Below are 40526 nucleotides of genomic sequence, written 5' to 3' on the forward strand. Positions count from 1 at the left end.
CCATAATTTTTAAAGCTTGTTCGGCGAAACCAACGCCGGCCTTCTGATAAAAATTAAATACAATATCAATTCCGGCTGATAAGAGCTTGTCTCTATTGTCATCATATTTAGCAATCCCTGCGAGTTTGCCTGTATAATTAACGAGCCTAAGTTGCTTCGCGGTTTCTATGATATCTTTATGATTGGGGATAGCGAACATAATCATTTCAATCTTTTCGATATTAATTGTTTTCCATAAAAATGGGTCTTCCGCATCTGCTACAATGACATTACGCTTTTCCTGCTTATGTTCTAAGGCACGCGACCTCATAAGCTCTATCCCCCAAACATTCTTATAATTTCGTTCAATAAGCGTTTTATAAGCGCCGGTCCCCACGCGCCCCATACCAACAACGAGAATTGACGCATCTTGAGGAATTTCCAACTGGTCTTCCTCAAGTCTTTCGGGCTTTTCAAACCGTTTAATCAATGATCGCCAATGAGCATAAATTCTGTGAGCGTAGGCATTAATTATGCTTGAGAATATAAATGAGAATGAAACAATCAAAGCCATAATGACCAGCCACTCTTTTGGGAGTAATCCAAATGAAACGCTCGCGGCAGTCACAATAAGACCAAATTCGCTATAATTGAAAAGACTGAGCGCGGCGAGCATGGAGCTGCGTCCTCGTAGTTTTAATTGTGTCATTATCACAAAAAATAACCCGGCCTTAAGAGGCAGTACGAGAGAGACGATCAAGGCGATCCATATCATATCGACGGTGGGTAAAGCCGTAAAACCGATTGAGAGGAAGAAGCCAATTAAAAATAAATCTTTAAAATGAAAGAGCGATTTTGCCAGCTCTTCGGATTTTGGTTGTCCGCTTATGATAATTGCAACGACCAAAGCGCCTAACTGTGCTTTTAATCCAACCAATTCAAAAAGTTCACCGCCCGTATATGCAAGAAAGAAACCCGCAAGTGGTAAAAGGTCCCCATGACCGCAATATTGCAGAAGCTTTACAATCATCGGCCTTAAAAGTGGCAGTAAAAGTAAACCTATAGCCCATATTGACGGTAAGACATCGGTAGTGAAAGTAACAAAAACAACAGCCGCAATATCCTGAATTATAAGAATACCAATTGCGATTTGGCCGTGCCTTGATCTAAGCTCTGCTCTTTCTTCAAGTACTTTAACGGCACAAACTGTACTGCTAAAACTTAATGCGAAAGCGATCAGCAGGGAACCCGTTAATGATAAATCAGAGAAATACATAAGCCCTAACGAGCCAAGCAACAAACTATTCCCCGTTAAAAAAAGAACAATCATTAGCATATGACTGGTTGCTGTTCCCCAAATTTCCTTTTTCAAAAGACTTCTTACATCAAGCTTTAAACCGATGGTAAATAGCAGAAGAGTAATACCAATGTCGGACAGAGTTTCCAAAGTATCATCAGGGGTGACACCTGCTAAATGCAACCCAAACCCGGCAGCCAAATAACCAACGAAGGGGGGCAATTTTATTTGTCTTACGAGGTAACCGCAAACAAAGGCAACTGCGATCCACATGTAATCCATGTCGTTTTCCGATAAAGTATAAAGATTAAACCACTATTGAATCCTAATATTCCAAAATGCCGGCTGCAAGCAAAATCGAACCCCTTATTAATCGATTAGCTCTTAAAATTGTTTTTAATGAATTTTAAAAATTTTTGTGTGGCAGCGGAAAGAACCCTATCTTCTAAATGTAACGCTTTAACGGCATATTTAATGGGCGGATTAAATCCTTTATAGTTAACATTTTCCGGTCTGTTAGATTTAGCGGTAACATCGTCAACTATTGCAACGCCACTTCCGAGTGCAACCATATTGCGCGCAACGAAATAAGTTTGTGTAATAATAGATGATTGATATGAAATTCCCTTTTCCTGCAATCTTAAATCAAGAAGCTCACTTAACGGGCCGCTGTCTTCGATGCTGACATAATCATGATCAATTAAGTCTTCTAACTTAAGGCGGGCCGGCATATGATCAAATTCACCATTTCCATAAATACAGACAAGTTCCCCTTCTCCAATCTTTACTTCGTTTATACCGTCCATTTTGGGAGGGTTGAGGGCAAACCCAAGTTCCTTGTCATAATCAAAAAGTATTTTCATCATGCTTGCGAAATGTTCAGTTTGATAAATAAATTGTGCAGATGAATTTTCACCACGAAATTTTTCAATCAATATCGGCAACACTTCTATACTAAGAGCGGCCACCGACACTATTCTGATCTTGCCTTCTTCAGGGTTTTTAAGGCTGTTTGCGGTATGCTTAAGTCGCGCAATTTTTTTATATATGGCTTCTGTTTCTTTATATAAAATATTGGCTTCACTGGTCGCGATCAATCGGCCCCTGACGCGGCGAAATAGCAAAAAACCCAATTGATCTTCGGCGTGTTTTAATATTTTGCTGGCCGTCGGCTGTGCAATATTCAATGTTGCGGCAGCTTCGCTAATGGAGCCGCATGCATATACAGCATTAAAAATTTCAATTTGTCTTAAATTCATGAAATTATTATATAGCCTTGGCCTATGGATACAATAGCTAATTTCATATGACTTTCATGATCATTAGGCATATAAGTTTTCAATATATTTTATGGAGATAAAACATGCCACAAACAGAAAAAGTAAAACGCGCCAATCAAAAAGAAACGATAAAAACACCGTATCATTTATTTCTTGGTTGCGGTGATAGCGAACTAGCCATCAAAACATCACGTGGTATTGCTGAGTTTAATCCTGACATCTGTATCGGTGAAATTGCCGGTGGAGATAGCCCGCTAACCGTTGGCATGGAAAAGCTTTCCATTAAAGAAGCGGCGGAAAAGGGCGCGAAAACGTTTGTTATTGGCTTAGCCAATGCTGGCGGGTATGTAGAACCGGAATGGGAACCCTATATTATTGAAGCCATCGGAAACGGCATGGATATCGCAAGCGGTCTTCATAGGAAGTTAGAAGAATTTCCAGCCATAAAGGAAGCGGCAGATAAGCACGGTGTCGAGCTTCATAATGTGAGACACGGATATACTGACTTAAAAACAGGTACAGGCGAAAAAAGATCTGGCAAAAGATTACTTGCTGTAGGTACAGATTGTTCTGTCGGGAAAATGTATTCAACAGTTGCCATTACTAATGAAATGAAAAAGCAAGGCTTTGACGTTGAATTTAAAGCAACAGGTCAAACGGGCGTATTGGTCGCCGGAAGCGGTATTTGTATTGATGCCGTGGTTGCTGATTTTATTGCGGGCGGCATAGAAGAACTTTCCCCATCAAATGATGAAAACCACTGGGATATCATTGAAGGTCAAGGATCACTGTATAATCCTGCATTCGCAGGCGTAAGCTTGGGATTACTTCATGGTGCACAGGCAGATATATTAATCATGTGTCACGAAGCTGGTCGTCCACATATCAAGGGACTGCCACATATGCCAATGCCAAGCATGGCGGATTGTATTGAGTTAAATTTAAAGCATGCAAGATTAACCAACCCTAATGCAAAACTAGGCGGAATTGCATTAAACTGCCGCAATTTAAGTGCAGAAGAAGGTGCAATGCAGCGCGCCGCATTAGAAGAAGAATTTGGTGTTCCCTGCTTTGATCCCATGATCACAGGTACAGCCGTTTTTGTGGAGACATTAAAGTGAGAACATTTAAATTCAGCGCAGAGAAATTCGAGCTTCATACACCTTTCGTGATTTCACGAGGCACACGCGTGGATACCACCGTGATCGTCGTCAAAATTGAGGAAGACGGATTTAAAGGATGGGGCGAGAGTTGCCCTACCCCACATTATGGAGAATCCGTGGAAAGCGTGATGGCACAAATCGAAGAGATCGCCACCAAAATGGAAGCGGGCCTTTCCCGTGAGGAATTACAATCTGCATTGCCACCAGGTGCTGCCCGAAATGCCGTTGATTGTGCGTTATGGGATTTAGAAGCCAAGATGAAAGGCAAAACCATAGCCGAATTGATGGGGCATGCCTGGCCGGATAATTTAAAATCCGTTGAAACAATTAGCATTGGTGAGGCAGCTGCCATGGGCGCAAAAGCCAAAAAGCTTGCGAATTTTCCAACCATAAAAGTAAAAATGAATGCGGACGACATTGAAGGACGCATTAAAGCCGTTCATGAAAATGCGCCAAATGCGCGACTTATTGTTGATGCCAACGAAAGCTGGAATGCGGATATTGTGAAACGCGTCGCCGGAACATTAAAAGAAAACGGTGTTGTGATGCTGGAGCAGCCCGTCCCGCCCAAAAATGATGAAGATTTACGCGGCATAAATGCGCCCTTGCCGCTTGGTGGTGATGAAAGTTGCCATGTGGCGGCTGATCTTGAACGACTTCATGGGATATATGACGTTGTTAATATCAAACTTGATAAAACAGGCGGATTAACGGAAGCGAAAAAACTACTCGATCAAGCGAAAGACATGGGGTTTGATATTATGGTTGGCTGTATGGTTGGCACATCGCTTTCGATGGCAGCGGGAATGTTTACCGCGACGGAAGCCAGTTATGTGGATCTTGATGCCCCGACAATGTTAAGCACGGACCGCGATTATGCCCTTACCATTAAAGATGGGCAAATGAGCGCTCTTAATCCAAAATTATATGGTGGAGCGGCTTAACAACCACTTTATCAATCGATTATTTTTTAGTGCGAATTGCTTTAATACGGCCAAATATCAGGGGTAATGTTAATGCAATAACAATGCCCACGGCAATTTCATTCATGGCGATAAAACAGGCCAACACAATCATGATTAATCGATCGATTGTTTGAGTAGCCGTTTTGAAGGCTAGACGGCTACAAGCTATTCCCGTTATTAGCAATGTAAGCATCAGTGAAACAGGCATAAATGGTTTTAAGAATGTGACAATCGGCAGCCATAAAAACCCGATGGGTATAGCATAATAATAAAAGGCAGAAATGCCGCCAATGAAATGGTCTAACTTTTCTTTTCCTTCTTTCCAGCGGTCCGCGACGATGATTTGTGCCCCTGCCCATAAGACCCCCTGTGTCGGGAAGAATGGAACAGTAACAGCCATTAAAAAATTCCTGATGGCAAGTGCATAATGTGAACGGTTCATATTAAATTCAATGATATCATCAGGACGTTCATTTTGATGTTCTTCGACAATTGATTTTCCGGTTAATAAATCACCGAACAACAATAAATAAGTCATCATGACGATGGGAACGGCATTTATATAGTAGCTAAAACTTGGCCATCCAATAACAATGGGGGACGCTTTATTCCATAAACTATTAAAGGGTGGATTTAAAAAACCATTTACAATATTAAAATCAAATTCATCAAATAAATACCCCGTAAACCCCACAACAATCAAGACGGGCAATAATCCAAAAGACGCGACAAAACCAATGATTTTTGACTGCTTCTTCCATTTCTGAAAATGGGGTAGATAAAAAATAATAATGCTTAAAAAAATCGCGCTTATAAATGAAACAGGCATTAATTCAAAGTTCGAAAAATCATCATAAAAAATACGCTTAAAGGCGGCAAGTGCGGCACCAAAAATAATCCCGGCTTTAAGCGCCGTCGGGATACTATCAATCAATTTTTGCCCCAGTCCCGTAACAGCCATAAGAAGGCAAAGGAACGAAAATTCAAGTGACAGAGCTGTCATCATTTTAAATCGTTCTGCGGGGTCCGCCAAATCACCGAGAACCGTAACCAAGACCAGCGGTAATGCAGCCGTGATCCACCCCGCCGCATAGGGTTCGCCAAAAACCATAATGTGTGACGTTACCAATATCATGTGAAGCATGGCCAATGTTACGGCTTCCTCAAACGTGAGGCCAAATGAAGCGGTTAATAAAGGCACCAAAGCAAGTCCCGTCGAAAGAGAGACAACCAGTCCTTGCGCAAGCAATGCCCAATCAATACGCATATTTAGAAAGGGGATATAGGCGCGAAATATTCCCCATTTGAAACCGGATTTCATCATGTTTAATACATAACGAGGAAAGGAAATTTTTAAAAGAAAAGAATAATTTTTCGTTTGTTTCTTATATTATCATTTCATAATATATTATATGTAAAGTAACTATAAAGATTTGAAGGTACTATGTCTTTTGAGATAAACTCAGAAAAAACAAAACAGCATCCCGTCATCATCGATTTTCTAGAAACCGTTGATCAGGTGACAAGAGGTGAAGTCCTTAAATTTGAGCAGGTTCAATCAAAAGAGCTTTTTAAATATTCAAATTCCTTAATGATAGCAGAGTTTGATTTTGAAAAAGATGATTTCAAATTTCGTTTTTGCGGCAGCAATATTACGGAATATTACGCGATGAACATCACCGGAAAATATATTTCTGAAACAACAGATGAAAAGTTTTCGGTACATTTCATTCAAAACTATAAAGACATCATGCGCGAGAAAAAGAATATTTTTTATTATGGGACGCTTCAGCCGCGCGGTAAAGATTATATTGACTGGTATCAGGTCAGCATGCCTCTAGAAAGAAATGGCAAAGTTAACGAAGTGATTTCTTTTGTCTTTGTTGACTTTCAAATTTAAACAACACGTCCATTTCATTTTAAAAATCATTCATTTTTAAAAAAGGCATGGAAATGATCATTAACATTTTCAATTTTCATCCAATCGCGCTTGTACTTATGTCATGCCTGTGAAATAGTATTTATGAAGAAATAAGGACGATTACATGCATAAGCTCAATCAATTTTATATTAATGGTGAATGGCAAGATGCTGGCATTGTTGGACATTTGGAAATTACCAACCCGGCGACTGGTGGCACAATTGGTGAAATCGCCATGGGGAATGCGGATCATATCAACCAAGCTGTCGCCGCCGCAAAAGAGGCATTTAAAACATTTTCAAAAACCACCAAGAAAGAACGGTTAGGGTATTTGGAAAGAATGCTCGAGTTATACAACGAGCGATATGATGATATTGCCGATGCAATTCGTCAAGAAATGGGCGCTCCAAAAGAATTTTCAAAAACGGATCAAGCATTTACCGGTCGTCGCCACATTACAACTGCCATTGAAGCGTTAAAAAATATTCCGTTAAGCGAAGACCGTGAAGGTTATCAATTAAGACATGAACCCATTGGTGTTTGTGGACTTATAACGCCGTGGAATTGGCCGATTAATCAAATCGCCTGTAAGGTGCCCCCCGCCATTGCAGCGGGATGTACGATGGTTTTAAAACCGAGCGAGTTTTCACCATTGTCCGCGAAAATGTTCGCAGAGATCATTCATGATTCTAGTGTGCCAAAAGGCGTTTTTAATATGGTGTTTGGCGATGGCCCAACGGTTGGTGCGACCTTAAGTGAACATCCTGACGTTGATATGATTTCATTCACGGGTTCAACCCGTGCCGGTATTGCCATTGCACAAGCCGCCGCCCCAACCATCAAGCGTGTTTCACAAGAGCTTGGCGGCAAATCACCGGTTATTTTAACGGATGATATTGATCTTGAAAAAGTCGTGCCGAATTGTGTTTGGCTCTGTATGGAAAACACGGGGCAGTCTTGTAATGCGGGTACGAGGCTTTTGGTGCCGGCAAAATTACATGATCAGGTGGTTGATATCGCCGTGAAAGCAACAGCAGGATATAAAACGGGTAACCCACTTGAAGACGACACCGATATCGGACCACTCGCCAATAAAGGACAATTTGAAAAAGTGAAGGCCATATTAGAGGAAGCAGAAAAGCATTACCCAAAACCCGTGATCGGCGGCGCAGGCCCCGTTGAAGGATTAGACGCCGATCATGAAAATGGATTTTTCGTTAAACCAACAATTTACGCAGGGCTTGATAATGATCATATGATTGCGAAACAAGAAGTCTTTGGTCCAGTACTCGCTATCTTACCTTATGAAACACTTGATGAAGCGATAGAGATTGCCAATGACACGCCTTATGGGCTTTCTTCTTATATCTATTCAAATGATGATAAGACTATAAACCGTTTAACATCAGAGCTTAGAACAGGAATGGTGCATGTTAATGGTGCATCGCTTGCGCCAATGGGACCATTTGGTGGGTATAAACAATCCGGCAACGGAAGAGAATGGGGTCAATTCGGTCTAGAAGAATTTTTAGAAATTAAATCAGTCCTTAAAAAATAAATAGCAAAGAATGGGAAAAACTATGAAAATCATCGCATCACTTATCATTTTCTTTACTGCCACATTTGCAGCAGGCGCAAAAGAAATTCGCGTATTGGCCTTTTCGCAAGTCGAGCCCGGCATATATCATCATTTATCAAATTTAGATGGTATTGCGCTCATCGAAGAACTCGGCCTTAAAAGAGGGTGGAAAGTTGATGTGACCCATAATGTGGGTAGTTTTAATGATCAACGTCTTTCAATGTATGATGTTGTCGCCTTTATCAATTCAACGGGTGATATTTTAAATGAAGAACAACAAGCATCATTTGAAAAGTATATCCGAAATGGTGGCGGTTATTTCGGCACCCATTCAGCGGCAGACACCGAGCATGACTGGGAATTTTACGGTAAAATGGTTGGTGGGTATTTCAAAAGCCATCCTGAACGGTCAGACTTGCTCGGATCAACGCATCTAGAAAATAATAATCATCCAGCCCTTGCCCATTTAAAGGAAACCGTCCCCGCCGTTGAAGAATGGTATGATTATACGGCAAATGTTCGCGGCAAGCCCGGGTTCACAGTACTGATGACTGTTGATGAAAACACCTATGAAGGTGGCATATCCGGTGACGATCATCCGATCACGTGGGTCAATGAATTTGAAGGCGGCCGCGCGTTTTACACGGGGCTTGGTCACTTTTTTCAGAAAGATCATCCGTTTCTTTCCGAATTATTGATCGGTGGTGTTGAATGGGCCGCGGGAGAATAGGCAAATTTCTATGAAAGAGAACACCTAATTTGACCTTATTGATCCTCTATTTATTACTGGCGTTGGTCGTATCAAGCTTTTGTTCAGTTGCAGAAGCAGTGCTTTTATCCGTGCGTCCTTCTTATGTTGCTGCGTTAAAAAATAAAGGCAGCAAATCAGCCATAACGTTAGAAAAACTGACGAACAACTTAGACAGGCCCTTGGCCGCGATTTTAACGGCAAATACTATCGCGCATACTGTTGGTGCCGCGGGTGTTGGGGCACAATCATCGCTAATATTTGGCAGCAAATATATCGGCTTAACATCGGCCATTTTAACAATTCTTATTCTTGTGCTCTCTGAAATTATCCCAAAAACATTAGGCGCAAATTACTGGAAACAATTGGCGCCGGTTTTTGCGGTTCTGATTGATTATCTCACTAAAGTATTATCGCCGTTTGTCTGGATGTCTGAGAAATTAACGCGGGTTATTTCACAGTCCGGCAATAATGAAAACACCTTTAGCCGTTCAGAAATTAAAGCAATGGCAGAAATCGGCACCAAAGAAGGGTTGCTGCAGCCAAAAGAGCTTAAAATTGTCAACAATCTGATGGGCATCAGCAAATTATCGGTCAGGATGATTATGACCCCTCGCCCCGTGATATTTGCACAGTCATCAGAAATGACTGTTCAAGAATTTTTCTTAGAACACGATAAAAAACCCTTTTCCCGAATTCCGCTTTATGACGGATCAAGAGATAATATGAATGGGTATGTTTTAAAAACGGATCTTTTAATTGCACAGGCAAAAGACCAATTTAACAAGCCGCTTTCAGAATTCAGGCGTGATGTTTTAATGGTTTTGGATACGCGCACCACTTCGGATGTTTTTGATTTATTGATGCATGAAAAAAGCCATATGGCCTTGGTGGTTGATGAATTTGGTACGGTGCAGGGATTAATCACCCAAGAAGATATCGTTGAAACGCTTATTGGGCTTGAGATCACAGACGAAACAGACTGGGTTGAAGATATGCAGGCACTGGCGCAGCAACGCTGGAAAGATCGCATTAAGTCAATGGGCATCGACCCAAATGCCCTTAATGATGACGATGAATAATGTAAATCGCAAAAATTTAAAAAGAATTCGGCAATCTGATTATGCTTAAATGACGTAAAAGGGTGGTAAACAAACAAAAGCCGGAGCAAGCGAAATTATGGATCAGTCAATCAAGAACATCGCAATTATTGGTTGCTCAGGCGCAATTGGTGGGGCTTTTCTAAAAAATCTATCGTCAACTTATCCGAATGCATGCATTAATGCTTTTTCACGCTCTAAACCATTAGATCCTCTCGCAAATATTAACTATCATTCAATTGATTATATGGACGAAACAAGCATTGAAAAGGCGGCTGGGGTCGCGACGAAAACAGCCAAACTTGATTTGATAATTGTCAGTACCGGAATATTACATGAAGAAGGGATGATGCCGGAAAAATCATTAAAAGAGCTTTCCGTCCAAAATTTTCAGCGATTATTTGAGGTGAATACCATTGTTCCCGCCATGATCGCGAAACACTTTATTCCAAAATTAAATAGAAATAATCGTTCCATTTTCGGGGCTTTGTCGGCGCGCGTTGGTAGTATATCTGATAATCAATTGGGCGGGTGGTATTCATACCGAGCGTCAAAATCCGCGCTCAATATGATTATCAAAAATGCGGCGATTGAAACCAATCGAAATAATAAAAAGGCGATAATCGTCGGCCTTCATCCGGGGACCGTCGAAAGTGACTTATCAGAACCTTTTAAAAAGAATGTACCGGCAGGAAAATTATTCACACCCGATTATTCAGCCGAAAGGCTCCTGAGTGTGTTATCCACTTTGTCCGTAGATCATAGCGGGAAATGCTTCGCATGGGACGGAAAAGAAATTTATCCTTAAGTCAGTTAAAAAAGAAAAAGCCACCACAGAAATTTATCCGAGGTGGCTTTATACAATTAGTAATTAGCTAGAAAAATTATTGGTTTTCTAGTGCTTCTAATTCTTCAGCGCGTTTCATTGCTTCTTCGCGTGCTTCATCTGTTGCTTCTTCAGTCGCTGCTTGCATTTCTGAAGCTGCTTCTGACATTGAATTTTCTTCTTTGTTGTCGCCGCATGCAGAAAGAAGGGCGATAAATGATGTAAGAAGTAATAGTTTAAGAGTATTCATAATATCCTCGTTTTTTTTAAATGCTTTATTTAGCAATACTAGTTTCGTTCAAAAAGAGTATCCCATTAAAGTGACACGGGTACGGTATCTATTATATTTTTTTACAAAATGGAAGTAGTATTACTAAAAAAATGGCCTTAATCAGCCATTTTTTTTTTCGATTCTAATTTCACATTCTTAAATGTGGCCATGAATAAAAGTGCAATAGCAAAAGCAAATACGGCCGGTATCATCCAAATCGTCGTCCAGTCACGCACGCCATCCGCTGTGAATGCATCAACAACGCGACCCGATGTTGCCGTACCAATCGCTAGCCCCACACCATATGTTAAAATGGCAATGAAGCTTTGTGCGCTTGAACGAATTTCAGGACCCGCTTTATGATCAACATAAATGTGACCTGTGACAAAAAAGAAATCGTAACAAACGCCATGCAAAACAATACCAAGGTAAACAAGTGCCGCTAAGCTTTCCATATCACCCGTCGCAAAGAGACCGTAGCGCACGACCCAAGCAAACATCCCAACAAGCAGCATCCATTTAACGCCAAGCTTACGGAAGAAGAAAGGCATAATCACAAGGAAAACGGCTTCTGACATTTGTCCCATCGTCATTTTGGCGGCTACGCCTTCCATACCGATTTCATTTAAATAAAGGTTGGCAAAGGAATAATAAAAAGCAAGGGGTATTGATATCAATAAAGAAGAGATTGCAAAAATTGCAAAAGACCTGTCCTTCATTAAAGCGAAACTTTCAAAACCGAATACATCACCTACGGTTACTTTTTTCCCTTTGGATTTTGGTGGTGTATTTGGAAGGGTAAAACTATATAACCCGAGAAGTACAGAGCCTATTGCCGCCAATTTCATGGGTATTGATGTGGCTTCAACATTTTCAACTTGGGTGCCAAGCACGAATGTGATGATTAAACCTGCAACGATCCAACCAATAGTGCCCCATACCCGAATGCGAGGGAATTGGGCATCAGGTTCATCAAGTTGATAAAAGGAAATAGAATTAGCCAGTGCCATTGTCGGCATATAGCAAGCATTATAAATTAATAGACCGAGTATTATATTATCAGTCCCCTGAATATCTGAAACATTATAAAGGACCGCAGCACCAACAAGGTGAAGAACAGCCATCACCTTTTCAGCAGGAAAGAAACGATCCGCAATAAGACCAACGAAGAGAGGCGCAATAATTGCACCGATGTTATTGGTTAAATACGCCGTGCCGATTTCAGTTCCGCTAAAGCCGATTTCATTTAGGTAGCTTCCCAACGTAACAAACCAAGCGCCCCAGATAAAAATCTGCAAGAACATCATAATACTGAGCTGGCTGTATATTTTTCTATTCATTTATTCCTCCCTCGCTGTATAGTTAGCGATAAGAAGATAGCCGATAACATCATTATTGACTAGCAGAAATGTAATCGATTACAGAAAGTGTAGGAGATAAGGAAACAAAATGAAATTGGGAATTCAAAGCGCAATCCTTGACGGCATGACATATGAAGAAGTGGTCGATTTTGCCGCTGAAAATGATTTTGAGTGCGTTGAATTCATGTGCTGGCCACCACTTAAAGAAGGCGATAAAGCAGAGCGAAAATACGCAGGCGTTACCCATATTGATGTGGTCAATTTTACTGAAGATAAAGCAAAATATATTAATGACTATGCTGCCTCAAAAGGCATTGAAATCAGTGCGCTTGGTTATTATCCAAATGTTCTGTGTCCTGATGATTATGAAGCGAAGATTTATATTAATCATATAAAACACGTTATTAATGCCTCTAATATGCTTGGTATAAATATTGTCACTACCTTTATTGGGAATGACTGGCATAAAAACGTTGATGATACTTGGCCGAAAATGGTTAAAATTTGGCAACCGCTATTGGAATACGCCAAATCAAAAAATACGAAAATTTCCATTGAAAACTGCGCGATGTTTTTCACCGATGATGAGTGGCCAGCGGGCAAAAATATTGCCTATAGCCCCAAAATATGGCGGCGGTTATTCGCAGAGTTTAAAGGATATGAGCTAGGTTTAAATTATGATCCATCGCATCTTGTTTGGATGCAAATGAACCATGAAAAACCATGGAACGCGTTTTTCGACCGCATATATCACGCCCATGCAAAGGATGTCACGGTGCACCAAGAAAAACTTGATGATGTGGGTACAATGGCTAATCCGCTTGAATATCATACCCCACGTATTCCAGGACGTGGTGATGTAGATTGGAGAGAATATATTCATGTTATGAAACAAGCAGGCTATAAAGGGGCCTTCTGCATCGAAGTCGAAGATGCAGATTATGAGGGAAGCCTTGACGCACGAAAGCAATCACTTATTGATAGTGGTAATCATCTACGACCCTTTATTAAAGGATCATAAATGGCAGAAGAATTTGATGCAATTGTTGTAGGATCCGGCATATCGGGCGGTTGGGCGGCAAAAGAATTTTGTGAGAAAGGCTTTAAAACCCTGCTTATAGAAAGAGGCCGTCAAGTTGAAGCCGGTGAATACCCCACCGAAGGGAAAGCACCTTGGGAATTGCCGAACCATGGCCGCACATCAAGAGAAGAGCTTGATAAGGATTATTTCTTTCAACGACAAACAGGTATTGATGAACAACACAAGCATTTCTTCATCAAAGATTCTGAAAAACCATATGGCCAAGAAGAAGAAAAACCATTCACATGGATCAGAGGTCATCAATTAGGCGGCAAATCATTAACATGGGGACGTGTTGCTCTTCGCTTAAGTGATCTTGATTTTGAAGCCAATAAAAAAGACGGGCATGGAAACGATTGGCCCATAAGGTATAAAGACATTGCCCCCTGGTATGATTATGTAGAAAAATTCGCGGGCATCAGTGGATCGATTGAAAACATCCCGCATTTACCGGACGGTATATTCCAGCCGCCCATGGAAATGAATTGCATTGAGCAATTCGTAAAAGAAAAGCTTGATGAAAATTATTCAGATAGAAAAATTATTCCAAGCAGAACCGCTAATTTAACGGAACCAACCGAGGAGCAATTAGAGCTCGGTAGAAGCGCTTGCCAATATAGAAATCAATGTATGCGGGGATGTTCGTTAGGTGCTTATTTTTCAAGTCAATCAGCGACATTACCCGCGGCGGAACGCACCGGAAACCTTACTGTGATATCGGACGCCATTGTAGATAGTGTAATTTATGATGCGAGCAGCAAAAAGGCGAGCGGGGTTAGAGTTATTGATGCAAATACCAAAGACAAAACAAAATATTCCGCGAAAGTAATTTTCTTATGTGCATCGGCCCTTGGATCAACACACATCATGTTGAATTCAATATCAGAGCGATTCCCAAATGGAATTGCAAATGACAGTAGTGTCCTTGGGCATTATTTAATGGATCATATTTTCCATGCTGGTGCCCGTGGGCGTTATGGCGGGTTACAGGAACATTATGAAAAAGGGCGGCGCCCCAATGCCATTTATATTCCAAGATTTAGAAATGTGGATGCTGATCAATCAGGATTTTTAAGGGGCTATGGTTACGAAGGATGGTCGTCACGGGTGCCAAATCGAAATGCGGCCAGTGAAAGTGTTGAATACGGCGCAAAGTTTAAACAGAAAATGCAGGGTGTTGGCGAATGGGAATTTGAAATTATGGGTTTTGGCGAAATGTTACCCCGTTTTGAAAATCATGTCAGACTTGATCGAATAAAAACCGACCAATGGGGCATTCCGCTTTTACATACATCATGTGAGCATGGCGAAAATGAACAATTGATGCTCGAAGATATTAAAAATTCAGCCATTGAAATGCTTGAGGTAGCAGGGCTTCATGATATTGAAGGATATATTAATCCAAAACCACCAGGGTTATGTATTCATGAAATGGGTACCGCCAGAATGGGACGTGATCCCAAAGAAAGCATTTTAAACGGGTTTAATCAAAGTCATAATGTTGATAATTTATTTGTAACCGATGGCGCGGCAATGGTATCAACTGCTTGCCAGAACCCCTCATTGACTTATATGGCGTTAACGGCACGGGCCGTTGATTACGCAGTTTCACAAATGAAAAATGGACTTATTTAAAATTAATATGAAATTCTATTAGACGGGATGGTAATGGACGCCGTTGTCCCTAAACTATATTCACTTTCTAATTTGAATTTACCATTGTGAAGTTCAACTAATTTTTGAACAATTGAGAGCCCAAGTCCAGTGCCTTCTTCGTTCAAATCAGAAACCGCATGAACCTGTTCAAAAGGATTTAAAACTTTATCGATGCGGTCGCTTGGAATGCCGATGCCGTTATCTTTAATATCAACAACAATATTGCCATTTCGGTTCGCTGAAACATTACATTCCACATAACCGTCATCCCCCGTAAATTTAATTGAGTTTGAAATTAAATTAATGAAGATACGCTTTATTGCACTTTCATCACCACTGACAGTAGCAGAAGAAATTTTATCCTCGGCATCATATGTTAATGCTATGTTTTTTGCTTCCGCTTGCGGGGAAAGCATCGTGAAAACTTCTTTAATGCTTTTTTCGAAATTAAAAGTATTTTCTTCTATTTGCCATTTACCCGCTTCAATTTTTGATAAATCAAGAATATCTTTAATGACAGTTGATAAATGTTCCCCACTGTTTTTAATGTCTGTTAAATATTCTTTATGTCGATCTGATTTCACATCACCGCCTACGCCGCCAAGCATGGCTTCTGAAAAACCAATAATCGCATTTAATGCTGTTCTTATTTCATTGCTCATATTGGCAAGGAATGCCGATTTAGCTTGATTTGCTTGTTCAGCCTCTGATTGTGCCAACTTAGCCACACGCTGTGATTTAATCAGCTCCCGTTCAATTTCCTTACGACGTTCGACTTCACGACGAAGACCGTAATTCCAGATCAAAATTAAAACCACAATCACTAAACCAATAAATAGAACTTGCCATACCAAAGTATAATTGATTTCAGGTTCTGATTGAAAACCAATCCAAGCTCTTGAAATTTCTGCTTTTTCCTCTGCTGAAACTGATCTTAGTGCTTTTTGCATTGCGCTTGCAAGAAGTGGTAAATCCTTTCGAATGCCAAATGCGTTCTCAGCACGGTATGGCGTGTCACCCACGACAGTAATATTTGTCAATCCCTCAGTATTCACAATATTTGTTACATTTGGGATACTGCCAACAAATGCATCAACTTCACCCAGAGAAACCATGCGAAGAGCATCCGCCGACGTTTCTGCACCGACCACTTCAATAGTTGGATAATCCCTTTCAATTGATTCTTTAATCGCATCTCCGTTCACTTGCGCAATTTTGCGTCCTGAAAGGCTATCCAGATTGCCATAAATTTCACCATTCTCACGGGAAAAAACCATGTGAACAACATCAATATATGAATCTATAAATGTAAGGAATTCCCTACATTCCTCAGTAATTGAGGCAAAAGTAATTAATTGAGTATCGCCGCTTTTTATCTTCTCTAGCGCCTGTTGCCAGTTTTCGGCGCCGCCATTCCTAAACTCTATGCCAAGTTTATCGCCGATTAACTTTAAATATGCCCCTGTCATGCCCGAAATATTTCCCTCATCATCTAGAAACTCTAGTGGTGCCTGATTTAGGTCTATGGACACATCAATAACTCTATTAGCAGATAACCAAGTTTTCTCCTCTGGAGTAAGGCCAATTCCATCTGATATTACAAAGTTCTGCTGGGTTTGCCATTTTTCAGCAATATCACGAAATTCCATCGCTGAAACCGCCGCCATCCCTTTTGATAAAATTGAGTTGAGTTCGGGCCAATCTTTTCTTGCCGCCAGTCTTATAAGATCGGCATTTTCGGTTTCTGGGAAAAATTTATCGCCGACTACTTCTATGCCTGGCAATAAATTCGTTCTGATCATATACCTTGAAACCGGTAAAATGTCCGCATGTATGTCAATTGCCCCTGCGGAAAGTGCCTTTAAAGCCTCAACCGTACTATCAAATTTTATAATGTTAAGATGAGAATAATCCTCTGTATAAATCCTATCAGAAATAGATTCTATAACGACACCTATTCGTTTACCTTTAAGGTCTCCAATAGAATTTATTCTATCGGCGCCTTCTCTTCCAAAATAAACCATCGGCAAATTAAGGTAGGGATCGGTGAAGTTTAAATATACTTCACGGTCCGGTGTCTTAATAATACTTTGGGCCATATCGATTTCTTTGGCTTCAAGTTTTGCAAGCAAAACATCCCATGCATATCCGTTTACATATTCAATTTTTAATCCCACTTTTGAAGCAACCAAATTCAAATAATCAATCGAAAAGCCAATCGCTTCACCATCATCAACAAAATCAAGAGGTGCCCATTCCATTTCATTGGTAGACGTAATTACGGGATGTTCTTTAATCCAAGCGATTTCTTCGGGAGTTAATTCGACTTTTGGGTCAATATCCTGCGCCATACTGTTTGCATTGATTAAACACAATAAAACCAGCATGAGAGAAGCGATATAGCGCATTTTAAAAAGACGCATTCAATATAACCCTGTTATTCAATTCTTATTAATTTTGCCACCTTATATGAAGAATAATACGATTTGGTTAATTTTTACGTTAAATATTTTTATGATTAAATTTCAAAAATCTTGTGAAAAGGAATTTTATTTCATATGGTTTCAACATGAAAATAATCACAATATCAGGCGCGAGCGGTTCAGGAAAATCTTCGCTCGCAAAATTACTTCAAAAGGCGCTGCCAGAAAGCTTACTGCTCAGCATTGATCGCTATTATCTTAGTAAACTAGAACAATTAAAACTTAACGGGTTTTGTAATTTTGATTATCCGCACTCGCTTGATGTGGATTTAATGCATGAACATCTTTCACTGTTAAAATCGAAGGGGCAGGCAAAAGTTCCTGTATATGATTTTACCATAAGTGAGCGCGCCGGATATGAAAACGTATTTGCAAAAGATCATATCATTGTTGACGGATTATTTGCCGGGGACATACTTTCTGAACTCAGTGATCTTAATATTTTTATGGATGTTGATCTGGATTTGGCACTCATTAGACGCATTGAACGGGATATGAAAGAGCGAGGACGCACATTAGAAAGCGTCACCAATCAATATATCAACGAAGTCAGACCCGCTTATTTCAAGCATATCGCCCACATTAAAAATAAAGCTGACCTAGTATTCAGTAATAACGACGATCCAGACATGTTAAAAGAGCATGCAGAAGACGTTTTAAAAATTCTTAAAACTAAGTAATGTTTAATTTCTTAGACCGATATTGAATATAGATAATCACTAAAATTATATAGCCAACAATCATAAATCTTCCGGTGCTATCAATGTCTGAAAAGGCTAAGTTTGCTTGTACAAGTAATATCAGTATTCCAATCACGCTAATTATTTTTAGGGTTTTTTCGGACATTTTAATCTGAGCTTTGGCAAAAACATCGGGTAAGTTTCTCGCAAAATAAAAAGCTGCAAGCAACGGCACAACATCATAGATAAACACGAGGCCGCTGCCGAGCATGATGATATATTTCATATCCCATTCAACCAAAATTGGTGCAGAGCCAACAACCAGAAGCATCGTAAGCAATATGTGCGGTGTATTATACCGCTTATTCACAACCGCAATTCCCTTAGGAAGCCATCCATCCTCGCAGGCAATAAGCACGGATTTTGTCGCCCAAGAAAATGTTGAATTGATACTGGTCGCAAAAGCAAATAAGGCCGCCCCAACAATAAAGGCCGTATAAAGCGCCGGCGGGAGTATTACCTGTGCAACTTCTGCCAATGTTTTTCCGGCCGTTTGTTCAACGGGCAAAATTCCGACAGCCACAACCGAAACTGTTGCAATAAAAAAGGCAGCAATAAGAGTGGCAAATATGATAGCGCGCGGAAGGTCATGATGCGGGTTTTTCATTTCACCACCTAATTCAGAAACATAATAAGCGCCGCCGGTCGCAAATGACATAAGAACACACGCCATACCAAACCCATACCATCCATCTGGAAATAATTTTTCCTGATCGGTAAAATTAGCGTAATCGACTTCTAAAACTCCAAAGAAAATTAACGATGACAAGCCGATCAAAAGAAACGTAATCATGATTTTCTGAAGTGCGGCTGCTTGGCGAATACCAAGCAAATTCACCACATAAAAAGCCACCAATATACCAAGGGCTACATATTTCTTATTTAAATCGGGAAGTAAAGCAAGTGCATATTCCGCAAACCCCAACGCAAAAAGCGCAACAAGAATATGAGTGATCAAAAGGAGAGCAAGGAAGAAAAACCCAATTTTTGGCCCAAGAACCCTTTTACAATAAACATAAAGACCGCCCGTCGCCGGCATGGCAGAGCCCATAAAAACGATCGGTAATTGCTTAATAATAGAAAATATTGCCGACAGAATTATCGCAAAGGGTACAGCATATGCCGTAAACCCGATACCAATGCCGATGAGAACCAGAACGCCAGAGCCAATTACCTGCCCTAACGCAATCGCAAAAACATCCCAAAAACTAAGTGTTTTATTAAGCTTCATGTGCTTCCTTTAATCTAAGTTCGCGAGCGCTGCATCAAAGTCTGCGATTAAATCATCTACGTCTTCAAGTCCCGCGGATACGCGGATCATGCCGTCCGATATTCCCATTTCAAGCCGCTGTTCTTTTGGGATATCTAAAAATGCCATGAGTGCGGGGATTTGTGTGGTTGTCCGAACACCACCGAGGCTCGCGGAGAAGCAGCTTAGCTCGAGGCTATCCAATACTTTAAGTGCGCGGTTGCCGTCCCCAACATCAAAAGTGAGCATTGCGCCGAATTTCGGCATCTGTTCTTTGGCAATATGATGTTGTGCATGGCTTTCAAGGCCCGGATACCACACCTGATTGACCACGCTATGATTTTCAAAATAATCAGCAAGCTTTGCGGCCGTTTGACATTGTCTTTCAAGTCGTACGCTTAATGTTTGAATGCCGCGCTGCAGCATCCATGCGTTAAACGGGGAAAGCGGTGCGCCCAGTTTCACCATGGTATTCCAGCGGATTTTTTCCAAGAAATCTTTAGGTAGAAGCCCCGCTTTAAGCGCGATAGTCCCGCCAAGAACATCACTATGACCGCCAATAAATTTTGTTGCACTTTCCACAACAATATCAACACCCCATTCAAGCGGACGCATCACATAGGGGCTTGCAAAGGTATTATCACAAACCACAACAATGTCGCGCTCATGGGCCATTTCAACAATCGGCGGAATGGCCGCCACTTTCATGGACGGATTTGCGATGGTTTCAAAATAAATTATTTTGGTATTGGGGCGAATTGCCGCCTTGACCGCATCAGGGTCCGACGTATCAACAAAGGTCGTTTCAATATCATAATCCGTAATCCGGTGATCCAGCAGTTCATGAGTGGAACTATAAGTCGTCCAGTCGCATACAATATGGTCCCCACTTTTTAAAAGCCCGAGCAACGTCACGGATATTGCCGCCATGCCGGACGCGGTCGCAAGGCACGCATCCGCCCCTTCGATCATCATCATTTGTTCTTCGAATTGATATTCGCTTGGGTTACCGCAGCGACCATAAATATTGACGTCTTTACGTTCACCGTCGACGATCCGCTGAAATATTTCTGCGTCATATTCAAAGCTTGAGGCCATAACAATCGGCGGGTTGACGGCCTTTGTTGCCTCATCCGGTGGGCAATAAACCGCGCGGCTGTCGAAATTTAAATTTTTACGTTTACTATTATCCATTTTTCCCTTTTCCTTTTTATGACAACAGAAGGGCATAAAGTTTTTCAATTGTCATCAAAAAAATAATTTACCTTGATGACAAGATACTATTTAATATCATTCTGAAAACAAGTGTAATATTATGAAAAATTCATCAAGACGCTCATTCATTAAAAAGACAGGTGCGGCCGCGCTTGGTTTTGCAATTGTCCCAAGGCATGTATTAGGTCAAGGCATGACCCCACCAAGTGATCAATTAAATGTCGCCGTTATTGGCGGCGGCGGCAAGGGATATTCAGATGCAGTCAATGCATGGAATAATGGTGCGTCGCGCATTTCCGCCATATGTGATGTGGATTTTAATATGGCCGAACGCGCCTTTGAAAAATTCCCAAATGCCAAGAAATATAAAGATTGGCGAAAAGTACTTGATGAAATGCAGGATATTGATGCCCTGACCATTTCGACCCCCGACCACACCCATGCGGTCATCGCAAACGCCGCCATGAAAATGGGCAAGCATGTTTATGTGCAAAAGCCACTAACCCATAGCATTCATGAAGCACGCGTGTTGACCGAGTCCGCAGAAGAACACAAAATCGTCACCCAAATGGGCAATCAGGGTGCATCAGGTGCTGGCGTTAAGAAAATGATCGAATGGTTTGATGACGGGCTCATCGGCACCGTGAATGAGGTTCATGTCTGGACCAATCGCCCCGTATGGCCGCAAGGGATAGCCTCACCAACGAAGTTTCCAAAAATTATGGATGGCCTTGATTGGGATAGCTTCATTGGCCCCGCAAGCTTTGTTGATTATCACCCGCTTTATCATCCCTTTAAATGGCGCGGATGGTGGAATTTTGGCACGGGTGCGCTTGGGGACATGGCATGCCATTTAATTGATCCGCCGTTTCGTGTTCTTGGCCTTGGTTATCCGACCGAAGTGGAAAGCAGTGTTGGTGCCATTTATTCACAAGACTGGGTTCCAGATTATTTACCCGAGTCCTGCCCGCCATCATCCAGAACACAATTAAAATTCACGGCCACCGCCAAAAATAATACGGATGTAAAATTAACATGGACCGACGGCGGCCTTCGTCCTTTCCGTCCTGACCTTATCCCAGCGGATCATGATATCGGCGATAAAGGAAGCACAAACGGTGTCATCATGATGGGTGAAAAAGGCATCATGACCTGCGGCACTTATGCAGAAAATCCAAAGATTTACCTGAATAATGGTGAAATCCTTGAATTTGATACAGATGCCCTCGAAGACATGGCCGACGCCTTACCAGAAAACGGCCATGCCGCAACATGGGTTGAGGCGTGTAAAGCCGGATATGACAGCAACGAACATAAGGCACTTACATCATCATTTGATTTCGCCGGACCACTGACCGAGTCAATATTAATGGGCAACCTCGCCATACGCAGCTTTAATTTAAGAGAAGCAAAAGGCGACCGATTTGATTATCCGGGACGGAAAAAATTATTATGGGACGGTAATAATATGCGCATCACAAATTTCGTTCCCGCCAATCAATTCGTCAGAAGAGAATATCGCGAGGGTTGGTCACTTTAAGGAAAAATTTTAGTACGATGATAAATTATGAAAATCTATTTCCTATGCTCTATAATATTAAGATTGGAATTTGGAATGAAAAAACAGAATTAATATTTTCTGATCTTAAAAAAAATGCCTCGGAGACTAGCTAATGCAAATCAATTTTATGAAAAAAAGGTTCAAAAGTACATTATTCCATATGCTAGTATTTGTTATTATTTTGATTACTATAATTAAAATCTGGCCTTCATTAACTTCTCTCATATTTTTGTTTCCCTTTTTTCTTTTCTACATGTTATGGAGATTAAGTTGTCCTGATTGTGGATGGATCGCTACACGTAAAAAATCACCTCCAGGTATGGGGTTAATAGCATTTCCAGATTTCGATATTAAAGATAGGTGTATAAATTGTGGGCAAAGCTTCATTGAAGATGAAAATTGATATTTTGATAAAGCTCACAACACAAATGGGGTTAAACATTAACTCCCAATTGCCGCGACGATCTTTTGGATGAGTGCGGTTTGGAAGCTTTCGCCATTAATTTCACGGCGGTTATCGTTTCCTTGTCGAACTACAACCAGATCCATGCTCGGGATGATGTAGCTGTGGTTTTGATTATGGCCGCGCGACATATAGAGATCTTTTGGCACGTCCAGTAAATCATCCATCACCCAGAATGTATACCCGTAATTATTGGGGGTGGAACCGTCGGCGCGTTTAAAACGTTTGGTCGCGAGTTTAAGCCAGCTTTCGGGGACCAGTTGTTGATCCATCCATTTACCATTGTTGAGCCATAAATAAGAAAGCCGAGCGAAATCGCGTGCGGTGCAGCGGAATGTGCTGCCGGCGATTGAATTAATGCCATAAGGGCTGCTGCTGCCGTCGGCGCCGTATGCGTCGCATCCCTCGTCACCGCCAACACCCCAACCGGACGTTTCCGCGAAATTAAGTTCATATGAATTGGAGTATGGCATATCACGGTATTGGTTATTGCGTAGTCCTATCGGCATACCAATGGGGCCAAGGACTTTATCATAAGTATATTGTCCTAAATCCTGACCAGAGATATTGCGCATGGCCAAGGCCATTTGTTCCATGCCGAAGTTGCTATACATGAAATCACTGCCCGGTTCAAAAAGAAGGGCATCATGGGCGGCGACACCATCGAAATTCCACCAGCCAAAACAATATTCATACATTTGATATGAACCGCTATAGCCCGGATGATGCTGCCTTGTGCCAGTGCCGAGCCATGGTTCGGGGCCGGCGTGGCCCGATGTCATGGAAAGCACATGTTTGACTTTAATATTTTTCTTGCGTGCGTCCGTTATCGGTTGATCCCATATTTGCGGGATCAGTGAGCTTTCTTTATCGTGTCCAACCAGATCAGTTTCAAGATTGACCTTATCTTTATATTCATCAAGGAAAACACCAACACCCGTGCCAAAAACGGATTTGGTTGATGATTTCATATCGTTGCAGGTGGATGCCGTCCAATTTTCCGGACCGCCTTCATTACCCGTGACATAACTTTCGCTGATAAGGCGTCCTTTATGAATAATAAGAAGCGCTGCACCACGGCTTGTGCTGACGGGGGATTGATCATGAAATGAAATAGCGGCGGCAAGCTTTTCAGTATTAATTTCGGGGATGCTTTCGGGATCATATTTACGCCAGCCACCTTGATCCTCAGGTGGTGGGAAATATATACCTTCGCTGTTTAAATTTGATCGATTTTGCGCAAAAGCTTTAATCGGCATTGATGAAAAGGTTAAACCCATCAATCCATAATTTGCGGTTTTTAAAAATTTCCGTCTTGAAAAGTCGTTATTTTTGATCAATTTAAATCCCCTCTTTTATATTTTCGCCCTTGCCTGATGCAGTTTTTTATAGCTTTCAATAAGTTTAAGATGTTTATCAAGTCCTTCAAGCTTCATGCTTGTTTTCGTAAGGCCATGGAATTTCACATCCCCTGTGACCGACCCCACAACATACTTCATTTTTTCACGGCCATACATTTTTTCAAAATTGGCCAGATAATCATTTAAGTCTAGCTCATCATCAAGTGTCACATCAAGTACAGCATTTAAGGCTTGATAAAACAGGACACGTTCAACGGTATTATCGTTAAAGTTTAAAAAATCAAAAATTAAATCTTTTGCTTGTTCAAATTCTTTTAAGACTAAATGGATTAGTATTTTAAGCTCCCCAATATCAAGCTTTCCCCATACGGTATTTTCATCAAACACAATGCCAATCAAATCAGATATGAGCGTTCCGTTATCAAGTTCGCTATAGTCTAGTCGTTCAAGTAACTTGGCGAGATCATCAACTGGCAATTTATGGATGTTCAGAATATCTTCTCTAAATTCCAGTGCTTTATTGGTGTTATCCCAAATCAAATCTTCTACGGGGTATATTTCAGAAAGCCCTGGCACCAATATACGGCATGCGGTTGCGCCAAAATCATTACAATGGGCGACATAAACTTCTTTGCCCATTTTTTTCAGGATCCCCATCAGATATTCATTTTCCTGCGTCGTTGTGCCGGAAAAGTCCCATTCGCAAAATTCATAATCATGTTTATCGCTAAAGAATTTCCAAGATACCAGTCCGGTTGAATCGATGAAATGCTCAACGAAATTATTTGGTTCCTTAAGGGCCGCGCTATTGAATGTGGGTGGCGGCACATCATTTAAGCCTTCAAAGCTTCTTCCTTGAAGGAGTTCGGTCAAACTGCGCTCTAATGCCACTTCGAAACTGGGGTGGGCACCAAATGACGCAAATACGCCACCCGTTTTTGGGTTCATTAAAGTAACACACATGACGGGGAATTGTCCGCCTAATGAGGCGTCCTTGACCAAGACGGGGAAGCCTTTTTCTTCAAGCTCATTGATGCCCGCTTCTATATGTGGGTATTTCTTTAAGACCGCTTGAGGCACATCAGGGAGGGCGATTTCATTTTCAAGAATTTCACGCTTCACGGCGCGTTCAAAAATTTCAGAAAGACATTGAACTTCGGCTTCTGGATATGTGTTACCCGCGCTCATACCGTTACTGACGAAAAGGTTTTCGATAAGGTTTGACGGGAAATAAATTTCTTCCTTATCCGATTGACGAATAAAGGGAAGTGCACAGATGCCCCTTTCCTTTTTGCCCGAATTGGTATCAATCAAGTTTGATGCTTTAAGCTCATTTTCAGGATCAAATAATTTTAAAGAATGTTCGTCAAGAAGCCCTTCAGGCAGTGCATCATCCGCGCCCGCTTTAAACCATTTTTCATTGGGATAATGAACAAAGTCACTGTCCGCGATTTCCTCACCGAAATAATGATCATTATAAAAGAAATTACAGCACGAGCGTTCAATATATTCACCAAGGGCCGAACAAAGGGCGCTTTCTTTGCTTGCCCCTTTCCCGTTTGTAAAACACATTGGGGATGCCGCATCACGAATATGAAGCGACCATACGTTCGGTACGATATTACGCCATGAAGCCACTTCAATTTTTACACCAAGATCGGTGAGAATTTTTGACATATTGGCGATGGTTTTTTCTAAAGGTAAGTCTTTACCGAGGATCATGGTTTCTTGATCACTTTGCAGTAATTCATTGCTGATCAACGCATTATCCGCACCCAAGCTTTCCACCGTTTCGATAATAAATTCCGGATCTTCTTGAACCACTTTTTTTACCGTGCAGCGGTCAATTGATCTTAAAATTCCTTCACGGTGGCGATCAGAAATACTTTCCGGTAATTCCACATCGATTTGAAAGGTTTGCTTATATCTATTTTCAGGATCAATGATATTATTTTGCGATAATCTGATATCCTCAGTCGGGATATCCCGCGCCAAACAATAGACCCGAACGAAATAAGCGGCACAAAGCGCAGATGAGGCCAGAAAATAATCAAACGGGCTTGGCGCCGAGCCATCCCCTTTATAACGAATGGGTTGATCCGTAATTACAGTAAAATCATCAAACTTTGCTTCAAGTCTGAGGTTGTCTAAAAAATTGACTGTAATTTCCATCGGATTACTCTTTTAATTTTGCTGATCACTATTCTTGAACGCCAAGCATTGCATAGAATTATATGTACCTCTTTTAAAAAGTAATGAGAAACGAATAATGTGTGAATTAATTATTTCTATGTATTTATCCATATTTTTTGTTTCCAATAAGCATTCTTTAACGCAATATAACGATCTAATTTATTAAGCAGTGAACGTAATGGTTTAAGAGGGAAGAATTGAAAGCAATATTTATCGGCGAGTGTATGGTTGAATTAAGCACCCTTGATAATGGTTTATTACAAAAATCATTCGCAGGGGATGTTTTTAATAGTGCCGTATATATGAAGCGTTTGGTCGGCGATAAATGTGATGTTTCTTTGCTCACGGCAATTGGGGAGGATAGCATATCCCATGAAATGGAAGTGTTCTTTAATCACCAAGGTCTTAGTACTGACACCGTTTTTAAAACAAATGATGGCACTGTCGGCTTATATTTAATAACCACTGATGATAATGGGGAACGCAGCTTTAGCTATTGGCGCGATAATTCGGTGGCGCGGCAAATGATGGATATCCTTGCTGCTAAAAAAATTGAAATATCTGAATTAAACTCTGATTTGATTTTCTTTACGGGTATATCGCTCGGTATTTTGACAGATGCAAGTCGTGAAATACTAATTAATCAATTATCAACTGCCAGAAAGAAGGGTGCAAAAATTGCCTTTGATCCGAATTATAGACCGCAACTATGGGAAACAAAGGAAGTAGCGGCAAAATGGATTGATAAAGCGTATCAAGTTAGCGATATCATTTTTCCAAGTTTTGATGAACAACAATTGTTGTTCGGTACTGCATCAATTGAAAAGTGTTTAAACCATCACCCATCAGAAGACGAAAAAGAAGTGGTTTTAAAGGCCGGAGCCGACGGCATGTTTGTGAAATATCAACATGATATTATCCACCGCGAATTCATATCCGCTGATAATGTCGTCGATACCACCGCCGCAGGCGATTCCTTTGATGGGTCATATCTTGCGATGCGAATATTAGGACATAATGTATCTGATAGTCTTGAGAAAGCCGCGGGTGTTGCAGCAAAAGTTGTGACCTATCCGGGTGCGATTATTCCAGAAGGCTTGACTCGGGAACCGTAAAATATATATAATTATCATTATATAGAATTAATTCCATATTGTGATAATTATTATAACTGGATCTTCAATTATGCGCCTCATTTTACTGATTATAACGTCGTTCATTTTTTCATGTTCATCATATGCCGCAGAGGATGAAAGTAGCCTTCCGAAAAGTGTTTTCAAATTTACCCCTGAGATCGTCGCAGAAGTTTCAAACCGACTAAGAGCAACACTTAAAAGTCAGGGAGGAGACGTTAAAGAAAAGCTCGCCTTTGAATTGATAGGCAGCGATGTTGGTTATAATATGTTTCTGGTTTTAAGAGGAAACACCGGCTCATCTGAAATACACACGACCGTATCCGATTTACATACAGCCGTTGAAGGGCGCGCAACATTAGTATTAGGCGGCGAACTCGTGGATGAATATGAATTATCACCCGGCCAATTAAGAGGGACGAGTATAAAAGTTGGAACAGAATTTAAACTTAAAGCAGGTGACGCGGTTAATATCCCGGCCAATCTTGCGCATCACGTTGTGATCGAACCGGGTGAACAATATATGTATTTCGTCTATCAAGTGGATAGCGCGACAATTAAGTAACAAATGAAAATTTAGAATTATATGGGAGAGAATTGTGAGCAATGACTTTATAGATCGCTTGCGAAAATTGGCAGTAGCGACATTATCCGATGGCTGTGACCAAATTGCAGGGCGCCGCGGATTTATGGATTTTGAAATCAAGGCACGTATTAATGGAAGAAAAATTGTTGGTACCGCTGCGACCGTTTTAGAAGGTCCAACCAATGATCCGCATCTTCCGGAATTGGCATTTGATGTCATTGACGAAGCCGAAAAGGGAAGCGTCATAGTCATCTCAAATGATGGTGATAAAAATACCGCAATCTGGGGCGAATTAATGAATGCAGGCGCCTGCGTTAATGGCCATGAAGGTGTTGTTCTTGACGGTGGTGTTCGCGATGTCGAATTGATTAAACGTGATACAGATTTCCCCGTTTATGCAAGATCGATCGTACCCGCTAGCTCTATTGGTCGGTTAAAAACTATTGAAAAGAATGTACCTGTTGTAGTGGGTGGCGTTTTAGTTAAGCCGGGCGATTATATCGTCGGTGATGATGACGGCATCGTTTCAATTCCCGCTGACCATGTAAAAGCCATTATCGAATTTGCCGAAGAAGCAGAGGCAACCGAAGAAGCGATGGTAAAATATATACATGAAACCGGATCCATTCGAAAAACAACTGAAAAATTTGGCCGCGCTTAGTTTTTAGTTTTAAGGAAGTAACATGGCACAACAGACAAATTTCAACGGCGTTTACCCTATTCTTTATAGTTTCTTTGACCAAAATGGCGAATTAGACCGTAACGCTATGCGCCGACAAGTTGAAGGATGCATTGCCGGTGGTGCCCATGGTATTGCTGTAATGGGGTTAGCCACAGAAGTTGGAAAATTAAACGTTAATGAGAGACGTAAAGTTATAGAATGGGTTGGCGAAGATATCGCGGGAAGAATTCCTTACGCCGTCACCGTTGGTGAAGGATCTGTGCCAGGACAAATTGAGTTTGTTGCCGCCGCCAAAGAAGCCGGCGCAGATTGGGCAATTTTGCAGCCACCGGCCATTATGGGCGTCCCAGAAAGTGAATATGTCAGATTTTTGGGTGATGTTGCGGATAAAACCGATTTAAAGCTCGCTGTGCAAAATGCACCGGGTGTCATGGCAACCAGTTTATCAAATGCGGGGTTAAAAACATTAAACAAAAATCACGGTAATGTATGCCTTTTAAAAGCAGAAGGCCCCGCCACATATATCCATCAGTTAATGCAAGATACCGATGGTGCATTTGACATTTTTGGTGGCCTCGCGGGCATTCAGTTTCCGGATAGCTTACGAGCAGGTTGTGTGGGGATGATACCGGCAGCCGACATTTTTGACCCACAAGTTCGCATCTATGAACTGATGAAAAATGGTAACCCAAAAGACATTGAAGAAGCAGAGAGACTACACAAAGAACTCTTGCCGCTTTTAGTATTTATGATGAGTTCCGTTGAAAATTTCATTGCCTACGGTAAAGATTTAATGGCTCAACGTTTAGGGTTAGATAATGGCATGGCAAGACAGCCGTCTGTCCCCGTAACGGAATTTGGCCGTAAAGTCGTTTCACATTGGGCAAAGCAGCTTGGTCCATTACCTGGCAATTGATTTCTTTGCCTTAAAGCCACGAAGAAGGTAAGCTTAATAAGATTTAAAAATAGGGTTTATTCATGAATTCATATCTTAAAAAAATAGTCTCATTGTCATTAATTGGCTTCGTCTTATTATGTGCTAGCCTCACGTCCGTATTGGCAGCCGATTTCCCAAGAAAAGGGATTACGCTTATCTGTCCTTGGGCAGCTGGTGGTGGCACGGATACTTTGCTGCGTGGGCTTGCGAGAAACACAGAGCCATTTTTAGGAAAAAACATTACCGTCATGAACCGAGCAGGCGGTGCAGGTGCGATCGGACACGCATCAGGTGTTAGAGCACGCAATGATGGTTATACGGTCACAATGGTAACTTTTGATATTCTAACTTTACCGCCACAAGGATTGGTCCCGTTTACCTATGAAAATTTTGATCTGTTATTGCGTGTCAATATGGATCCGGCGGCGGTCACTGTCCCGGCTGACGCACCTTACGATACAATTGAAGAATTCATCGCATATGCAAAAGAAAATCCCGGAAAAATCAAAGTTGGTCATGCAGGGCCCGGCACAGCCTGGCATTTAGCCGGAAGCATGCTTGCGAAAGAAACGGGCATTGATCTATCATATGTTCCTTATAATGGTGCGGCACCAGCCGTTACAGCATTGGTCGGCAAACATATTCAAGCCGTTACCGTGAGTCCTGCGGAAGTCAGAAGTCAGGTTGATGGTGGACTTTTAAAAATTCTTGGTATCATGAGCGATGAAAGGCTTGCGGGTTTTGAAAATGTCTCGACGATGAAAGAAGCTGGCATTAACGTTTCATTTGGCACATGGCGCGGTTTGGGTGTCCCGAAATCCACACCAGAAGACGTTAGAAATATACTTCATGATGCCTTTAAAAAAGGTATGGAAACAGAAGAGTTTCAAAAATTCGCGGGCGACATGGGATTGGGGCTTTCTTATATGAGCTCAGAAGAATGGACAAATGATCTAGCAAATTCAGCAGGAAATGTTTCAAATACGATGAAAGATTTGGGTCTAGCCAGATAAAAGGAATTTTAATTATTATGAAACGGGCAAATATAATCTTTGGGATAATAGCCATTATTATTGCAGGTTTTGTATTTAATCAGCTCGCATCTTTTCCAGACGCGCAGCCGGATGAAGTCGGTGCAGATTTCTTTCCGCGGCTCTTAGCCAACGGTCTAGGGTTATCTGGCATAGTGCTCATTATTAATACTCTTGTCTCAAAAAATCCTGAAACCGATGAAGGCCCTTCTTTTAATTTAAAATCGTTACTACGGGCATTCATATCGTTCATTGCTGTTTTGGTTTATTGTTTATCGCTTGATTTATTTGGGTTTATCGCAAGCAGTATTCTTTTCCTAACTTTCATGATGTTCCTTCTTCAGGAACGAAATATAATAAAAATGATGACCATTTCAGCCGCAATCACAGCCAGCGTCTTTGTCATATTTAGTGAGTTCTTATTGATCGATTTACCACTGGGAACGTTATATGGATTTTGAACTCTTTAGCACAGCATTTCTCGGTGTATTAGAATGGAATACATTGTTGATGATCTTCCTTGGTGTAACCGGCGGGATTATCATCGGTTCATTACCGGGGCTTACGGCGACAATGGGGGTCGCGTTACTTGTTCCTTTTACATTTGGGTTGCCATTTAACCAGTCTATTGGAATGCTTCTTGGGATTTTTAGTGGTTCAATTTATGGAGGATCAATTTCAGCTATTTTAATTAGCACACCCGGCACACCAGCCGCCGCTGCAACATTGTTGGATGGATATCCACTCACAAAAAAAGGGGAAGCGGGACGCGCATTAAGCATGTCTGTTTTTGCTTCGTTTATTGGAGGTTTTACCGGTGCGTTAATCATGACGTTCTTATCGCCACAAATTTCAAAATTTGCACTTGAATTTAGTGCAGCCGAATATTTCGGCCTCGCAATATTTGGTCTATCTATCATTGTTTCGGTTTCGGGAAAATCCATTCTTAAGGGCGTGATGGTAGGCTTTCTTGGACTTCTTATTTCCACGATTGGCATGGACCCTGTCACTGGCTATCCTCGCTTTACTTTTGGATCAATGAATTTATTCGAAGGCCCCGCCTTTATCCCCACATTAATTGGTCTATTTGCTATTGCGGAAGTTTTTAAAGGCATCGAAAATTTGGAAAGCACCAAAAGAACCGTAAGTCATATTTCAAGTTTACTGCCCTCCTTCGCTGATATTAAAAAAGCGTGGAAAGATATGGCAAAATCAAGTGTCATGGGTACCTTCATTGGATCAATTCCGGGGGCAGGTAGCGATATCGCAGCCTTTGTCGGATATAGCGAAGCAAAAAGACGGTCAAAACATCCTGAAAAATTTGGTAAAGGTGCAATCGAAGGCGTTGCTGCGGCTGAATCAGCAAATAATGCCTGCTCAGGTGGGGCAATGATCCCCATGTTATCATTAGGTGTTCCGGGAGATGCCGTCACCGCGATATTGTTGGGCGCTTTCGTTATTCAAGGCATACAGCCGGGTCCAATGTTATATGTTGAGGATTTGGGTACTGTTTATTCCGTATTTTCGTCAATGCTCGTCGCCAATATCGCTATGTTGATTGTAGGGCTTATCGGCATTCGGTTTTTCACAAAAGCCATAACGGTAAGAAAAAGTATATTGTTACCGACAATTTTTGTTTTATCGATTGTCGGTGCTTATTCAATGCGAAACAACATGTTTGATGTATGGCTTGCACTTTCTTTTGGCGTAATTGGTTATTTCCTTCATCGTTATCGTTTCCCCATATCGCCTATTTTGCTTGCTTTAATACTTGGGCCAATGGCAGAAGCAAATTTAAGACGCGCGTTAATTATCGCAGACAATTCATTAATTGATATTATCAGTCGCCCTATCACCGCAATTTTTCTAATATTAGCCGTTGCATCACTTATAACATCGCTATTGCGACAAAAGCGAATTAAAGAATAGGAAAATAATGTCAGTTTTCACAAATGCAAAAATGATCGGACTAGACTGGGGAACGACCTCATTTCGTGCTTTTCTTATTGATCAAGATGGACACGTTTTGGATCAAAAAACGAATGAAAATGGAATTCTTGCCGTCCCAAACAATGATTTTGAAGGTGTGCTGATATCGGCAATTAAAGTTTGGCTTGATCAGCACCCTGCCCTACCAATTGTTGCTTCTGGTATGATAACTAGTCGCAATGGTTGGCTTGAAACGCCTTATTTATCACTCCCCGCTAACATCAATGATTTTGCTAATGCATTAACCCCTTTAACACTTTCCAATGACATAGTAATTCATTTCATTACTGGGGCGAGTTATGAAAATGAAAATGGCGTTCCAGATATTATGCGCGGCGAAGAAACTCAAATCATTGGAGAGGTTGAGGCCAGTGATAATGAAATTTTCTTACTGCCTGGTACACATAGCAAATGGGCAATCACACAAGATGAGAAAATTATAGGTTTTACAAGTTTCATGACCGGAGAAGTATATGCGGTATTAAAAGAACACACCATCTTAGGGGCACTGATGAAGGAGTGCAGCTCTTTAAATGATGATGCTTTCTTGAAAGGTGTATTGATGCAACAAAAACAAGATATTTCTATTCTGCATCAGATTTTTACCGCCAGAACACTAGCGTTATTTGACAAATTAGAAAATGAAGACATCGCCGATTATTTATCCGGACTTTTAATTAGTGAGGAAATAAAATCGGCCCTAAACCAATATGATGCTAACAAAGAGACCATTATCAAAATAATTGGACGCGGTGATTTGGCAGCCCGTTATGCAAGAGCATTAGATGCTTTTGGATTAAATCATAAAATTATCAATGATGAAGTAACCGCAATGGGTCATTATAAAATTGCAAAGAAAGCAGGATTGTTAAAATGACATTATGGAACGAAAAATTTAAGGAAATGCCATTGGTCGCTATCTTACGTGGGCTTAGCCCAGAAGAAGCAATTGATGTTTCAACGGTTCTTGTTGAAGCCGGTATAAAAATACTGGAAGTACCGCTTAATTCACCTAACCCACTTGAAAGTATTTCTAAAATGAAAGCTCATTTTATGGACCAGGCAATCATTGGTGCAGGTACCGTTTTAACGGGGGAAGCCGCGAAACAAGTTCATGATAATGGAGGCGAATTAATTGTTGCACCAAATCTAAATGCAGATGTTGCGGCAATGAGCAAAAAATGTGGTATGATTTATTGCCCCGGGATATTAACCCCAACGGAAGCATTCAATGCTTTGGCGCTTGGTGCGGATGCTTTAAAAATATTTCCTGCTGATGCACATCCACCCTCATATATTAAATCCATAAGGGCGGTTCTTCCAAGAGATACAACCATCATACCAACTGGTGGCGTGGAACCAGACACGATTGCCACTTATTATCAAGTTGGCGCCAATGGTTTTGGTGCGGGGTCATCACTTTATAAGCCCGGCAAGTCGTTAAATGAAATTGCGGAAATGGCGGCGAAATTAGTGTCTGCTACGAAGGATGTTATTCATCCATAGAAAGGGAAGAAATGAAAAAGCTAAGCGATAATAGGCGTAATTTACTCAAGTTTCTTTTGGCTAGCCCCCTTATCAGTACGGCTGCCTTTACCCAAGAGTTTCAAATGGATGAAATGGATCCCGATATTCAATATCTATTGAATTTGCAAAAGAAACTTATCGCATCACCGGATGATGCGATAAATATTTTTGATCTTGAAGCCGTGGCAAGAAGATCTTTACCGCCTGCCCATTATGGATATATCGCAACGGGTGTCGCAGATGAACGTAGTCAAATTTCAAATTTATTGGGTTATAAAAAACTAAAACTTAGGGCGCGCCGTATCCGTGACGTTAGAGAGATCGATACATCGGTCACTATCTTCGGACGTAAATGGCCGTCACCGCTTGCCATTGCCCCAACGGGTCATCATAGGGCATACCATAATAATGGTGAGCTTGCCGTCGCCCGTGCCGCCAAAAATAAAGAGCGGTTGATGATGCTATCAAATGTCACATCAACATCGGTTGAAGAGGTAAACGAAGCACGCGGCGAGCCGGTCTGGTTTCAGCTTTACGCCCGCGATCATTGGCCATCCAGTTTAAAAATGATCCGCCGTGCTGAGGCCGCAGGTTGCGAAGTTCTTATTCTTACCGTCGATATGGTCGGCGCCGGCAAAAGAGAAACCCAAGACCGCTTTATGATGATGGATAGACGCAATTGTTCTGCCTGTCATGGTGACGTCAGAAGTCCGTTTCGAGGACGCCCGATGTATGAAGGTGTTAATCTTGATGACTATCTTGGTGCGCAGGAATTATTTAATTGGGATTTAATAAAACGCATCAAAGATACAACGAACATGAAATTGGTGGTTAAAGGAATTACCCACGCTTTAGATGCAAAACTATGTGTTGAAAATGGTGTCGATCTTATCATCGTTTCAAATCATGGCGGTCGCGCACAAGTAGATTCGCTTGGCACCATCGAAATCCTGCCCGAAGTAGTAGCAGCCGTTGACGGAAAAATTCCGGTCATGGTGGACGGCGGGATAAGACGCGGGTCAGACATATTTAAAGCACTCGCCCTTGGTGCAAAGGCCGTTGATATAGGACGGCCATATCTTTGGGGATTAGGTGCATTTGGGCAAGCCGGCGTTGAAAAGGTAATTGATATTTTTGATGCTGAATTTAAAACGGTGATGCAACAAACGGGTGCAACGTCCATTAATCAAATATCAAAAGAAATGCTAACCTCTTAAATATGAAATTATTCAGAATATGATTTAAACCCGAGTTTTGCAGAAATCATTTTTGCATATTTTAATAAGGGTGCGACATAATGCTGCCTATCTTCCTTTAATCGAAAAGATGGTGTTGTCACACTAATGCTTGCAACTGTGTTTCCCATTGCATCAAAAAGTGGTGAAGAATAGCAAACAATCCCTTCTTCATTTTCCTGATCATCAATAATATATCCTTTTACCCTAGCTTCAGATAATCTCTGTTTTAAGATTTTGGGGTCAGTCGTAGTATATTTCGTAATTTTCTTAAGCGGTTTATTTTCAATAAATTCTTCGGCTTGCTTTTCATTTAAACCAACCAAATATGCCTTACCAATACCAGTTGTATGGATAGGAAACCGCATACCCACCATCGATGCCATACGGACCGTATCGCTGCTTTCAATTTTATCGACAATTACCATTTCATCGCCCGTTCTCATGCCAAGGTGAATGGTTTCCCCCGTTTCAGCGCCAAGTTTTTCAAGTTCCGGGTGGGCAATTTGAATAATGTTATTTTCCGCTAACGCAATTCTCGCAAGGGTAATTAATCGCGTTCCTAAAGCATATGTCTTATCAGGTTTTTGACTAATTAAATCTTCTGCTTCTAAGGCCGCTAACACACGATATAATGTAGGGCGCTTAAGATCGCTTTTTTCAAGAATTTCTGAAATAAGCGGCGGCTTTGGTGAATCAGCAATTAATTGCAAAATGTCCATATTACGGGAAAAGCTTTTGGTTCCTTGGATAACGTTGTTCAATTTGATTTCCCTGCAATATAATAATTGCTAAAGTGTTGTTGAATATAATTTATAATAGATTGTCCACAATATGGTCAAACACTTAATTCAAATAAGGAATTCAAATTGAATAAGAATACTTCCCATAAAACCGCCGTTGTTACGGGCGGCACAAGTGGAATTGGATTAACGCTTGCGCAAGGGTTATCAAATGCGGGTTATGACGTTATTGCCGCTGGTTTAAATCCGCCACAAAGTGATGATGAAAAAATAACATTTATTGAATTGGATATCACGGATAAAGGGGCCGTAAAATCGCTATTTTCAGACTTAAACCAATTGGATATCCTTATTAATGCCGCGGGGATAATTCGACGCGAAGCTGAACTTGACCCCGATGTTTTTGAAGAAACCATTAATGTGAATTTGAACGGTACAATGCGTGCCTGCGCCGCAGCAAGGTCCCTATTATCACAATCAAGTGGGTCAATAGTAAATATTGCATCTATGCTTAGTTATTTCGGTGGTGGACTAGTTCCCGGATATGCCGCATCAAAAGGCGGCATTATGCAATTAACAAAATCGCTGGCGATTGCCTATGCGGGTGATAATATTCGTGTAAACGCATTGGCGCCCGGGTGGATAAAAACACCGCTTACAGAAAACCTTCAAAATGATGATAAACGTAGCGAAGCTATTTTAAGCCGCACGCCACTTGGTCGGTGGGGAACGCCCGAAGATCTTGTTGGGCCCGCTCTTTTTCTTATTGGGTCAGATGCAAAATTTATTACCGGATCACTTTTAAATGTAGATGGTGGCTATGCCGCTATGTAAATGAGGATAAATAAATGCCCATAGCAGAAACTGATGAAGAACCACGTGTCGCCTATAAACACCCGATGCCCGTGGAAGCATTGCCGGAAATTGTCGTACCCGATGCACTAAGTGAAGGTGATGACCGATTATGGGTTCCACAGGCTAAGAATGTTTATTTTAGACCACTTTGTTTAAATGTATCACAAGGATACTGGATGAATTTATTAAAGGTAACAAAGTCAGGCGTCCTTTCCAGACATCGTCATCCCAATGCCGTTCACGGTTTCGTTTTAAAAGGGCGCTGGCACTATCTTGAGCATGACTGGGTCGCCGAACAGGGAAGCTATGTTTATGAACCCCCAGGTGAAACCCATACGCTTGTGGTACCAGACGATGTTGACGAAATGATCACTTATTTTCAAGTTAATGGCGTTATGTATTATGTTGACCCCGATGGAAACCATTTAGGATATGAAGATGTATTTACAAAAATTGAAATGTGTAAAAAGCATTTTGAGAAAGTTGGTTTAGGGGCCGATTACGTAAAACAATTTATCAGGTAAACACCATAAGACTTATTACTCTGATTATTTGTTTTTCATAATAGGTGTTAAAATGAGATCGATTGAATTTAAAAAATAATTTACCTTTGGATCAGTATCCGTATGCAAAAATGGCAAGATCAAGCAGAGAAGAATAACTTAGTCATATCTGAGAAAGGTGACTGCCAATTATGCGGTTCTCGCACTAATGGCGGCATTGCTGAGTGTGTTGAAAAAGCAGGATATATCACGACAAGAGAAAGTCGTATCAATGACACTACGCAGATTAGTATTTTCCTATGTGTAGATGCGCACGCATTGCAACATGCTGAAATTCACGGTCGATGGAACAACCACTTTCACTTATCAAGATTGCATCTCATTTTACAAGACAAAATAGTGTGGGAATATAAATATTCAGTTCTATTGAGTGAAATTTTAAAAAGTTATAAAGAGATCAAACCCAATGAAATTATTGCTAGTCCAAACAGAAAAAAAAGAGGCGAAATTACGGTCACTGATATCGAAGGTCATAGCTTTGATGAACAATATTTAAAAATGGTCACTCATTGGGCGACTTCAGTGTTTGAAAGTTATAGTGAAGGGCATGATATTGCTAAAGAAATTGCCAACTTATTTAAGCAAAAAATATATTGATTAAAAATATTTATAAATATGTGTAGCAACCTTCGACCATTAGTGGTCATTTAATAGTATTATTTCTAGTTTACTTTAGCCGATCTAATTGAAACATTGCATTTTGATTTTTTAGGTCAATTTCAAGCACTTTAGAATAATATTGCCGCGCTTCCTCAATACGACCCACCCTACTATAAGCATCAGCTAAACTGTCATACGTATTAGCACTTTCAGGAAATAAAAAAACATTGAGTTTGAAGATTTCAAGTGCTTCTTGTTTTTTTAATGCATTTAGTAGCTTATAGCCCCAGCTGTTAATTTCACTTTCAGCATACTTAATGTTTTTCGGTGACTGAACAATCGACATCGCTTTATCGTAGCCACTTACATCTAACAACTTTCTTGATTCATCAAGCTCTTCAGACAACCCAAACCCTGCTTCGATACTTAACTCTAGTATATAAAACGACGCAATTTCATCAATAAAATTATCAGGCGTTGCCCCCATCAGGTTGGTCAGCACAATAATAGAAAGATCATCTTGAGGATATATTATAAGCAAATTGCGGTCGCCACCAGCGGAAGCAACGGCTGGGTGCTCATCTCTTTGGATAACAGGCCAACCCAAGGCATATCCGTTAAGGTAATTATTAAACTCACCTATTTCGTCATTGTTTAAAACGGCAGCTTCCCACAAAATTTTTAGATTTACCTTATCTATTAATTTGCCACTTTGAAGTGCGATTATCCATTTTGCCATCTCTGAAGTTTTCGAGCTCATTCCTGCAGCCGTTCTTAGAAAGGGCGGAAATGCTTCGTTTACCGTGGTTAGATTACCCGTCTGATAATATGTATATCCACGAGCCTGAGAAGGGATTACCTTTTCAGTATGGGAAAATCCGGGCCGTAACGGAGAGCCAAAAATTACCTATCGTTTGCACTCTGAGTTAAAAAGTCAGCTTCAGGAGCTATATGAAAAATACTATAAAACCAAGCTGAAGGTCTGAAGCATAGGGCCAATTCGTGGCATATTAAATGAAATACTAATGTTGAATTTTGAAACTCACATAAGGATGACATAATGAATTTACAAAGTGAAGACAACCATGCCGAAGCACTTAAGACAAACTACGATCATAAAATTGACGACTACCTGAAACAGTCTTCAATCTATAATAAGCTACCCAATTGCCAGCCCCTCAGTAAAGAATGGGTCTGGTGGGAATACTGCAATCATACCATGAGTAGATTTTAGCATGCATGGATCAAAAATATTTCCTTTGAAAAACAATATTCGGATATGATTTTGGAAAATAATAGGTATCATATTCAAAAATTCAGGAGATAGAATATTGCAATTTGATTTAAAAAAATCGGATAGAAAAGCGACGCTAGATGCTATACTGGAACGGCTTGAAGGGTACTATGACGACACCGCAAAATTTCCTGTATCACCAGACATTGATGTCAAAGAAATAAAAGCATTTATTAATGAACAAAGCTTGCAGTCAGGTGGAAATTACGCCGCAGCAATAGAAAGCGTGTTTAAAGGACTAGAAGAATACGCAGTTCATACGCCGCACCCGAAATATTTTGGCCTTTTTAACCCGCGCCCCAATTTTGCGGGCATAATCAGCGAATTAATTGCCGCCTATTATAACCCCCAACTGGCGGCATGGAGCCATGCGCCCTTTGCCGTCGAAGTTGAAACAAAAATCATTAAAGAATTTGCCAATTTATTTGGATATTCTAACGATAAAAGTGATGGTGTGTTTTGCTCAGGGGGCAACGAAGCAAATCAAACGGCCGTCTTATGCGCCTTAAATCATAAATACCCGGATTTTGCACGGGACGGATTGCTGGGGACCAAGAAAAGACCCATAATATTCTGCTCAAAAGAAGCACATCATTCCGTTCATAAAGCCGCGAAAACGGCGGGTTTAGGATATAATAGCGTCATACCCATTCCGGTTGATGAAGATTTAAAACTTGATGCGGCGGAATTATCCATAGCCCTTGATAATTGTCGCAAAAATAATACTGACCCCTTAATGATTATTGGAACGGCGGGAACAACCGGGACCGGGGCCATCGATGACCTTGAGGGAATAAGCAAAATTGCAAAGAACCATAATATATGGTTTCACGTTGATGCCGCTTATGGTGGCGCAGCC

General features: G+C 41.0%; 37 protein-coding genes. 25 read left to right on the forward strand and 12 right to left on the reverse strand.

Annotation, left to right across the window (positions count from 1 at the left end):
- The coding region (locus tag ACTF6W_RS10085; RefSeq protein ID WP_438994416.1) for a cation:proton antiporter domain-containing protein at positions 1-1558 on the reverse strand (1558 nt) is incomplete at its 3' end.
- 95 nt (positions 1559-1653) lie between these two features.
- The gene (locus ACTF6W_RS10090) at positions 1654-2535 is read right to left on the reverse strand and encodes a LysR family transcriptional regulator (protein WP_438994417.1); all 882 of its coding nucleotides are present in this window, start codon (positions 2533-2535) and stop codon (positions 1654-1656) included.
- A gap of 104 nt (positions 2536-2639) precedes the next feature.
- Between ACTF6W_RS10090 and ACTF6W_RS10095 the strand changes: the two genes are divergently transcribed.
- Both ACTF6W_RS10095 and dgcA read left to right on the forward strand, forming a co-directional pair.
- The gene (locus ACTF6W_RS10095; RefSeq protein WP_438994418.1) at positions 2640-3677 is read left to right on the forward strand and encodes a DUF1611 domain-containing protein; all 1038 of its coding nucleotides are present in this window, start codon (positions 2640-2642) and stop codon (positions 3675-3677) included.
- The gene (gene dgcA / locus ACTF6W_RS10100) at positions 3674-4663 is read left to right on the forward strand and encodes an N-acetyl-D-Glu racemase DgcA (protein WP_438994419.1); all 990 of its coding nucleotides are present in this window, start codon (positions 3674-3676) and stop codon (positions 4661-4663) included. The genes ACTF6W_RS10095 and dgcA overlap by 4 nt, the downstream gene beginning before the upstream one ends.
- A gap of 19 nt (positions 4664-4682) precedes the next feature.
- Here the strand turns inward: dgcA and ACTF6W_RS10105 are convergent, their stop codons facing one another.
- The gene (locus ACTF6W_RS10105) at positions 4683-6008 is read right to left on the reverse strand and encodes a hypothetical protein (protein ID WP_438994420.1); all 1326 of its coding nucleotides are present in this window, start codon (positions 6006-6008) and stop codon (positions 4683-4685) included.
- A 120-nt stretch (positions 6009-6128) separates the two neighbouring features.
- Here ACTF6W_RS10105 and ACTF6W_RS10110 point away from each other — a divergent pair, with 120 nt between their 5' ends.
- The 5 genes from ACTF6W_RS10110 to ACTF6W_RS10130 all read left to right on the forward strand — a co-directional run bounded on the left by ACTF6W_RS10110 (position 6129) and on the right by ACTF6W_RS10130 (position 10840).
- Complete coding sequence (locus tag ACTF6W_RS10110) at positions 6129-6584, forward strand: hypothetical protein (RefSeq protein ID WP_438994421.1); 456 nt, start codon at positions 6129-6131, stop codon at positions 6582-6584.
- 145 nt (positions 6585-6729) lie between these two features.
- Positions 6730-8163: an aldehyde dehydrogenase family protein gene (locus ACTF6W_RS10115; RefSeq protein ID WP_438994422.1), complete on the forward strand. Its 1434-nt coding sequence runs from the start codon at positions 6730-6732 to the stop codon at positions 8161-8163.
- A 22-nt stretch (positions 8164-8185) separates the two neighbouring features.
- The gene (locus tag ACTF6W_RS10120) at positions 8186-8914 is read left to right on the forward strand and encodes a ThuA domain-containing protein (protein WP_438994423.1); all 729 of its coding nucleotides are present in this window, start codon (positions 8186-8188) and stop codon (positions 8912-8914) included.
- Between the two features lie 29 nt (positions 8915-8943).
- Positions 8944-10014, forward strand: a complete 1071-nt coding sequence (locus tag ACTF6W_RS10125; RefSeq protein WP_438994424.1) for a hemolysin family protein — start codon at positions 8944-8946, stop codon at positions 10012-10014.
- 97 nt (positions 10015-10111) lie between these two features.
- A complete protein-coding gene (locus ACTF6W_RS10130; RefSeq protein ID WP_438994425.1) occupies positions 10112-10840 on the forward strand; it encodes an SDR family NAD(P)-dependent oxidoreductase in 729 nt (242 codons plus the stop codon).
- A gap of 76 nt (positions 10841-10916) precedes the next feature.
- Here ACTF6W_RS10130 and ACTF6W_RS10135 read toward each other — a convergent pair whose 3' ends face one another.
- A complete protein-coding gene (locus ACTF6W_RS10135; protein ID WP_438994426.1) occupies positions 10917-11108 on the reverse strand; it encodes a hypothetical protein in 192 nt (63 codons plus the stop codon).
- 137 nt (positions 11109-11245) lie between these two features.
- A complete protein-coding gene (locus ACTF6W_RS10140) occupies positions 11246-12469 on the reverse strand; it encodes a nucleoside permease (protein ID WP_438994427.1) in 1224 nt (407 codons plus the stop codon).
- Positions 12470-12578: 109 nt separating this feature from the next.
- Between ACTF6W_RS10140 and ACTF6W_RS10145 the strand changes: the two genes are divergently transcribed.
- Together ACTF6W_RS10145 and ACTF6W_RS10150 are read left to right on the forward strand one after the other, a co-directional pair.
- Positions 12579-13511, forward strand: coding sequence for a sugar phosphate isomerase/epimerase family protein (locus ACTF6W_RS10145; RefSeq protein WP_438994428.1), 933 nt, complete (start codon positions 12579-12581; stop codon positions 13509-13511).
- Positions 13512-15206 carry a GMC oxidoreductase gene (locus ACTF6W_RS10150; protein ID WP_438994429.1) on the forward strand — a complete coding sequence of 565 codons (1695 nt, stop codon included), beginning with the start codon at positions 13512-13514 and terminating at the stop codon, positions 15204-15206.
- 2 nt (positions 15207-15208) lie between these two features.
- On the opposite strand, the gene ACTF6W_RS10155 is transcribed toward ACTF6W_RS10150, so the two are convergent.
- Positions 15209-17650, reverse strand: a complete 2442-nt coding sequence (locus ACTF6W_RS10155; RefSeq protein ID WP_438994430.1) for a transporter substrate-binding domain-containing protein — start codon at positions 17648-17650, stop codon at positions 15209-15211.
- Between the two features lie 146 nt (positions 17651-17796).
- Here ACTF6W_RS10155 and ACTF6W_RS10160 point away from each other — a divergent pair, with 146 nt between their 5' ends.
- Positions 17797-18390 carry a uridine kinase family protein gene (locus ACTF6W_RS10160; RefSeq protein WP_438994431.1) on the forward strand — a complete coding sequence of 198 codons (594 nt, stop codon included), beginning with the start codon at positions 17797-17799 and terminating at the stop codon, positions 18388-18390.
- On the opposite strand, the gene ACTF6W_RS10165 is transcribed toward ACTF6W_RS10160, so the two are convergent.
- Together ACTF6W_RS10165 and ACTF6W_RS10170 are read right to left on the reverse strand one after the other, a co-directional pair.
- Entirely contained in the window at positions 18383-19681 is a 1299-nt protein-coding gene (locus ACTF6W_RS10165) for an APC family permease (protein ID WP_438994432.1), read from the reverse strand. The genes ACTF6W_RS10160 and ACTF6W_RS10165 overlap by 8 nt on opposite strands.
- A 9-nt stretch (positions 19682-19690) precedes the next feature.
- Positions 19691-20893: a trans-sulfuration enzyme family protein gene (locus ACTF6W_RS10170; protein ID WP_438994433.1), complete on the reverse strand. Its 1203-nt coding sequence runs from the start codon at positions 20891-20893 to the stop codon at positions 19691-19693.
- A gap of 121 nt (positions 20894-21014) precedes the next feature.
- On the opposite strand from ACTF6W_RS10170, the gene ACTF6W_RS10175 reads away from it, so the two are divergent.
- Positions 21015-22454: a Gfo/Idh/MocA family protein gene (locus ACTF6W_RS10175; RefSeq protein WP_438994434.1), complete on the forward strand. Its 1440-nt coding sequence runs from the start codon at positions 21015-21017 to the stop codon at positions 22452-22454.
- A 462-nt stretch (positions 22455-22916) separates the two neighbouring features.
- On the opposite strand, the gene ACTF6W_RS10180 is transcribed toward ACTF6W_RS10175, so the two are convergent.
- A complete protein-coding gene (locus ACTF6W_RS10180) occupies positions 22917-24278 on the reverse strand; it encodes a serine hydrolase domain-containing protein (RefSeq protein WP_438994435.1) in 1362 nt (453 codons plus the stop codon).
- Between the two features lie 15 nt (positions 24279-24293).
- Positions 24294-26471 (reverse strand): OsmC domain/YcaO domain-containing protein, encoded by a 2178-nt coding sequence (locus ACTF6W_RS10185; protein ID WP_438994436.1) that lies wholly within the window; start codon positions 26469-26471, stop codon positions 24294-24296.
- Positions 26472-26689: 218 nt separating this feature from the next.
- On the opposite strand from ACTF6W_RS10185, the gene ACTF6W_RS10190 reads away from it, so the two are divergent.
- The 10 genes from ACTF6W_RS10190 to ACTF6W_RS10235 all read left to right on the forward strand — a co-directional run bounded on the left by ACTF6W_RS10190 (position 26690) and on the right by ACTF6W_RS10235 (position 35594).
- A complete protein-coding gene (locus ACTF6W_RS10190; protein WP_438994437.1) occupies positions 26690-27607 on the forward strand; it encodes a sugar kinase in 918 nt (305 codons plus the stop codon).
- A 70-nt stretch (positions 27608-27677) separates the two neighbouring features.
- Positions 27678-28190 (forward strand): hypothetical protein, encoded by a 513-nt coding sequence (locus ACTF6W_RS10195; RefSeq protein ID WP_438994438.1) that lies wholly within the window; start codon positions 27678-27680, stop codon positions 28188-28190.
- A gap of 34 nt (positions 28191-28224) precedes the next feature.
- Positions 28225-28872: an RraA family protein gene (locus ACTF6W_RS10200; protein ID WP_438994439.1), complete on the forward strand. Its 648-nt coding sequence runs from the start codon at positions 28225-28227 to the stop codon at positions 28870-28872.
- Positions 28873-28894: 22 nt separating this feature from the next.
- Entirely contained in the window at positions 28895-29809 is a 915-nt protein-coding gene (locus ACTF6W_RS10205; RefSeq protein ID WP_438994440.1) for a dihydrodipicolinate synthase family protein, read from the forward strand.
- A gap of 62 nt (positions 29810-29871) precedes the next feature.
- Positions 29872-30843 (forward strand): tripartite tricarboxylate transporter substrate binding protein, encoded by a 972-nt coding sequence (locus ACTF6W_RS10210; RefSeq protein ID WP_438994441.1) that lies wholly within the window; start codon positions 29872-29874, stop codon positions 30841-30843.
- Positions 30844-30860: 17 nt separating this feature from the next.
- Positions 30861-31322, forward strand: a complete 462-nt coding sequence (locus tag ACTF6W_RS10215; protein WP_438994442.1) for a tripartite tricarboxylate transporter TctB family protein — start codon at positions 30861-30863, stop codon at positions 31320-31322.
- Positions 31312-32790, forward strand: a complete 1479-nt coding sequence (locus ACTF6W_RS10220) for a tripartite tricarboxylate transporter permease (protein WP_438994443.1) — start codon at positions 31312-31314, stop codon at positions 32788-32790. Before ACTF6W_RS10215 ends, ACTF6W_RS10220 begins: the two co-directional genes overlap by 11 nt.
- A 7-nt stretch (positions 32791-32797) precedes the next feature.
- Complete coding sequence (locus tag ACTF6W_RS10225; protein WP_438994444.1) at positions 32798-33727, forward strand: 2-dehydro-3-deoxygalactonokinase; 930 nt, start codon at positions 32798-32800, stop codon at positions 33725-33727.
- Complete coding sequence (locus tag ACTF6W_RS10230) at positions 33724-34356, forward strand: 2-dehydro-3-deoxy-6-phosphogalactonate aldolase (RefSeq protein WP_438994445.1); 633 nt, start codon at positions 33724-33726, stop codon at positions 34354-34356. Before ACTF6W_RS10225 ends, ACTF6W_RS10230 begins: the two co-directional genes overlap by 4 nt.
- Before the next feature lie 11 nt (positions 34357-34367).
- Entirely contained in the window at positions 34368-35594 is a 1227-nt protein-coding gene (locus ACTF6W_RS10235) for an alpha-hydroxy acid oxidase (RefSeq protein ID WP_438994446.1), read from the forward strand.
- An 8-nt stretch (positions 35595-35602) separates the two neighbouring features.
- Here ACTF6W_RS10235 and ACTF6W_RS10240 read toward each other — a convergent pair whose 3' ends face one another.
- Positions 35603-36376, reverse strand: a complete 774-nt coding sequence (locus ACTF6W_RS10240) for an IclR family transcriptional regulator (RefSeq protein ID WP_438994447.1) — start codon at positions 36374-36376, stop codon at positions 35603-35605.
- 105 nt (positions 36377-36481) lie between these two features.
- Here ACTF6W_RS10240 and ACTF6W_RS10245 point away from each other — a divergent pair, with 105 nt between their 5' ends.
- The 3 genes from ACTF6W_RS10245 (at position 36482) to ACTF6W_RS10255 (ending at position 38370) form a co-directional block, all read left to right on the forward strand.
- Entirely contained in the window at positions 36482-37189 is a 708-nt protein-coding gene (locus tag ACTF6W_RS10245; RefSeq protein ID WP_438994448.1) for an SDR family NAD(P)-dependent oxidoreductase, read from the forward strand.
- A gap of 14 nt (positions 37190-37203) precedes the next feature.
- Positions 37204-37734 carry a 2,4'-dihydroxyacetophenone dioxygenase family protein gene (locus ACTF6W_RS10250; protein WP_438994449.1) on the forward strand — a complete coding sequence of 177 codons (531 nt, stop codon included), beginning with the start codon at positions 37204-37206 and terminating at the stop codon, positions 37732-37734.
- Positions 37735-37836: 102 nt separating this feature from the next.
- On the forward strand, positions 37837-38370 hold the full coding sequence (locus ACTF6W_RS10255) for a DUF5946 family protein (RefSeq protein ID WP_438994450.1): 534 nt from the start codon (positions 37837-37839) through the stop codon (positions 38368-38370).
- A 70-nt stretch (positions 38371-38440) separates the two neighbouring features.
- On the opposite strand, the gene ACTF6W_RS10260 is transcribed toward ACTF6W_RS10255, so the two are convergent.
- On the reverse strand, positions 38441-39277 hold the full coding sequence (locus ACTF6W_RS10260) for a serine hydrolase (protein ID WP_438994452.1): 837 nt from the start codon (positions 39275-39277) through the stop codon (positions 38441-38443).
- A gap of 427 nt (positions 39278-39704) precedes the next feature.
- Between ACTF6W_RS10260 and ACTF6W_RS10265 the strand changes: the two genes are divergently transcribed.
- Positions 39705-40526 (forward strand): pyridoxal phosphate-dependent decarboxylase family protein (locus tag ACTF6W_RS10265; protein WP_438994451.1); only part of this gene is annotated, 822 nt, incomplete at its 3' end.

The organism is Pseudemcibacter sp. (genome assembly GCF_965661635.1).
Classification (GTDB): Bacteria; Pseudomonadota; Alphaproteobacteria; order Sphingomonadales; family Emcibacteraceae; genus Pseudemcibacter.

Coding starts and splice junctions, on each gene's coding strand:
- ACTF6W_RS10090 (WP_438994417.1), bottom strand. CDS start 2,535: ATGAATTTAAGACAAATTGAAATTTTTAATGCTGTATATGCATGCGGC.
- ACTF6W_RS10095 (WP_438994418.1), top strand. CDS start 2,640: ATGCCACAAACAGAAAAAGTAAAACGCGCCAATCAAAAAGAAACGATA.
- ACTF6W_RS10105 (WP_438994420.1), bottom strand. CDS start 6,008: ATGATGAAATCCGGTTTCAAATGGGGAATATTTCGCGCCTATATCCCC.
- ACTF6W_RS10110 (WP_438994421.1), top strand. CDS start 6,129: ATGTCTTTTGAGATAAACTCAGAAAAAACAAAACAGCATCCCGTCATC.
- ACTF6W_RS10115 (WP_438994422.1), top strand. CDS start 6,730: ATGCATAAGCTCAATCAATTTTATATTAATGGTGAATGGCAAGATGCT.
- ACTF6W_RS10120 (WP_438994423.1), top strand. CDS start 8,186: ATGAAAATCATCGCATCACTTATCATTTTCTTTACTGCCACATTTGCA.
- ACTF6W_RS10130 (WP_438994425.1), top strand. CDS start 10,112: ATGGATCAGTCAATCAAGAACATCGCAATTATTGGTTGCTCAGGCGCA.
- ACTF6W_RS10135 (WP_438994426.1), bottom strand. CDS start 11,108: ATGAATACTCTTAAACTATTACTTCTTACATCATTTATCGCCCTTCTT.
- ACTF6W_RS10140 (WP_438994427.1), bottom strand. CDS start 12,469: ATGAATAGAAAAATATACAGCCAGCTCAGTATTATGATGTTCTTGCAG.
- ACTF6W_RS10145 (WP_438994428.1), top strand. CDS start 12,579: ATGAAATTGGGAATTCAAAGCGCAATCCTTGACGGCATGACATATGAA.
- ACTF6W_RS10150 (WP_438994429.1), top strand. CDS start 13,512: ATGGCAGAAGAATTTGATGCAATTGTTGTAGGATCCGGCATATCGGGC.
- ACTF6W_RS10155 (WP_438994430.1), bottom strand. CDS start 17,650: ATGCGTCTTTTTAAAATGCGCTATATCGCTTCTCTCATGCTGGTTTTA.
- ACTF6W_RS10160 (WP_438994431.1), top strand. CDS start 17,797: ATGAAAATAATCACAATATCAGGCGCGAGCGGTTCAGGAAAATCTTCG.
- ACTF6W_RS10165 (WP_438994432.1), bottom strand. CDS start 19,681: ATGAAGCTTAATAAAACACTTAGTTTTTGGGATGTTTTTGCGATTGCG.
- ACTF6W_RS10170 (WP_438994433.1), bottom strand. CDS start 20,893: ATGGATAATAGTAAACGTAAAAATTTAAATTTCGACAGCCGCGCGGTT.
- ACTF6W_RS10175 (WP_438994434.1), top strand. CDS start 21,015: ATGAAAAATTCATCAAGACGCTCATTCATTAAAAAGACAGGTGCGGCC.
- ACTF6W_RS10185 (WP_438994436.1), bottom strand. CDS start 26,471: ATGGAAATTACAGTCAATTTTTTAGACAACCTCAGACTTGAAGCAAAG.
- ACTF6W_RS10195 (WP_438994438.1), top strand. CDS start 27,678: ATGCGCCTCATTTTACTGATTATAACGTCGTTCATTTTTTCATGTTCA.
- ACTF6W_RS10205 (WP_438994440.1), top strand. CDS start 28,895: ATGGCACAACAGACAAATTTCAACGGCGTTTACCCTATTCTTTATAGT.
- ACTF6W_RS10210 (WP_438994441.1), top strand. CDS start 29,872: ATGAATTCATATCTTAAAAAAATAGTCTCATTGTCATTAATTGGCTTC.
- ACTF6W_RS10215 (WP_438994442.1), top strand. CDS start 30,861: ATGAAACGGGCAAATATAATCTTTGGGATAATAGCCATTATTATTGCA.
- ACTF6W_RS10220 (WP_438994443.1), top strand. CDS start 31,312: ATGGATTTTGAACTCTTTAGCACAGCATTTCTCGGTGTATTAGAATGG.
- ACTF6W_RS10225 (WP_438994444.1), top strand. CDS start 32,798: ATGTCAGTTTTCACAAATGCAAAAATGATCGGACTAGACTGGGGAACG.
- ACTF6W_RS10230 (WP_438994445.1), top strand. CDS start 33,724: ATGACATTATGGAACGAAAAATTTAAGGAAATGCCATTGGTCGCTATC.
- ACTF6W_RS10235 (WP_438994446.1), top strand. CDS start 34,368: ATGAAAAAGCTAAGCGATAATAGGCGTAATTTACTCAAGTTTCTTTTG.
- ACTF6W_RS10250 (WP_438994449.1), top strand. CDS start 37,204: ATGCCCATAGCAGAAACTGATGAAGAACCACGTGTCGCCTATAAACAC.
- ACTF6W_RS10255 (WP_438994450.1), top strand. CDS start 37,837: ATGCAAAAATGGCAAGATCAAGCAGAGAAGAATAACTTAGTCATATCT.